The following is a 57,671-nucleotide window of genomic DNA, read 5'->3' on the forward strand; positions in this document are numbered from 1 at the left end:
TGAGCTACCCCCCGAAATTCGGACACTGACGTAAGCTGCGATTTGTAGTCTGCTGATCTTCAACACGAAGGAGATCAGGAATGTCGAAACGGAAGCAACATCATCCAGAATTCAAGGCCAAGGTGGCGTTGGAAGCGCTGAAAGGCGAAGAGACGGTCAGCGAGTTGGCCAGTCGGTTTGGGGTCCACCCGACGATGATCCATCAATGGAAACGTGCTCTGCTTGAAGGCGCGTCAGGCGTATTTGAGCGCGGCGGCCGGAAGGCACCGGAAGTCGATGAAGAGCAGGTCAAAGACCTGCACGCCAAGATTGGGGAGTTGGCCGTCGCCAATGATTTTTTGGCCAGAAAGCTCAAACCCTGGACCGGCAAGTGAGGCGCAAGATGATTGAGCCAAACCTGCCAGGTCTTTCTGTCGGCAAGCAATGTGCATTGCTGTCGATCTCGCGGTCCTCATTTTACTATGAACCGAAGGGCGAGAGTGAGATGAACCTCGACCTGATGCGCGTGATTGATAAGCAGTTCCTTGAGACCCCGTTCTACGGTGTGCGTCAGATGACATGGCATCTGCGCAATGACGGTCACGTGGTCAATGAGAAGCGGATCAGACGCCTGATGCGATTGATGGGCCTGATGCCGATCTATCAGAAGCCCAACACCAGCAAGGCCGCCAAAGGGCACAAGATTTACCCGTATCTGCTACGTGGCCTACGTGTGGATCGGCCCAACCAAGTTTGGTGCGCGGATATCACCTACCTGCCGATGCGGCGTGGGTTCTTATATTTGGTCGCCATCATGGATTGGCACACGCGCAAGGTGCTGGCGTGGCGCATCTCAAACACACTGGAAGCCGAGTTCTGCGTTGATGCTTTGAATGAAGCGATCCACAAATTCGACCCACCTGAGATCATGAATACGGATCAAGGCAGCCAGTTCACGTCATTTGCCTGGACCGACCGCTTGCGTCGGTCAGGCATCCGCATCTCAATGGACGGCAAAGGCCGGTTCCTCGACAATATCTTTGTCGAACGACTGTGGCGGTCGCTGAAATACGAATGCGTCTATCTGCACGCTTGGGAGACTGGATCAGAAGCTAAAGCTGGTGTCAAAAAGTGGATGGACTTCTACAACAACAACCGCCCGCATTCCGCACTTGGCGGCAAACCACCCGCTGTGATCTATTGGCAGCGAATGGCAGAACCCAAACCCGATCAGCAGGTGCAAAGAGTAGCTTAATCTACGCCAGATACTGTCCAACAATTGGGGAGTAGCTCAATGCAAGCTGTGCGCAACGGGATTAGTGTGTCGTACCGTATGGTGTCACGTCTGCTTGAGGAATTTGAGTTGGCTCGAATTGAAGGAACCGCACCTCGTCTTAGGGCAAAATATAGGCGGGCCGACCTGCTCATCCTTGACGATTTCGGCGTCAGTAAATTGAAGGCTGCAGGCAAGCACGACCTTCTGGAGCTATTGGATGATCGAATTGGAGAACGCGCCACAATTGTTTGCGGACAATTGCCCGTCGAAAATTGGCATGCATTCATCGACAATCCAACAATTGCAGATGCTATCCTCGATCGCTTAACGAGTGCAGCCCACCGGATTGAACTTTCAGGCCAATCTTTAAGAAGAAAGGTAGTGTAACTGCTGAGGAAGTCGGTTTGGATGATCGAAACTGTCGGTTTTCATTGATCATTCATGATGGAAACCGGTGCCATCACATGTCGGTTTCCATGATTGCCTGCAGTTGAATGCGACACGCGGAACTGCACCATTTTTGCGAGCGACACCGCTTGGGCCACAATATCTTCCCGTATTAGCCAAAAAGAAGAGGCGTCTTTAAACGATTCGAAAAACAGCCGGGGGTCCTGAAAGGTCTGATTGATCTGAAAACCGGTAGCTTCAAAGCTGAAGACTCCATTCGTCGTCAGCATTCTACGGGAGTTCTCAATGTATTCAGGCAGCGAACGAGCCTGAACGGCTTGGGCGGTTTTAGGTACGAAGCTCGGGTTAAATAGCTCGTTGGCTTTTCCCAGATGTCTCGTGTTCTGTAAAATCTCTGTCACTCGGGTACTGCCAGACCGGGCGGTAAAATGAATGACAACTTCTTTCATTCTGTCCGGCGTCAGGTTTTGGGACAACCAAAGAGGCCTGATCTAAGAGAAATTTTAATTAATCCTACGAGCTTAGTTATGCGGTTTGTTGGCGGTTATGCAAGCGCCGCCCTTTGAGGCCGCCACGGTTTTGCAGAAGCTTTGCTTGGTCGTTTTCGAGCGCCGGTAAGCCGCCTCGATTTTTGCTCAACGCGCGGCCTCAATCGAATAAGGCCCGAAGCGGGGATGTTTCGGGCCTTGGGGTCTATTCGTGCATGATGGCGTGCAAGGGCGCGATTACGCGGTTTGCAACATATCCGTATCCGGGGCCAGGCCGCTGTGGCCCTGTTTTGCCAGTACGCGGTAGGTTGAGCGCAGGGCGCCACGGTCGGTGTAGCAGCCGCGCAGGTGGCGTTTGCCGCTGTCCGCGACATAGCCTTCGCGGCCATGCACAATCCGGTGGTTGTCAAAGATCACGCAATTGCCCGCCTCGGAGCGGAAGCGCAGTAAGAACCGGTCTTCTTGCATCATCTTGAGGAATTTGATGAACGCGGGGTAATAGGTATCGAGCAGATCCTGAGGCAGGTCCATCGTGTCTTGAAGGTGCTGCGAGATGGTCACGCCGGTCACGCGGCCTTCTGGATCGGTTTCGATCACGCGCTGGTGGGCACGGTAATCCCAATTGTCGTGGCGGTAGAAAAACGGGATTTTATTGTCGGCTAGCAGGCGGAAGGCCTCGGGGTCTTCTTTGCGCAGGGCCTCGGCCACGGCGGCCCCGTCCAGAAACAGCGATAGGCCGCCTTCGACCGAGTTCTCGATGCAGTGCAGGAATTGCACGCCGGGGGCTGCTTCTTCGCCGGGCAGGTCGGTGTGCATTTCAAGCGGGCCTGCGGTGAAGGCAAGGTTCGTCGGCGCGATTTCAACGCGCACGTCAAAGAACAGGCCTTCGGCAGAGGGGGTGATCGGACCGATGGCGTTGACCAGTCGGGGCAGGCTGTCATCGTCGCTGGCCATGCCGGTGACAATGGCAATGCCGTCCTCGATCAGCGCACGGGTCAGCTGCGCGCGCGCGTCGGGATCCTCCAGCACGGCCTGCTGGGGCACGCGGGTAAAGCGTGGGCCGTGATCGGAGAACCAAAGATTGCGGGGCAAATCAGCGGGGTCTGCCTCGCGGCCGTTGGTGGCAACGCTTTCCAGCAGGCTCAGGGGGATTTCGCTGATTTGCGTCTCGGACTGCCATTCGATGACCAGTGCTGCGGCTTCAATCCGCGCGGATTTTGCGCGCGGCAGATCAGGCAGCGAAGCAACATCAAAAATGCGCTCGCGGGTTTGGGCATCAATGCAGGACGGGCACGCCTCGCGCAGCCAGCAATAGTTGAAATAGGCAGGGCCCGAGGAAAGAGGGACATGCAGGCCGGTATCTGTCAGGGTGATCTGGGTCATATTATGCTCATTTGGTTTTAATCAGGTGGCGTAATCGGCAGTTTCGTGGTCAAGGATTTCACGGATGGCCAGCAGATGGGCCTCGGCCTGTCCGGGGTAATCTTCCAGTTCGCGGGCGGTCTTTTCCGCGATGTCATGAGGGATCAGCCGCAAGGCCTGTCCGGTTTGTAGGGCGCGGATATAGGTTTCGGCGGCGCGTTCGAAATAATACAGGCGGTTGAACGCGTCTGCGACACTCGCCCCCAATATCAGCACGCCGTGGTTGCCCATGATCATCACCTTCTTGGCCGGATCAGTCAGCATTTGCGCACAGCGCTCGCCTTCTTCTTCGAAGGCAAGGCCGCCGAATTGTTCATCAACCACCACGCGGTTGTAGAATGTCGCGGTGTTCTGGTCGATTGGGGGCAACGTGCTGTCGGCCAGTGAGGCCAGCACGGTAGAAAAGATGGAATGGGCATGCATCACGCAGCGCGCATGTGGGCAGTGGCGGTGCACCGATCCATGCAACCCCCATGCCGTCGGATCAGGCGCATCGGGGCGGTTCAGTGCGTCGGGGTCATTTGCATCCAGCAACAGCAAATCAGAGGCGCGGATACGTGAGAAATGCGCCTGATTGGGGTTGATCAGAAATTCGGTGCCTTCGGGATTGACGGCGAGGCTAAAGTGATTTGCCACAGCTTCATGCATATTCAGGCGAGCGGTCCAGCGGAAGGCAGCCGCCAGATCAGAGCGTTCCTGCCAGTGGCTCATGTTCGGTGCGGTATCGAGGCCCATAGCGTTTACTCCGCGGCCACAGCGCGGTCAGAGCCGGGCGGGAAGACTTCATATCCTTGCTCTTCGGGCTCGTCATCGATCAGTTCGGCGGGAAAGCCCTCAGCGAGGATGGACAGGCCGGTGGCGTCTTCGAGGCGGCGGATGATGTCATCGCTATTGGCGCGTTCGCCATATCGCTTTTGGCCGTCTTTCATAATGTCGATGACCATGGGTGACAGATCAAGCGGGACGTTGTTGCGTTCGGCGATGGTTTGGAACAGGCCCGTGTCCTTGAGGATCAGATCCATGGTAAAATTCACGTCCCGTGATCCGTTCAGGATCAGCTGGCTTTCGGTTTCATGCACAAAGCTGGTGCCCGAAGAGATTTTGATCGCCTCATAGGTGGTGGCCATATCCATGCCTGCGGCCTTCATCGTGGCCAGCGCCTCACAGCAGCTCAGAAGATTGATCGTCGCAAGGTAGTTGGTCATGACCTTGAGTGTCGATGCCGTGCCGACATCGCCGGTGTGCAAAACGCGGCGGCCAAGGCGGGTCAGAAGCGGCAGAACCTTTTCAAACGTCGGGCGGTCACAGCCCGCAAAAATCGAGATGTTGCCCGTATCCGCACGGTGGCAGCCGCCCGAGACAGGGCAATCCACAGCCGTGCCGCCCTTTTGTGTGACCAGATCGGCGAGGCGGCGAATTTCGGCCTCGTCGGTTGTCGACATCTCGAGCCATGTTTTGCCCTGTGTCACCTCCGGCAGCATCTCGTCCATGACGGCGGCAGAGGCCGCAGGGGAGGGCAGGCAGGTGATGACCACCTCGTTCTCGCGCATCAGTTGGGCCGCGTTTTCCGCGCGCCCGGCTCCGCGTGCGGCAAAGCCCGCCATCAGCTCCTGTTTTTGATCCAGAACGGTAAGGTCAATGCCATTCCGCAGAAGGCTCCCCGCCAGTTTTCCGCCCACATTTCCGAGACCAATAAACCCGACCTTCATGTTTTTCTCCAATGCATAGGTGCAATTGAGAAATGCGTAGCAAAATAAATCGGGCCTTAGAAACGATGCGATTATACGCTCAGGGGCAATTCAGATTGAACCGGCGGTTGGACAGATCAGACAACAACCACTTCGGCGCCCAGATTGCTGCAATTGGCGGCCATCTCGTCGGGTAGGCCGCGGTCGGTGAACAGGATGTCCACATCACCGAGCGAGCAAATGGTCAGCGGCGCCTTGCGTTTGAATTTGTTATGATCGGCGACAACCATGACCTTGCGCGAGCGTTTGATCGCGGTGCTGCTGACCATGATTTCCTGACCGTCGAAATCGAGCAGATCACCGTCCGTATCAATGGCGGAACAGCCCAGAACGGAATAGTCGAATTTGAACTGCTTCACCATCTCCATGGTCAACCCGCCGACAATCCCGCCATCAGCCCGCCGCAAGACCCCGCCAGCCAAAATGATTTCGCAGCTGTGATTGGCGGCCAGAATATTGGCGATGTTGAGGTTGTTGGTCATTACCAGCAGGTTTTCGTGGTTCAACAGCTCGTTGGCGACGGCTTCGGTGGTGGTGCCGATGTTCATAAACACCGATGCCCCGTTGGGGATTTCCTGTGCGCATCTGACGGCGATGGCTTTTTTGCCGGCCTCATGAAGCTTGCGGCGTTCTTGGTATTCGATGTTGACGACGCCGGATTGTAGCACCGCGCCACCATGCACACGGTCCAGTCGCCCGCTATTGGCCAGATCGGATAGATCGCGGCGGATTGTCTGCACGGTCACGCCATAGCGTTCGGCAAGCCCGTCAACGGTGACCTTACCTTCCTTGCGCGCCAGTTCGAGTATCTCTTGTTGTCTGAAGTTCGAGACCATCACGTCCTCATGGGCATTGCACAACCGCAGGCCCTACCCGCGAAGTTGCACAGCAATAACCAACAGCGGCGGCCAAAGGTCAAGTATTGGATGGCGCTGTGGTGTTAGCATTTGCGTGATTGAGCCATAATCGAAAGGAAAAAGACATGATTTTCGACCCATTTCCCCAAAACGAAAGAAAGCGAACATTCGTTATTGCAATGAAATTCGTTTCGGTGTTGAGTGACCGGACGCTGTGAGCTGGGAGGCTGCGGCACTAAATCTGCGAGGGAGTCTTCATTGGAACAGCGTGAAACCCATGAAATCGTCGACCTTTTTGTAATTGGCGGCGGCATCAACGGATGCGGTATCGCCCGTGATGCAGTGGGGCGGGGCCTCAGTGTCGAGCTGGCCGAGATGAACGATCTGGCCTCTGCGACGTCTTCGGCGTCGACCAAGCTTTTCCATGGCGGGCTGCGGTATCTCGAGTATTGGGAAGTCCGCCTTGTGCGCGAGGCCCTGATTGAGCGTGAGACATTGTTGCGCGCGATGCCGCATATCTCGTGGCCGATGCGGTTTGTGTTGCCCTATCACCCGGACATGCGGTTTGATGGCGACACGCCAACGGGTAAAGTGTTGAGCATGGTGATGCCGTGGATGAAGGGCCGACGCCCTGCGTGGCTGATCCGGCTTGGGCTGTTCATGTATGACAACCTTGGCGGCCGACAAATTCTCAAAGGGACGACATCGCTTGATCTGGCCGGAACACCCGAGGGTGCGCCGCTTGAGGATCGGTTTGCGAAAGCGTTTGAATATTCCGATTGCTGGATTGAGGACAGCCGTCTGGTCGTCTTGAATGCCCGCGATGCCGAGGCGCGCGGCGCCAGAATTAACGTACGTACCAAGGTCACGTCAGCAGAACAGGTGGATGGCATCTGGAATGTCACGCTCGAGACCCAAAGTGGCGGCGTGCGCATGGTGCAGGCGCGTATGTTGGTCAATGCCGGCGGGCCGTGGGTCGAAGGGATCATTCGAAATACCGTGCGCATCAACTCTACCGAAGGGGTGCGGCTGGTGCGGGGCAGTCACATTGTGACCCGCAAGCTGTATGATCACGACAAATGTTATTTCTTCCAGGGCGAAGACGGGCGCATCATTTTCACCATTCCCTACGAGAATGATTTCACCCTGATCGGCACCACAGATGCCGACCATAAAGACGTGAACGAAAAGCCCGTGTGCACACCGGCCGAACGGGACTATCTGTTAAACTTTGCCTCGAAATACCTGAAAAAAGACATCACCAAAGAGGATGTCGTCTGGACCTATTCCGGTGTGCGGCCGCTGTATAACGACGGGGCCAGCTCGGCCACGGCGGCGACGCGTGATTATGTTCTGACGGTCAATGAATCCGCGGGCGCGCCTATTCTGAATGTGTTTGGTGGCAAGATCACAACCTACCGCAGGCTGGCCGAAAGTGCGTTGGAAAAGATCACGCCGTTTTTTCCAAACGCAGGCAAGCCGTGGACTGCGGGCGTGCCTATGCCGGGTGGTGATTTCCCCGTGGACGGGGTTGAGGCGCTCAAACAACAGCTGGCCACGCGCTATCCGTTTCTGGGCCCTGTCTGGGTCACACGTCTGGTCAAGGCCTACGGCATGGATGCGTTCGAAGTGCTGGGCGATGCTACAGCCGAGGCCGATCTGGGCCAGAACTTTGGTGCGAACCTGACCGAGCGTGAAGTGAGCTGGCTGGTGGAAAAGGAATTCGCACGCTCGGCAGAAGACATCGTGTGGCGGCGCTCGAAGCTGGGGTTGCGCCTGACGCAAGACGAAATTGACGTGCTGGACGCGTGGTTAACAAAGGTGCCTGCATCGGCGTCACAGCATTACGCAGTCTAGGCTGCGAAGAGGGAGAGAGAAATGTCACTTGTTCTAGAGGGTGTGTCAAAGGTCGTGAACGGCCAGACACATATTTACCCCACCGATCTGGCGCTCAAATCGGGCACCATGAACGTGCTGCTGGGGCCTACGTCCTCGGGCAAGACGTCGCTGATGCGCCTGATGGCGGGGCTGGATGTGCCCACGGCGGGCAAGGTCATCTGGAACGGCAAGGACGTCACCGGCATGCGCGTGCAGGATCGCGGTGTGGCCATGGTATATCAACAGTTCATCAATTACCCCTCGATGACGGTTTATGACAACATCGCAAGCCCGATGCGCCTGCTGAAAAAATCCCAAAGCGAGATTGACGCGTCGGTGAAAAAGGCCGCTGACCTGATGAAGCTGACGCCGTTTCTGGACCGCAAGCCACTGGCGCTGTCGGGTGGCCAGCAACAGCGCTGCGCCCTTGCGCGCGCGTTGGTCAAGGATGCGGGCCTTGTTCTGCTGGATGAGCCGTTGGCCAACCTCGACTATAAGCTGCGCGAAGAATTGCGCGCCGAGATTCCCCGCATTTTCGAAGAAGCGGGATCAATCTTTGTATATGCCACGACCGAACCGGAAGAGGCGCTTTTGCTGGGTGGCAATACCGCCACCATCTGGGAAGGGGCCGTGACCCAGTTCGACGTGACGCCGGTTGTTTACCGCAAACCTGTGGATGCGACCACTGCGCGCGTGTTCTCGGATCCTCCGATGAATTTTCTCAAGTTCGAGAAAACCGGCAGCCGGATCCGGTTTGGCGACGGGAAAATCAGCGAAGCATTGGCCGGCGCTTTTGCCACGCTGGGCGATGGCAGCTATGTGGCGGGCTTTCGGCCCAACCACCTGAAACTGGAACGCCCCTCGGAGGATGCGCTGGAATTCACCGGCAATCTGACCGTGACCGAGATCACCGGCTCGGAGACGTTTATTCACCTCAATCATCACGGCGAAAACTGGGTCGGGTTGGTACACGGGGTCAAGGATCTGGAAATCGGTGCCGCGCTCAACGTCTATCTGGATCAGAGCCATGTTTATATCTTTGCGCAAGACGGGTCCTCTGTCGCCCCTGCGTCATATGCAGCTGCGGCTTAGGGAGCGGAACAATGGCTAAAATCACTCTTGAAAATCTGGCACATTCCTATCTGCCCAATCCCAAAAGCACCGATGACTATGCGCTCAAAGAGCTGAACCACGATTGGGTAGACGGCGAAGCCTATGCGCTGCTTGGCTCGTCCGGCTGCGGGAAATCGACGTTGCTCAATATCATTTCCGGTCTGTTGCATCCAAGTCAAGGCCGCATCCTGTTCGACGATAAGGATGTGACCAACGCGCCCACCATGGAGCGCAATATCGCGCAAGTTTTCCAGTTTCCCGTGGTCTATGACACGATGACTGTGCGCGATAACCTTGCGTTTCCGTTGCGCAATCGGGGCGATGATCCCAGCTATATTCAGGGGCGTGTGCAACAGATCGCCGCGATGATCGGCATGGAGGACAGCCTCAATCAAAAGGCCCGTGGCCTGACGGCGGATGCCAAGCAAAAGATTTCGCTGGGGCGGGGTATGGTGCGCGAGGATGTGAACGCGCTGCTGTTTGACGAGCCGCTGACGGTGATTGATCCGCATATGAAATGGGAGCTGCGTACGCAGCTCAAATCCTTGCACCACGAATTCGGGCACACGATGATCTACGTGACCCACGACCAGACCGAGGCCCTGACCTTTGCCGATAAGGTCGTTGTGATGTATGATGGCCGCGTTGTGCAAATGGGCACGCCGCAAGAATTGTTCGAGCGGCCCGAGCATACGTTTGTCGGTTATTTCATCGGCTCTCCGGGGATGAATGTGCTGCCTGCGGATGTGCAGGGCGACAAGGCCGTGGTTGGTGATACGCAGATCGGCTTGGGAAGCGGCTTTGGCTTTCCGACGGGCAAGGTCGAGCTGGGCGTGCGCCCAGAATTCACATCGCTGAGTGCGGGTGATGAAGGTTTGCCGGTGACAATCAAACGCGTCGAAGACGTGGGCCGTCACAAGATCATTCGCACCGATTATCAGGGCACTGAAATCAATGTGCTTGCAGGCGAGGGGGAGAATATCTCGCCGGATATGAACCGCGTTGTTTTCGATACCGCTGGCGTCAACATCTACGCCGATAGCTGGCGCGTCGCGCCTGTGGGGGCGTAGATGGCCATTGTAATTTATACCCTTTCGGGAGGAATGGGCGATGAATAAGACAGTTAATCAAAAGGCATGGTTCCTTATTCTTCCGGTGCTTTTGCTGGTCGCCTTCTCGGCGGTTGTGCCGTTGATGACGGTGGTGAACTATTCCGTGCAAGATACCTTTGGGCAGAACCAGTTCTTCTGGGCCGGCCTTGACTGGTTCAGGGAGATGATGGAATCCGAGCGGATGTGGAATGCGCTTGGCCGTCAGATTGCCTTTTCGGCGATCATTCTGGCGATCGAAATCCCGCTGGGTATTTTTGTAGCGCTCAACATGCCCAAGAAAGGGTTTTGGGCATCTACCTGCCTGATCCTGATGTCGCTGCCCTTGCTGATCCCGTGGAATGTTGTCGGCACGATCTGGCAGATTTTCGGGCGTGTGGATATTGGTCTGCTTGGTTATACGCTGGCCGCGTTGGGGATTGACTACAACTATACCCAAGACTTCTACGCCGCCTGGGCCACCGTGATTGTGATGGATGTCTGGCATTGGACATCGCTTGTTGCGCTGTTGGCCTATGCCGGTTTGCAATCCATTCCCGACGCTTATTACCAAGCTGCCAAAATTGATCAGGCGAGCCGTTGGAAAGTGTTCCGCTTTATCGAACTGCCCAAGATCATGGGCGTGTTGATGATCGCAATCCTGCTGCGGTTTATGGACAGCTTTATGATCTATACCGAGCCGTTTGTGGTCACGGGTGGCGGGCCGGGCAATTCGACGACGTTCTTGTCGATTGACCTGGTGAAGATGGCGCTGGGGCAGTTTGACCTTGGTCCCGCGGCGGCGTTTTCGATCATGTATTACCTCGTGATCCTGCTGATCTCATACGTCTTCTACACTGTGATGACGAACCTTGATAAAAGGGATGGCCACTGATGTCTGTTCTGACCACCAACACCGCAAAGCGTGGCCTGCCAAAAATCAAAGGCAGCACGGTCGTGATGTTCATGTATCTGCTGTTTTTGCTGCTGCCGATCTATTGGCTGCTGAACATGAGCCTCAAGACGAATTCGGAAATCTTGAACAGTTTCACGCTGTGGCCCCGTAATCTGACATTTGACAATTACCGGACCATTCTGACGGATGCGTCATGGTATATGGGTTATCTCAATTCGATGGCCTATGTGGTGATGAATATGGTGCTGTCGCTCGCGGTGGCCTTGCCTGCGGCCTATGCGTTCAGCCGTTATACGTTTCTGGGCGACAAGCACTTGTTCTTTTGGCTGCTCACCAACCGGATGGCGCCGCCAGCGGTTTTTGCGCTGCCGTTTTTCCAGCTCTACAGCTCGGTTGGCCTGTTTGACACACATATCGCGGTGGCCTTGGCCCATGCGCTGTTCAACGTGCCGCTGGCGGTGTGGATCCTCGAAGGCTTCATGCGCGGTGTGCCAAAGGAAATCGACGAGACAGCCTATATCGACGGCTATTCGTTCCCGAAATTCTTTATCCGCATCTTTACGCCACTGGTCGCATCGGGGATCGGGGTGACGGCGTTCTTCTTGTTCATGTTCTCATGGGTCGAGCTGCTGCTGAGCCGGACGCTCACCAGCGTCAACGCCAAACCGATTGCCGCCACCATGACCCGCACTGTCGGTGCGGCGGGCATTGATTGGGGCGTGCTGGCCGCGGCGGGTATCCTCACGATCATCCCTGGCGCATTGGTGATCTATTTTGTCCGCAACTACATCGCCAAGGGCTTTGCCCTGGGGCGTGTGTAACAAAGAAAGGAAAACACAATGGATTGGATGGCATGGACATGGCCGACCGCCGCTTTCTTTGGCGTGATTGCAGCAACCTTGATTGTCTTCACGGTTCTGGCAGTCAAATTCCCCGAGGTGCCGCGCAATGGCGTCCTGGGGATCGAAACAACGCGCGGTGACCGGTTGTTCATCACGCTGCTCGGCTCGGCCTTTATCAATCTGGCCTGGCTTGGAATGCTCAGTGCCCCCCAATGGGGTGCGCTGGTCGTATGTCTCTTTTACGCGATTGCGGTTTTCCGCTGGGTGTAACGGACGGCACTAAGGGCGGCCCCGACGACAAGATCGGGGGCGTCTTGAATGTTCTATTTTAGGGAGGAACTACAATGAACTTGCGACTTAAAGGAACCACTGCGTTAAGCGTTGCTGCTTGCATGCTTGCCGCACCTGCGTTCGCTGACATGGATGCCGCACGGGCATTTCTGGACAGCGAAATCGGAGACCTGTCCGCGCTCAGCCGCGCCGAGCAGGAAGCCGAGCTACAATTTTTTGTAGATGCGGCAGAGCCGTTTAAAGGCATGTCGATCAACGTAGTGTCGGAAACCATCGGGACCCATACTTACGAATCCACCGTTCTGGCACCTGCGTTTGAGGCGATTACGGGCATCAAGGTCACCCATGACCTGATCGGCGAAGGCGATGTTGTTGAAAAACTGCAAACACAGATGCAGTCGGGCGAGAACATCTATGACGCCTATATCAACGACTCCGACCTGATCGGCACGCACTGGCGCTATAAGCAGGCGCGCAACCTGTCGGATTGGATGACAGGCGAAGGTGCAAGCGTTACGAACCCGGGCCTTGATCTGGAAGATTTCATCGGTCTGGATTTCACAACCGGCCCTGATGGCAAAGTCTACCAATTGCCGGACCAACAGTTCGCCAACCTTTATTGGTTCCGTGCCGATTGGTTTGACGACGCGCAAAACAAGGCCGATTTCCAAGAGAAATACGGCTACGAGCTGGGCGTGCCGGTAAACTGGTCCGCCTATGAAGACATCGCAGAGTTCTTCACGGGCCGCGATCTGTCCCGCTTGGGTGTTGAGGGCGAAGTCTTTGGCAACATGGATTACGGCAAGAAAGACCCGTCATTGGGTTGGCGCTATACCGATGCGTGGCTGTCCATGGCTGGTGCGGGCGACAAAGGTGAGCCGAACGGCCTGCCCGTCGACGAATGGGGCATTCGCGTGAACGAAAAGTCCCAGCCGGTCGGCTCTTGTGTTGCGCGTGGTGGGGCCACGAACGGTCCGGCCGCTGTTTACGCGGTTACCAAATCCATCGAGTGGCTTGAGAAATATTCTCCTCCCGCTGCGGCTGGCATGACATTCTCTGAGGCGGGTCCGGTGCCTGCGCAAGGTAATGTTGCGCAACAGATGTTCTGGTACACGGCATTTACCGCTGCTTCGGTTGAGCCTGATCTGCCGGTGATGAACGAGGACGGCACGCCGAAATGGCGCATGGCCCCCTCGCCACACGGTGCATATTGGACCGAAGGCACCAAGATCGGCTATCAGGATGCCGGTGCGTGGACGCTGATGGAATCCACCCCTGTGGATCGCGCCCAAGCGGCGTGGCTTTATGCGCAGTTCGTCACATCCAAAACTGTGGACGTGAAGAAAAGCCATGTTGGCCTGACCTTCATCCGCGAATCCTCGATCCAGCACGAAAGCTTTACCGAGCGTGCGCCTAAATTGGGTGGTCTGGTTGAATTCTACCGCTCACCAGCGCGGGTTCAGTGGTCGCCAACCGGCACCAACGTCCCTGACTATCCAAAGCTGGCACAGCTGTGGTGGCAGAACATCGGCGATGCAATGTCCGGTGCAAAAACGCCTCAGGAGGCGCTGGATGCGCTGTGTGAAGATCAGGAAAAAGTCATGATCCGTCTGGAGCGTGCAGGCGTTCAAGGCGATCTTGGTCCGGTGATGAACGAGGAAAGCGATCCGTCCTACTGGCTCGACCAGCCGGGTTCGCCCAAGGCGAAGCTTGCCGATGAGAATGAAACGCCTGTCACGATCGCATATGACGAGCTGATCAAATCCTGGCAATAAGCCGGACGTCCGGGGCCAGATTGCTGGCCCCGGATTTACAACCGCCCCCATCTACAGAGGCCGAATATGACGTATATCCTCGCAATTGACCAAGGCACGACATCCACCCGTGCAATAGTGTTTGATCGCGCGTTTGCAGTTCTGGCCAGCGAACAGCAAGAATTCACACAACATTTCCCCAACTCGGGCTGGGTCGAACACGACCCCCGCGAGCTGTGGGAGACAACTGTTGCCACCTGCCGCGGCGCATTGGATCACGCGGGCATTACCGCCAGCCAGATCGCTGCCATTGGCATCACCAATCAACGCGAAACCACCGTGGTATGGGACAAAACGACCGGCGAGCCGATCTATAACGCGATCGTCTGGCAGGACAGGCGCACCGCCGAACTGTGCCACAAACTGCGCAATGCCGGCCATGAAGAGATGATCAACCAGCGCACAGGACTGCGGATTGATCCCTATTTCTCCAGCACCAAATTGAACTGGGTTCTGGATCACGTTGACGGCGCGCGTGACCGTGCGGCCAAGGGGGAATTGCTGTTTGGCACGGTCGACAGCTTCCTGATCTGGAAACTGACAGGCGGGGCTGTTCATGCCACGGATGCCACAAACGCCGCGCGCACGATGCTGTATGACATCCGGAAAGGCCGTTGGAGCCAGACCATCTGTGACCTGCTGGATATTCCTATAAAGATGCTTCCCGAGGTCAAAGACTGTGCCGCCGATTTCGGTGAAACACAGGCCGATCTGTTCGGCAGCCCCATCCCGATCCGCGGGGTTGCAGGGGACCAACAGGCCGCCACCGTGGGGCAGGCATGTTTTGAGCCGGGCATGATGAAATCAACCTATGGCACCGGCTGCTTTGCCTTGCTGAACACCGGCGACACGCCCGTTGTGTCGAAAAACCGGTTGCTGACAACCATCGCCTACCAGCTGGACGGCAAGCCGACCTATGCGCTCGAAGGGTCTATCTTTGTTGCGGGGGCGGTTGTGCAATGGCTGCGCGACGGGTTGGGGATCATCGGAGATGCCAGTGAAACACAGGCTTTGGCCGAACAGGCAGACCCAAATCAGAACGTGGTGATTGTGCCTGCCTTTGTCGGCTTGGGCGCGCCCTATTGGGATGCCGAATGTCGCGGGGCCACTTTTGGTCTGACGCGCGGCACCGGCCCTGCGGAAATGGCCAAGGCCGCTTTGGAAAGCGTGGGCTTTCAGACCCGCGATCTGATCGAGGCTATGGCTGCAGATTGGAAAGCCACCGGCGTACAGCCCAACCTGCGCGTTGATGGTGGCATGTCGGCCAGCGATTGGACGATGCAGTTTCTCTCGGACATCATCGGCGCAACTGTGGACCGTCCGGAAATCCACGAAACCACCGCGCTTGGGGTGGCGTGGCTGGCAGGTATGTATGTGGGCGTTTATCCCGATCAGGCGACTTTTGCGGCGCAATGGGCCCGCGAAACCGAATTCCTGCCCGACATGGACGAAAGCACCCGTGAAACCCGATATGCCTCCTGGAAGAAAGCGGTGCAGGCCACGATGAGCGTCTAGGCCGTGTTTTCATTTATCAGCCCTCAAAGCATCCACTTTGGTCGCGGGCAGCACCAGCAGGCCGCGACAATAGCCAAAGGTTTTGGTCACACGGCGCTATTGGTACATGGTGCCAACGCTGCGCGTGCGGATTGGTTGGTGCAGCGGTGCCACGACGCGGGGCTGACGCTTGAAACCATCGCCTGCCGGAGTGAACCGTCCTTGCCTGATATTGAGCAGGCATTGGCGGCGCTTGGGGGCTTTTGCCCTACTGTGGTGATTGCCTTGGGTGGTGGATCGGTGATGGATCTGGCCAAGGCGCTGGCGGCGCTTGTGCCGTGCAGTGGGCTGCCGCGCGACTATCTGGAAGTCGTAGGCAAGGGCCGCCCGCTGGATGCCGCGCCAATTCCCGTGATTGCCCTGCCCACCACCGCAGGCACCGGTGCGGAAGTCACCAAGAATGCGGTGATTTCAGTGCCCGATTGCGGGCTCAAGGTAAGCCTTCGCGACCCGCGAATGATCCCGCAGGTCGCCATCGTTGATGCGCAGCTTATGCAGGGTGCACCGCAACGTGTGACCCTTTCGGCGGGTCTGGATGCGGTGACGCAAGTGATCGAGCCCTATCTGTCGTGCAAATCAAACCCGATGACCGACGCCATCTGCCGTGCCGCCATCCCCGTGGGTATCAGCGTGCTGCGCGATGTGGTCGAGCAGGGCACAGACGCCGCATGGGACGCCATGGCATGGGTGAGCACCTGTGGCGGCTTGGCCTTGGCCAATGCCGGATTGGGCGCAGTCCACGGTTTCGCAGGGGTGATCGGCGGCAAAACCGGCGCGCCCCATGGCGAAATCTGCGGTGCTTTGCTGCCGGAGGTTCTGCAAAGCCACCTGCGCAAATCGCAAAAAGGCACCGACATCCATGAGCGGGTGCATTGGGTGCAGGGGCAGATCGATGCGCATTTTGCCAACGGTGCTATAGGGCAGGGGATCGCCGCACTCAAAGAGTGGTCCGCCGCTCAGGGCTTGCCCAGTCTTGCCGCTTTGGGTGTTTCGGCCGCTGACCATGATGGCATCGCCAGCGCCGCGGCTTCGTCGTCATCGATGAAGGGCAACCCGTTCACGCTCAGCCAGATGGAGCTTGTCGGGATCTTACAAGCGACCGCGAACTGGGGCGAACAGCCTCAGGCATAGGGCGGCGGGTATCGACAAATCCACTTCCTGCCTCGTTGAAATCTGTTTCTGATCCTATTTCGGGTTAATTTATTTGCATTTTACTGCAAAACGAGCCGATTTTATGGGCTAAACGGAATAATGTCCCGTTTTGATCGGCTCAGACTTGCTTCAAAAAAATTAATCTGGAAGCCTTAAGCCTGAGTATATTGGCTAGGGTTCCGGCGCATTTTGCGTGACTGGTCCGAGAGCCAAAGCTGCCGGGGGAGACATCCCCGCCAGAAGCACGGCGGGATAAAAGCCCGGGAGACCTCGCACAGCCAAGGGATTGGCCGCGAAGTCTTGTCGCCGGTCCCTTTTTTGAAAACAGAAAAGGAAGACCGATGAATTTTACACGTAGACTGACTCTGACCTCCCTCATTACTCTTGGCGCGCTTAGCTTTGCCCCGGCCTCATTTGCGCAAGAGCAGACTGACTTCAAAGTTGCGTGGTCAATTTATGTCGGTTGGATGCCTTGGGGCTATGCCGCTGACGCGGGTATCGTTGATAAATGGGCCGATAAATATGGCATTTCCATCGAGGTGACGCAGTTCAACGATTATGTTGAATCGCTCAACCAATATACTGCGGGCGGCTATGATGCGGTCACAGTGACCAATATGGATGCCCTGTCTATTCCTGCCGCCGGTGGTGTGGATACGACGGCAGTGATCGTGGGCGATTTCTCGGATGGGAATGACGCGGTTTTCCTCAAAGGTGAGGCCGAGCTGACCGATATTGAGGGGCGCGATGTGTATCTGGTGGAATATTCTGTTTCGCACTACCTGTTGGCGCGCGCGTTGGACAGCGTCGGCCTGTCCGAGCGTGATGTAAAGGTGATCAACACGGCTGATCCGGATATGGTTGGTGCGTTCCAAACCCCTGATGTTACGGCGATGGTCACATGGAACCCGATGGTTTCCGAAATTGCCGCATTGCCGGATGCGAAGAAGCTCTTTGATAGCTCGCAAATCTCGGGTGAGATCATCGACCTGATGGTGGCCAACACGGATGTGGTTAAGGCCAATCCCGATTTCGGCAAGGCGCTTGCCGGTATCTGGTATGAAACCGCTGCGTTGATGACGTCGGACACGGCCGAGGGTGCTGCTGCACGCGCTGCAATGGGTGCGGCTTCGGGCACTGATCAGGCCGGTTTTGAAGGTCAGATGGCCGCGACCAAGCTGTTTGCGGATCCAAGCGAAGCCGTTGCCTTTACCAGCTCTGATGATCTGGGTGCTACGATGGATCTGGTCCGCTCGTTCCTGTTTGACAAAGGTCTGCTGACCCCTGGTGCGACATCGCCAGACGCCATCGGGATCGAGCTGCCGGATGGTACGGTTTTGGGCGACGCGGCGAACACCAAATTCCGCTTTGACAACACCTATATGCAAATGGCCGCCGACGGCGCGCTGTAAGCAGAAAGCGGTCCCATGCGTCTGATCAACCAACAGCTGTCGCGCCGTACGGCGACTGTTTTGAAGTTCACGCCCTTCGTGCTGCTGATCCTTGCGTATCTGCTGGGGTCGGCGGCGCGGCTGGCCGACAACCCCAGCGATAAGCTTTTGCCGGCGCTTTCCAGCATCGCAGCTGCGGTTGATCTGATGGCATTTACCCCCGACCGGCGCACAGGGGATTACCTGTTGTGGACGGATACTGTGTCCAGCCTCAAACGGCTGGGCGCAGGTTTGGGCATCTCTACCGCGCTTGCGCTGATCATCGGGATCGGCATTGGCATTTTGCCGTTCCTGCGCGCGCTATTGGTGCCCTTTGTCAATTTCATCTCGATGGTGCCGCCATTGGCGCTGTTGCCCATCCTGTTCATTTCGATGGGTTTGGGGGAGACCTCCAAAATCGCGCTGATTGTGATCGGGGTGGCGCCGATTATGATCCGTGATCTTGCGCAAACTGTGCTGGCGCTGCCGCGTGAGCAGATCGTCAAAGCCGAGACCTTATCCGCTTCAAGCTGGCAGATCGCGCTGCGCATTGTGCTGCCCCAAGCCATGCCGCGGCTGTTGACCAGCCTGCGATTGCAACTGGGGCCAGCGTTTTTGTTCCTCATCGCGGCTGAGGCGATTTCGGCCAATAGCGGGCTGGGCTACCGCATCTTTCTGGTGCGCCGTTATCTGTCGATGGATGTTATCTTTCCCTATGTGGCGTGGATTACGTTTCTGGCGGCCAGCGCCGATTTCGCCATCGACCGTTTACGCCGCCGTATGTTCCCGTGGTCGGTTACGGAGGCCGAGGCATGACTGGGCTCAGGATCAAGAACCTGTGGAAAGAATACGGCGATCAGATCGTGCTGGAGAATCTTAGTTTTGAGGTCGCCCCGCGATCCTTCGTGGCGCTGGTTGGCCCGTCGGGCTGCGGCAAGACGACATTGCTGCGCTTGCTGTTGGGGCAGGAAAAGCTCACCCGCGGGTCGATCACTCTTGATGGCGCACCGCTGCCTTCCGAGCCGGGGCCGGACCGTGGTGTGGTCTATCAGCGGTACTCCGTCTTTCCGCATCTGACGGTTCTAGGAAATGTAATGCTGGGCCCCGAGCTGCAATCCTCGCGTGTTTGGGGCCGTCGCTTTGGCACCGAGCGCAAGCAGCTGGCCGAGGCTGCCCGCGAGATGATCCGTGAGGTAGGGCTGGCCGGATCAGAAGATAAATACCCCGCGCAATTGTCCGGCGGTATGCAACAGCGCCTTGCCCTTGCGCAGGCTTTGATGATGAAGCCCCGCGTGCTGTTGCTGGATGAGCCGTTCGGCGCGCTTGATCCAGGTATTCGTTCGGACATTCACCGGCTGATGAAGCGCCTGTGGAACGAGCTGCCGATGACGGTAATCATGGTCACCCATGATCTGCGCGAGGCGTTTACCCTTGGCACCCGTGTTGTCGCCTTGGGCCGCACCCGTGACCGCCCCGAAGAGGCCATGCGCTATGGTGCGTCAATCACCAAAGACATCGACATCTGGCCTCCCCGCAAGGCGGGGGGCGATACGATCTTTCAATCTGAATATGCGCTTGGTTGGGACGACCTGACCCCTCATGGCGAGACTTCGGGACGACCCGACACAAAAACGGAGACCTGATATGCACATTCACCGCACGCCGGAAGAGATTGCCGCCGACAAGCAGCGCTATGAGGAACATCAACGTATCGGGCTGGAGTTTTCGCCGACGACCTTCCCGACGGCCAGCCCGCGACCGGCACCTGCGCCGGCGGCGGATAGTGTCCTTATGACGCGCAGCTTGCCGGGGGGATGGTATACGACATTGCACATCGCCAAGGGTGAAGTCCTGCGCCTTGCACCGCAGGGCGCGGCCTCTGCTGTGGCATTGGCCGTGTGGTCGGCGCAAGACACCGCCGAGCGCATGAACCTGCCGGACACGGTCAAGCTGCAATGGACGACCGAGCTCAAGAAAGGCCGCGTTGTGTTCTCGGACATGGGGCGTGTGATGCTGTCGATTGTCGAGGACAGCTCGGGCGCGCATGATGTGCTGACGGGGGGATCGACCCCGGCCACTATCGCGCAATACGATAACCCGCGCCTGCGCAATACGCGCGAAAACATGGTGCTGGCTGCGGCCAAGCTGGGTCTGGGCAAAAGCGATCTGATGCCGCTGTTCAACCTCTTTGCTCCCGTGCGTGTCGACGCCGAGGGTAAATTCGAATGGCGCGGCGGGATGATCGGTGACGGTGAATGGATTGAGCTACGCGCCGAGATGGATCTGATGATTGCGCTGTCAAATTGCCCACATCCGATGGACCCCAAAGCTGGCGAAGTGCCAGCGCCGGTCGAGCTTACCAAGCTGAAAGCGGCGCCTGTCCTTGCGGATGATCTGTGCCGCACGGCCACCGCCGAGGCCCAGCGTGGTTTCGAGAATAACGCAAAGGCAGAGGGGTAAGATCATGGAAAAGACATTCGAAATCGCAGCTGAAAAACCATGGTCCGGCATCGTCAAAAAGGGTCAAACGATCCGCATTGAGGATACATTCGGCCAGCAGGCCATTGATACGATTTTCTACAGTGCGCAGGATTACTCCGAGCGGTATTCCAATCAGGAAACGCTCCGCACCCAAGGCAGCGCCTATATCACGACGGGCAGCAAAATTATGTCCGGCGAAGGTAACGTGATGCTGACCGTTCTGGCGGATACAGCCGGGCGGCACGATACATCTGCGGGGTGCTGTTCATGCGAAAGCAACACAGTGCGCTTTGGCCATGATACGCTCTACCAACACGCCTGCCGCGAGAATTTTATTCTCGAGCTGAGCCGCCACGGCATGACCAAGCGCGACATTGTTGCCAACATCAATTTCTTCATGAACGTACCAATCAGCGCGAATGGCGCGATGACGGTAGATGACGGGATTTCTTCTCCCGGCGATCATATTGAAATGCGCGCCGAGATGGATGTGCTATGCGTGATCTCCAACTGCCCGCAGATCAATAACCCCTGTAACGGCTTCGATCCGACGCCCATACGTGTTGTGGTTAAAGGGTAAGTTATGTTCACTAAAGTTCTTGTGGCCAACCGCGGCGAAATCGCGGTTCGGGTCGTCAAAACGCTGCGCAAAATGGGCATCGCCTCGGTTGCGGTCTGGTCTGATGCGGATCAATTCTCGCCCGCAGTACAATTGGCAGATGAAAACGTGCGGCTTGGTCCTGCTCCGGCTGCGCAAAGCTATCTGGATGTAGATGCCGTCATTGCCGCCTGCATTGAAACAGGCGCGCAGGCGGTGCATCCGGGGTATGGATTTTTGTCTGAAAACGTGGGCTTTGCCACGCGCCTTGCCGAGGCTGGCATCGTCTTTATCGGGCCCGACCTCGCGCATTTGCGTGATTTCGGCATGAAACACACGGCCCGTGCCTTGGCGATGGAGGCCGGCGTGCCATTGCTACCCGGCTCGGAGTTGTTGGAAGCGATTGACGAGGCCGTGCTTGAGGCCGCGCGCGTAGGCTATCCCGTGATGCTCAAAAGCACAGCAGGCGGCGGCGGCATCGGGATGCAGCTTTGTGCGGATGAAACCGCCTTGCGCGATGCGTTCGAGAGCGTGGGGCGCACGGCGACGGCCAGCTTTGGCGATGCGCGTGTCTTCATCGAGCGTTTCGTGGCCGAGGCGCGCCATGTCGAGGTGCAGGTATTCGGCGACGGGGCAGGGCATGTGCTGGCTTTGGGCGAGCGGGACTGCTCCTTGCAACGGCGCAACCAGAAAGTGGTCGAGGAAACACCGGCGCCGCGATTGCCGGACGCCGTGCGGTCAGCGCTGCATAAGGCCGCGACAGAGCTTTGTGCGTCGGTTTCTTATGCCTCTGCGGGTACAGTTGAATTTATCTATGATCCCCAGCGTGAGGAATTCTACTTCCTCGAGGTCAACACCCGGCTTCAGGTGGAACACCCTGTAACCGAAGCCGTCTTTGATATTGATCTGGTTGAATGGATGGTCCGTCAGGCTGCGGGGGAGCGATTTCTTCCTGATACCGCGCCCACACCCAAGGGCGCCGCGATCGAGGTCCGGCTTTATGCTGAAGTCCCGCACGCGGGCTTTCGCCCCTCCTCGGGGCAGCTCACCCATGTAAGCTTTCCCGATACCGCGCGCATCGACACATGGGTTGAAACAGGCACCGAGGTCAGCCCGTTTTATGACCCCATGCTGGCCAAGATCATCGTCACCGGTGCCGACCGCGATGATGCACTGGCAACCCTGCGCAGCGCCTTGACAGACACAGCCGTCACAGGGATCGAGACCAATCTCGATTATCTACGCGCCATTGCCGCCTCTGATATTCTGGCCTCGGGGTTGGTGACGACGACCGCGCTCAATAGCTTTTCCTATGCGGTCAATAGCATCGAAGTCATAGCACCCGGTGCGCAATCTAGCTTGCAGGAATTGCCGGGCCGTGTGGGGTTGTGGCATGTGGGTGTGCCGCCTTCGGGACCGATGGATGCGGTATCCTTCCGCAACGCGAACCGCTTGCTGGGCAACCACCCTGACACTGCAGCGCTTGAGCTGACAATGATGGGGCCAACGCTGCGTTTCCTGAGTGCTGCGCGCATTGCGGTGACAGGCGCGCAAATGGCGATGCATCTGGACAATGAGCCCGTAGAAGGCCCTGTGATCGACATCCCCGAAGGGGCGACCCTGCGTATCGGTGCGATTAACGGCGCGGGGCAGCGGTGCTATCTGGCCGTTGCTGGCGGTTTTGATGCGGCAGAGGTTCTTGGCTCGCGCGCCTGTTTCGGGCTGGGCCATTTCGGGGGCCACGCCATGGGCACGCTCCAGACGGGGGATGTACTGCACATCGCGGATACGGCGTGTAGCGCGCCCGAACCGTTAGAGCCTGTGACCCTGACCAACGCTTGGGAGGTTTCGGTTCTTTATGGCCCGCATGGAGCACCTGATTTCTTTCTCGACAGCGATATCGAGACATTCTTTGCCACTGATTATGAGGTGCATTTCAACTCTGACCGCACCGGTGTGCGTCTGATCGGGCCTGCGCCTGAATGGGCCCGCAGCGATGGCGGCGAGGCGGGGCTGCACCCCTCTAACCTGCATGACAATGCCTATGCGGTGGGCGCGATTGATTTCACCGGTGATATGCCGATCATTCTGGGGCCGGATGGTCCCAGCCTTGGCGGTTTTGTCAGCCCTGCGGTCATCGCCTCAGAGGACCAATGGAAAATGGGCCAGTTCCGGCCCGGTGATACCATCCGGTTCAAACCGATCGAGCGTGCGGGCGACCCTGTGGCGACACCGGCCATAGCCGGTGCCGGATCGGCGGTATTGGGGCGGCAGGACGATGGCATTGTGCCTGTCGTGTATCGCCGCCAAGGCGACGACAACCTGTTGGTTGAATACGGCGAAATGACGCTGGATATCGAGCTGCGCCTGCGCGTGCATTTGTTAATGCAAGCAGTCCAGGAGGCCAAACTACCGGTGATCGAGCTGACGCCGGGCATCAGATCGTTGCAAATCCATTATGACAGCGCCAAGCTGCCGCGGGCCAAGCTGTTGGAGGTTCTGCAACAGATCGAAGCGACCCTGCCGCCTGCCGAAGAGATCACCGTGCCCTCGCGGATTGTGCATTTGCCGCTCTCATGGGGGGACGATCAGGCAGAGCTGGCGATGCGCAAATATCAAGAGCTGGTGCGCCCTGACGCGCCGTGGTGCCCCTCAAACATCGAGTTCATCCGCCGCATCAACGGGTTAGAGAGCGAGGAAGCGGTCAAGGCGCTTGTCTATGATGCCAGCTATCTGGTGCTGGGTCTGGGCGATGTTTATCTGGGCGCGCCTGTGGCCACGCCGATTGATCCGCGCCACCGCTTGGTGACAACCAAATATAATCCGGCCCGCACCTGGACCCCCGAGAATGCTGTGGGCATCGGCGGGGCCTATATGTGCATCTACGGGATGGAAGGGCCGGGGGGGTATCAGCTGGTTGGGCGCACGATCCAGGTCTGGAACACATGGCGGCGCACGCAGGCCTTTGACAAACAGCCATGGCTGTTGAACTTCTTTGACCAGATCCGCTTTTTCCCTGTTTCGCACGAGGAGCTGACCGAAGCGCGCGAGGCGTTCCCCCATGGTCAATACCCCATCAAAATCGAAGAGACGACCTTTCGCTGGGCGGATCACAAGGCTGCCTTTGCCCGCGAGGCCGAGGATATCACCCGCTTCAAAACAACCCAGCAAAATGCCTTTGAGGCAGAGCGGCAGCGGTGGAAAGACCAAGGGCTTGATAGTTTCAAGCCCGATCACGGCACTGCCGCAATGGGCGAGCAAACAGATATTCCCGAAGGCTGTTGCGCGATCGAAAGCCCTGTGCCCGGCAGCCTGTGGAAGGTCACTGTAGCCGTCGGAGATACTGTGGCCGAGGGTCAGACCATTGCCATTGTGGAATCCATGAAGATGGAAATGGCTGTGCAGGCCCCCGCCGCAGGACAGATCACCGAAATCGTCGCAAGCCCGGGGCAGGCGCTGCATCTGGGGCAACGCGTGGCGTTAATGGAGACAGAGCCGGTTGGGTAATCCCAGCCGCTCCCCCACCAACCTATGCGACCCTAAAACAAAGAAATTCGGAGAATTCCCATGCTTGATACACTCCCCTTTACCCTGACCGCCTTGCGCGAAGCCTATGCTGCGGGCACGCGCCCCGCCGATGTTATCCGGCAGATATTCAAACGCCTTGAAGCGGTGAATGATCCGGGCATCTTCATCCATCTGTGCGACCGCGAGAGCCTGATCGCGCAGGCCGATGCGCTTGGCGAATACAATCCTGATATGCCGCTTTGGGGCATCCCCTTTGCCGCCAAGGATAACATCGACGTGGCCGGTATCGAGACAACCGCCGCCTGTCCTGCCTATGCCTATACGCCGCAAGAGGATGCGTTTGTCATCGCGAACCTGCGCGCTGCGGGCGCGTTGATGATTGGCAAAACCAACCTTGATCAATTCGCCACCGGCCTTGTGGGTGTGCGCACACCTTACGGCGCGCCGCTCAATTCGGTTGATCCCGAAATTGTGCCGGGCGGATCATCGGGCGGCTCAGGTGTGATTGTCGGCCACGGTATCGTGACGTTCTCATTGGGCACAGATACGGCGGGGTCGGGCAGGGTGCCTGCGGCGCTCAACAATATTGTCGGGCTAAAACCCACCTTGGGGGCCTTATCGGCCAGCGGCGTGGTGCCTGCCTGCCGTTCGATTGAAACCGTATCCATCTTTGCGCTGACAGTGGATGACGCCTATGCCGCATTTGCGGTGGCGCGCGGGTTTGATGCGGCGGATGCCTATTCTCGCCCGTTGCCGCATGAATCGCTGGGCACCCCTGCCCAAGGGCTCCGCATTGGGGTGCCCGATGCCGCCACAATCGAGTTCTTCGGTGACACGGTTCAACAGGCGGCCTTCGACCGCGATGTTGTCTTGCTCAAGGCGGCGGGGGCAACGATTGAATATGTCGATTTCGAGCCGCTCTATGCCATTGCGCGTATGTTGTATGAAGGCGCATGGGTGGCCGAGCGCTATACCGTGATCGACGATCTGCTAAAGACCAATCCTGACGCGATCCACCCCGTCACGCGGAAAATTATCACCCACGCCGAAAGCATGTCAGCCGCTGATGCCTTCAGGGGCATGTATCGCCTCGCCGAGCTACGCCGCGCGGCCGAGCCGATGCTAGAGGCGCTTGACCTGCTTTGTGTACCGACGATCCCGACCTTCTATTCCGTGGCCGATCTAGAGGCAGACCCCGTCACGCCGAATTCCAACAACGGCACCTACACCAATTTCGTGAACCTGCTGGACATGTGCGGCATTGCCGTGCCGACGGCGCCACGCAGTGATGGCAGACCGGGCAGCGTGACCCTGCTGGCCGGAAAAGGCCAAGATGCGCTAGCCGCCTCGGTCGCACGCGGATTCGAAGCAGATTGCACACGTATGATGGGTGCCACATCCCATCCGATCCCTGCGCCCGCCCCCTTGGCCGCATCCCGATCCGACCGGATCGAGCTTGCCGTCTGCGGTGCCCATATGTCCGGCCTGCCGCTGAACGCACAGCTGACCGATCTGGGCGCTACCTTTGTGCGCAAGGCAATGACAGCCGCGGAATATAAATTCTACGCATTGGCAGGGGGGCCTCCCGCACGTCCCGGATTGGTCCGCTCTGACGCCCCGGACGCCGGTGCCATTGCTGTTGAAATATGGTCGCTGCCGAAATCGGGCTTTGGCAGCTTCATGGCAGGCATCCCCGCACCTTTGGGCATTGGTACATTGACCCTTTCGGACGGTGCGCAGGTCAAAGGCTTTATCTGCGAAAACAGTGGGACAAAAGGCGCGACGGATATCACCGCCCTCGGCGATTGGCGCAAATATCTGGCCCAATGAGCAAACCCCCTTTGGGGCGTGATCTGTATAAAGAACAGATGATACGGGGCGCCTAATTGGCGCTCCGTTAATCTGGCGAGGGCTGCTGTGCATAGAAAGCAGTGATTCAAACGCTACCGTTTACCACCTGTGCTCATAGGCTCTATGGCTCTTTTCCAGTAACGCTTTATTTCGGTGGTGCGCCTATCCCGCGGTTCGAGGAGAGATGAATGCGGGTTTTAGGCGATATGCACGATAACATTCTTTACGATCGGTGGACCGCAAAAGGCCAAAGCCGGCCAAGATCAAGTCTAAGGGTTTAGGTCGTTTAGTTATTTGGTTATAGGAGGGTTGGAGTGGGCTTTTCGTGCCCTGATTGTGAAAAGGTGCTTTCATGCTGGATGTGACCCAGACCAAATTACCCGGTGTACTCTTGCTGGAGCCGCGCCGTTTTGCCGACAATCGCGGCCATTTTTCTGAGACATGGAACCGCAAGCGGATGGCGGAGCAGGGGCTTGAATATGACTTTGTTCAGGATAACCAGTCGCTGAGCATGACTACAGGGACTGTGCGCGGGTTGCATTTTCAGACCCCACCCCACGCACAAACCAAACTGGTGCGCTGTACGCGCGGGGCGCTTTATGATGTGGCCGTTGATGTCCGTCGCGGCAGCCCGACCTACGGCCAATGGGTCGGTTATGAGTTGAGCGCCGCGAACGGGTTACAGTTGTTGATCCCCGCAGGGTTTCTGCATGGCTTTGCAACCCTCAAGGACGAGACCGAGATTTGCTATAAATGCGATGATTATTACGCCCCCGAATGCGAAGGCAGCATCCGTTTCGATGATCCCGACCTTGCGATTGATTGGGGTTTGGGCACTGTAGATCCTGTTCTGTCTGACAAAGACCTGGATGCGGGATCGCTGAAAAATTTTGACACTCCATTTATCTACGAAGGCTGATTTATGAAAATTCTTGTCACAGGTGGCGCGGGCTTTATCGGCTCGGCAGTTGTTCGGTTGGCGGTTGCGCGGGGTCATGAGATCGTCAATCTGGATGCGCTGACCTATGCGGCCTGTCTGGAGAATGTCGCCGATGCGGCCAAGTCGCCAAATTATACATTTGTAAAGGCCGACATCCGGGACCGTGCCGCGCTGGACGATGCGTTTGCGACCCATAAACCGGATGCGGTGATGCACCTTGCGGCAGAAAGCCATGTCGATCGCTCGATCGACGGACCGGGCGATTTCATCGAAACCAACATCACCGGGACCTACAACATGCTGGAGGCTGCGCGCAGCTATTGGCAGGCCCAAGGGCGCCCCGATACGTTCCGTTTTCACCATATCTCGACCGATGAGGTGTTCGGATCGCTTGGGGCAGAGGGTCAGTTCACGGAGACAACGCCCTATGATCCGCGCAGCCCTTATTCCGCGTCAAAAGCATCCAGCGATCATTTGGTGCGCGCATGGGCCGAGACATACGGCCTACCGGTTGTTCTGACCAACTGCTCGAATAACTATGGTCCCTACCATTTCCCTGAAAAGCTGGTGCCGGTGGTTATCCTGAACGCTTTGGCGGGCAAGCCGCTGCCGATTTATGGCAAAGGAGATAACATCCGCGATTGGCTTTATGTGGAAGACCACGCTGACGCGCTGTTGTTGGTGTTGGATAAAGGGGAGCTGAACCGGAGCTATAATATCGGGGGCGAAAACGAGCGGACCAATCTGGAGCTGGTAAAAACCATCTGCGGCATTCTTGACCGCTTGCGTCCAGCGTCGGCACCTTATGCGGATCAGATCGAATTTGTAACCGATCGCCCGGGCCATGACGCGCGCTATGCCATCGACCCGACCCGCATCAGCCAAGAGCTGGGTTGGCACCCTTCCGTGACCGTGGAAGAGGGTCTGGAAAAAACCGTGCAATGGTATCTGGACAATGAAGACTGGTGGCGTGCCTTGCAAAACCGCGACGGTATCGGCGAACGCTTGGGCACCAAGGCCTAATTGGCTTAAAAGATATTTTATAAAGGATTCAGTTAGTTATGGCTCAGCGTAAAGGTATTATTCTGGCTGGTGGATCAGGCACACGCCTGTATCCCGTCACCATCGGTGTCTCTAAACAGCTGCTACCGATTTATGACAAGCCGATGGTCTATTACCCTATTTCGGTTTTGATGCTGGCCGGAATTCGTGAAATTGCCGTCATCACCACGCCAGAGGATCAGGCCCAATTCCAGCGTACCCTTGGCGACGGCAGCCAGTGGGGCATAAGCCTGACCTATATTGTACAACCAAGCCCCGATGGGCTGGCGCAGGCATATCTGCTTGCTGAAGATTTTCTGGACGGGGCGCCCTCGGCGATGGTGCTGGGAGATAATATTTTCTTTGGTCACGACCTGCCAAAACTGCTGAGCGCGGCGGATCAAAACGAAAAGGGCGGCACCGTATTCGGCTACCGTGTGGCCGATCCCGAGCGCTATGGCGTGGTGGATTTCGATAAGGATGGCAATGTCCGTTCGATCATTGAAAAACCCGAAGTGCCGCCTTCAAACTATGCGGTGACGGGATTGTATTTCCTTGATGGAAGCGCCCCAGAGCGGGCGCGCAGTGTCAAACCGTCTGACCGCGGCGAACTGGAAATCACAAGCTTGCTCGAAAGCTATCTGGAAGATGGTGAATTGAGCGTGCAGCAAATGGGCCGTGGCTTTGCCTGGCTGGACACCGGCACACACGGTAGCTTGCTTGATGCGGGTAACTTTGTGCGCACGCTGGAGCGTCGGCAAGGCATGCAAACAGGCAGCCCCGATGAAATCGCCTTTGCCAGTGGCTGGATCACGGCCGACGCGCTGAAAGAGCGCGCCGAGAAGTTCCGTAAAAACGATTATGGCGATTATTTGCAGGCTCTTCTCAAGGGATAAGGTAGAGCCTACATATAGCCTAATTCCTCGATCTTTCGACCTTCCCGAAACGCCATGCATGTTGCGTGTTTCGGGAAGGGAGCGCACGCATCCTTCACCGGGCTGAAAACAAAGCGGCCATACGTTCTGGCGCAATCACCGTTGCAAAGGAATGCCTTGATGTCTGACCGCTCTCTTCTTTTGGATTTGCCCTATATTCTGCCCTCTCAGGCGCAAAAACATGTGACCCATAATGAAGCCCTGCGCGGGTTGGATGCGTTGGTGCAGCTTAGCGTCGGGACGCGCAGCCTGTCCGCCCCACCCGCAACGCCTGTTCCCGCGGCCCGCTATATTGTTGCGGCTCCGGCCGAGGGGGAATGGTTGGGGCAGGAAGACACGATTGCCTGCTATGAAGAAAGTGGCGGATGGTCGTTTTACACACCGCAAGCAGGTTGGCAGGCCTATGTACTGGACGAAGACATACAGACCGTCTGGGATGGCACACAATGGCGGTTTCCGGGGCAGGCCGATGTAGACGATCTAAACGCCCAGACCCTTGGCCTGAATACCGGTGCGGATGCGGTCAATCGCCTGAGTGTGTCAGCGGATGCCACCCTGCTCACCCATTCGGGAGGCGATCATCGCCTGAAGGTGAACAAAGCAGCAGATACAGGCACGGCCAGTTTGTTGTTTCAATCGGGCTTTACAGGCCATGCGGAAATGGGCCTGACCGGTGGCACCGACTTTGCACTGCGCGTCAGCCCCGATGGCAGCAGTTTCAATGATGCCCTAAGCGTTGATGCCGCGACAGGCACCCTGAGTGCGCCAGCAGGCATCGGGTTCGGCTCTACCTCGCTGAGCCATTACGAAGAAGGCACATGGACCCCGCGCCTAACCTTTGGGGATGACGATACAGGCGTCACATATGATCAGCAGTTGGGCCTGTATACCCGCATCGGCAATCTGGTCATGCTTCAATGCGCCATTGACCTTTCCGATCAAGGCGCAGCAACGGGCATCGCCGAGATTCAGGACCTGCCTTTCGAAGCCAATCCGCTATATTTTCCGGGCGAAGTGTTTTTTGTCGGCGGGGTTTCGGGAATGACCATCCCCAAATGCAGAACCCGTCCGGGGCAGAAAATTCAGCTCTTCAACGGGGGGCCCAATGGTATATCCAGTTTGACCGACGGGAATTTTAGCAACGCCTCTATTCTCCGCGTTACCCTATCGCATACGATCTAGCTTTATAAAAATAGCGCTAGCTCGTCACGATTTGCAGTGTGCGGAATAGATCAGCCGAGATTCTATCCCCTTGCATGGCAGGCTAGCGCTTAAAATATGCGGCACAATCTGTTACGTGCCGACATCTGTCATGCCCCGCCAAGGCGTTTGCAGGGTCTTTGGTATGCAACGCGCAAGCGACAGTTACCACAGCGTGGGTAACCGTGGATTCTCGAGCGGCAAGTGGTAATTTTAATCCTCGTCGAACTGATGCATCGCCACTTGAAAGGTCTCGTTATAAGTCTCTACGAGAGCATTTATATCGTATTTTAACGCTTGCTGTGTTGCACGGGCAGAGAACCTAGCTCGTGTCTCCGGATCGAGCATCTTGATCATTGCAGCAGTCAGATCGTTCGTAAACGTCCGCGTATTGCGGTGGTTTTCAAGCAAAATACCGGCAGGTTTTTTATTTTCACCTGTCATCATCGACCGTACCTCGCCAATGTCTGTGGCGATGGCTGGGATGTGTTCTTGAAGGGCTTGAATCATGCACAACGGATAGCTTTCACCCTCGAACCGCGAGGGAAGAATCAGGCAGTCGGATAGGCGCAAAATCCCGTTTATTGTCGATTGGTAACCTAGAAAATGTATCCCTGACAGCCCTTTAGCCGAGGCCTCGGCATTGTCCGCCTCTTTACCGCTACCGACCATCAATAGGTGAACATCGGTGAATCCATGCTCTTCTCGCAGAGCCCGAAACGCCTCCACGGCAGCACGCCAGCCTTTGCGTTTGATGCCTCGTGCAATCAACGTAAAAACAGTATCGGTTGGGGCAATGCCAAGGTCTTCGCGGGTGAAGGAGGGAGGGCGATTGTCGCGTGGCATCGCATTGTGTAGCTTGATGAAGCGATCACGATCTACATCTTTGTTCTCAAAAAATTCAAGATTGCGATCGGCGGTATAGATCCAGCGATTGACGTTTTTGAGGATCCAGTCGGTGACCGATTTCGGAGCATCTTCGAGCCCTACATAGGAGCCATGCAAGGTCACGACATAGGGACGTTCAATTGGTTGGTCTCCGAGTGAGTATAAAAATGCATCCGCCCCGGCGACGTGTGTGTTCAAAACGGTAACACCTGTGGCATCAAGGAACTGCGCGCGGCCCCGCGCGGTCATGTTGCTGGCATGATAAACCGCTACTCGTTGGCTAAGGCGCGCGCGCATGTCAGCGTTGATGGATCGCATGTCGATCGACATCATCGACACGGTATGGCCAGCATCCACAAAGGCATTGGCTAGATTGATCGGAAACAGTTCTCCACCCCCTGGATGGAACCCTAAAAATCCGAATTGGATGTGCTGTTTTTCCTGCGAGAGCGTTAGGAGCTCCGACACGTTAAAAAGCTCGTCGAAGTCGCCCAGCGTTTCGCTGAGGTTGAAATGATTGTACTGAGCGCGGACTTTTTCAAGAAATTTCAGGCGGGTTTGCTCTGCTATCCCCCAATGCTCGCAGAGCAGGCGTAAGATCCGTATATTTTCTTCATAGTAATAGAGGTTGTGAAAGTTCTGGCCTGACGTGTTTGAATCGTGCTGGCGGAAATAGGCCACTGCCTCGGGCTCAAATGTGGCTTGTCCAGCCCCCAGAATGTGTAAGTATAAAAACCAGTCACCACAAATTTTGAAACTGCGCGCTTCGGTCCATATTTCTTCGGGCAGATCAATGTTGCGAAATAGGCCGCCGCCCACATTGGCGTAGACGTTATTGACGCCCCAAGCACCATTGAACCATTCGGCCGCCGGACGAGTTAACGTGTCGGCCCAAATGCCGGGCTCGGCTCCTTCGCGGTACCCGTCCAGACCGAGCATGAAATTACCGTCAACATCCGAGAATTGAATACGTGAAAATGCGATATTAACAGATTCGTCCATGAATGATGGTACAAGTTTTTCCAGAAAATCCGGTTCGCAGAAGTCATCGGATTCGCAAATCCAAATCAAACTGCCTGTAGCCAGCGACAAGCCTTTGCGCCATTGCGCAAAGACGTTGCCCGAATTGACCTCGTTGAACGCTAATTGCGCCTCGATCCCCAAATCCGCGAGGGTTTTGCGGATAACTTTTTGGCTGTCGTCGGAAGATTTGTCGTCAAGGATGATTAGTTCGACATTGTCATAGGTCTGGTCCGCGATCGACTTGATCCGTTGGGGGAGGTATTTGGCATGATTGTAATTCGGTAATATGATCGAGACCTTCGGCCGAAAGTCCTTGCTGCGTAAGTCGACGTAGGATTGGGTTTCGCGCTGCTCTTTGAAACCGTTTCGGCAGTAATGCAAAAACGGGATCGCCTGAGAGGTCTGAATATCGATGTATCGATCACGGTAATATCGTGTCGAGAAGTCCGGCCGTGGATCGTAGTTCTTTTTCCAACCCAGCATTAAGTAATGCGCTCGTGGGTCGATCCCTTGCTCGGCAACTTCCGTGTAGGTTTTTAGGTAGAAATCTTCGTCAAACCGCTCTGATATGTCTTTGATATCTTCTGGTGGGCAGCTATCCCAATCAATGTCCGAAAGCTCTGGCAACGCTTCAGGATCGGATAACACAGGGCAGCCGGCACGCCCCTCAGCGCGGCCGTGCAGAACCCAATGGATAAAGGGGTTCGATGCCGAACTAGCGATATCCTCATTTTTGGAAAGATAAAAGTTAGTCTGAAAATTCGCGCTAGGGTTGCGCCCCTCGCGCCAGCCGTCGATCAGGAAGTGGAGGAATGGGTCGACATCGGCATCCCTCACATCATCGTAGGTTTCCAGGTAATAGGCTTTGTCAAAGAACGCCCTGAGCTTGAGGTAGGTTGCCTCCTGAGTGCCGAGGGTTTTTGCCAGAAAATCGCGGGCTGAAGCGTAGCGGTCTGTTGGCAGGCCGCTACGCTTCTCAACGTTCCCGTGAAGAGTAAAATGAACAAAGGGGTTTGCGCCCGAAGATGCAATATCGGGGTATTCACTTAGGTAGTGCGCTGTGCTGAAGTCCGGACTCGGGTCACGCCCTTCGCGCCAACCTTGTTCCATATAATGTTCAAACGGGTCGACAGCGGCAGCGGCGACATCGGGGTTTGTCTCAAGATAGAACTCTTCGGAAAATGCAGAGCGTAGTTGCTTGAGGTCGCCAGCACTGAGCCCGTCAGTGGAGGAGGATGGACGGATTTGCTGGCCTTCGTGACGACCAAATTGAAGCCAGTGAACCAAAGGGTTCGTTTGTTCTGTGACCAATTCAGGATTGTGGGTGAGGTAGTACGCGACATCGAAGTCGGCGCTTGGATTGCGCCCTTCGCGCCAACCTACAGTCAGAAAATGGTTCAAAGGCTCACCCCCTGAGGCGGCGACATCTTCATTCTGGGCCAGGTAGTAATCAGCACTGAAATGAGCATTGAGTTCAGCAAGGCTGGCCGCGTCGAGATTTAACTCTTTGGTAGCGTAGTCTTCGCCTGTGACGTGGCTGGGACCAGACGGATGGCAGCGCCGGCCTTCGCCGCGGCCATGTAAGATGAAGTGGGTGAACGGATTGATCTTCGCGGCCGCGATATCTTCGTTGGCCACGAGGTAATATCGTGTCGAAAACTCTGGACTAGGATCGCGGTTCTCCTGCCAGCCATACATCATAAAATGAGTGAATGGATCCAGGCCCGCCTCGGCAACATCAGGATTGGCGGCGAGGTAGAAATCAGCATCAAAGGCTGCACGGATCGGTGCCATTTCAGGCAGCGTCAAATCCATTCCTTCATCGGGTGAGTGGGGGGCATTTGCGCGACCGGACAGCCCTGTAGCCCGGCCTTCCTCAATCCAGTGGACGAAAGGATTTGTACCTTCTAGATCATGAGACTGCGCGTAATCCGTGGTCGAAAAATCGGCATTGGGGTCGCGACCCTCTTTCCAGCCCTGAAACATATAGTGTTGGAACGGGTCAACACCCGCCTCGGCGACATCCGGGTTGGCATCTAGATAAAACGGTTTATCGAAAGCGGCCTCCAAATCCTCGGTCAGTGAGGAGGGCCAATACGGCGTCAAAGACCGTTTGCTTGTCGGAGAGCTACTCATACTTCTAATCCCGTTTAAATTTCACCAGAATCGTCGAAAGAGATCAAAAATGGTGGAAGCGGTCGCAGGGGAGCGATTCGTTTGATATCTCTTACAATCTGCGGAAGATTGTCTTCATCTCCAGCATTGAGCTGCTGGCGGGCGCGTCTGGTCAGGAAGTTGATATGACGTTCGTTAATCATGTCTGACAGGATCAGTGCCATACTGTCGATCGTCTCTGGTGACAGGGTAGGGGCGGGCTCAGAGGCTGAATCCTCGATCTCTCTTCGGTACTGGTCAATGCCGAAATTTTCTTCGAGCCATGCAATATCCGCCATGCTCAGATCGACGACGTTCTTGCGCACATCGTCCGGCAGGTAGAATTTACGCCCTTTAATATTCTGAATTAATCCAAGTTCGCTCAATGTGCGGCGCTCGCCGCGTTGGCCATTTACAAAGGCAGGGCGTTGACGATTGAGGCTCGATAGAATGAGCGCTGCTTCATGGCTTAGGGATTCATTCTCAAAGGTTTGGGCCTTGAGGATAGCTTCGTTCGCTTTACTTTTTGGTGCGCCGATTTTGTCAAGGAAGAAACCGGTCACCCCGTCAGGGCATTTAACCATATCCTCAAAGGTGTGTACCGACACAGCTTCCCGACCAAAAGCTGCGATCGCATTATTAATCCTGCCTTTGCAGTTGGGCATTGGCGGATTTTGGTACATGTCTTCCAGTACCTCGCCGCCTTTAAGGTGCTGCTGGACCACGCTGGTCACATAACGCAGTGGATTTCTCACGATATAAATGACGGAAATTTCATCGGCCAAATTCAGCGCCCAATCCCGGAATTTTCCAAGTTCGGAATGAGAGAGGTTCGAAAATCCTTCGGCTGAGAACAAAATGGTTTCGGGCGCTGATTTTGCTATTTCGGCTTCGAGGGAGCTACGTATGTTGGCCGCGATGGATTTCAGTTGGTCGAGGTCGGTAAGGCCTGCCATCTTGTTGGAAATATGCGAACGTGGATCGTCGAGGAAGGCCGTACACAGATCATTGGTGTGGTTGGGAGCTGTGCCCGGATAGTAAATACCCGTTTCAGCGAATAGGATTTCGCGGCAGCGAAAAATTGCGTTCTGGATCGATGTCGTGGCCGTCTTAGGCAGCCCGGCATGCAAGATAAGCCGCTTTGCCTTTTTGGGTGTGTCGGGTACGTTGGGCATATTAAATCCTCATCAAGCACGCAGGAATATGCTGTGATTTAGGCACAGGTTACAAGGCGAAACTGCCAATGCAGCAACAAGTTAACTTGGGAAGATAGCCGATCTCTCTAGGTCAGAGATTTCCCACGGCGGGCCATGCGATATATTTAACCTTGTGCCGAAAATCCAACGCATCTATTGCTCAGGTGGTGTGGAAAAGGTCAGCGTACGCTCGATGCGTCTTTGTCGGACGCCACCTGATAGCAAGAGGAACACCTGATGAACTTCAAGGAATTAACATTGAAGATCGCCCTGCGCAGTAAGGTAGATAGTCAGGTCGTTCGCCGGATCATAAAAGATCTTTTTGAGTATGTGAACGAGAAGATGGCCGAAGGTGTAGATGTCCTTCTGCCACGTCGTGCTTCTTAAAGAATAAACCGCAACACTTGGACGTTGGACCGCAGTTTGTGGGTTCTATCCAACGTAGAGAAAAGCTGGGACTACCTAAATGAGTGAAATTTTTCTTCACGTTGGTTATGGAAAGACCGGAACAACCGCTGTTCAGGGCTGGCTCCTACGCAATCGAGATGCTCTGGCGGATCGCGGCATTCTCGATTGTGGAACCGCGATGCACAATCCGGTATTTAAGCCTTCTGTAGCCCAATCAGTCCCGGCGCTGGTACAATGCATCGGCGCGGACCGATCTGGAACTGCCGCGCAGCTAGCAGCACAGGTAAATGACGCAGCAGAGGACTACCAGACTATCGTTTGGTCATCAGAGTTTATGCTGGCGCGGATGGAATTTGTATCCGAATTCGTGCAAGGCATTGATGACAAACACGATGTCAAAATCGTTATTTATTTACGAAACCACATAGATTGGCTTTTATCTGCTTACGCCCAATGGGCTATAAAACACCCCATCACGATGGAGGGTCCTGGAGTTGCCAGCTTCGATAACTTCGTGGCGCAGCGCATCAATGACCTCGACTATGTGTCCAAGCTTTCCGCTTGGTCCAGTATCGAAGGAGCGGAGCTGCTACCGCGATCCTATGATGCTCAGTCGAATATCGTTGCTGATTTTGTCGAATTGTTAGGGCTAGATATCGCCGACTTCCCCGTCGCTCGAGGGAAGACCAACGAAAATCTAGGACGGGCACAATTATCGCTGTTAAAGATTATTCAAGAGAACACTGAAAACAAAATCGATTATAGACGTTTTACGAAAATGTTAGCAGATGCCGGTGCCGCGGCTAGCAATGTGCATCCAGTCGATCCAACGGCTATTTCCGTCGATGCGCAACGGCTGGCTGAGCTGCACGATGGCTTTGCGAGGCAGCGTCGTAAATTGAATACTGATTTCGGCGTTAAGCTGAGCGACACATTCAAGGCCAATCGAAACGGTTCGGTAGAGGGGTCGAACGATACCAATACGGATCTGATCTCCATGCTGGGAATGGTATGTTACACGTTGGCTCAGCGAACGGCAGCACTTGAACGCAAAATCAAAGATATTTCTGCGCGCCAGCAGCCATAACGGTAATTAACAGTTGATGGGGTCAGCGTGCTCGCTCCTGAGCACATTTAGCCTTGAGCGTTCCACCAATCAGCGGTGCGCTGCATTCCCTCTGCGAGCGATATCTGCGGTGACCATCCTAATTGGTCGCGCGCGCGAGAGATGTCGAGCACGTTACGGGTTACATCCACAGTCCGGCCTGGCTCAAATTCGACCTCCAGCCTGCGGCCCAGAAGCGGTTCGATCTGATCAAGGATTTCCAACAGGGATACCGCTTCACCTGAGCCAATGTTGCAAATTTCGGGGACGTTCTTAACGCAACACGCAGCGACAAAAGCCTGCGCGACATCAGAGGCGTGCACAAAATCGCGCTCTACATGGCCATCTCCCCAAATCGGAAGCACTTTGCCGTTAACCGCGTGCTGCATGGCGGCGGCAATAAATCCTTGATTACGAAGCGCTCGTTGTCCTTCGCCGTAAGGGTTTGACACGCGCAGCGAGACAGTCTCGAGATCCCTCTGCATTCCGATGATCCGCAGATAGTGCTCAATGGCAAGTTTGGAGACACCGTAGGCGTTGCGGGGCCGGGTCACCATGTCCTCGTGCAAAGGCAAATCCGAGGAATAGCCGTACACCGTGCCGCCGGATGAGGCAAAGACGAACCGCTTCACGCCTTGGGCGTTGCAGATTTCGGCGCATTGAACGCTTGTTTTAACGTGCGATTCCACCTCTGAGGTCAAGTTTGTGTTGGCAGATCCAGGCAAGGAGCTATTGGCCAAAAACACGACTGCATCACAGCCTGAAACGGCTGAGGCGAATAAGGTTGTATCAACAATCGATCCTACAATACGGTCTAGCTTGTCGAACTCGGGCGGTGGCGGTGCCATATCCAAAATGGTCACTTCTGCTCCGTCGGCGCAAAGCGCACGGACAATGTGACGGCCAATAAATCCTGCCCCACCGACGACAAGAATGCGGCTATCTTGCAAACGAGGTGCTTGTATTCTAACCACGACTTGTCACTCTCTATCTATCTTCGAAACACACGGCCAGACGGGGTGGCCGCGAATTATTTTACCCACAGTCGTCAAATAATTACTATCTAGTATGATGAAAGAAATTTACGTGACGGTGTTCGAAGCCTCCGCGCGGGGCCATTTCATTCGGCCTTGCCGTAAACTTCTAGCATGTACTTAGTGACCCGCGCTACGATCTCGGGTTTCACGTGGACATTATCTTCAATGAATGGATTGCCTGCGAACAGAGTCACCATTTCGTAGCTGGGGAAATAATCGATCGTTTCAAAAGATTTTGCTAGAGACGTTGCCACGCTACGCAATGTGGCTTTCGAGTAAGAGTTGGCGATCACGGCGTCATCAGCCCCGAACGTCCGTTGCAACGGCACCGGTGAAACCGTCAACATGATCCGCTTCAGGCCCGCAGCAAATGCTTTTTCGAACGCGGGTGTGAGCAGCTCGAGACATTCATCATGATTCAGAATGCGTAATTCGAACCGCGCTCCCTTATTTTCGGGGTCTCGAAAACACTCAGGGCCCGGGGCGCGGTTAAGGTAGGTCTGTGTTTCTAGATCAAACCATGCTTCGACCATGCCCAAAGTCACAATCAAAAGGTCAGAGCTGGGCAAATGTGCATAGATGTCGCGCATCAGTGCCCGGCGCTTGCGTACGATTTCGATCTCAGTGGGGACGGAGCCGGTGATGTAGAAGTCCGAAACCCCGGTACCTTCGGCGATGATCCCGGTGTCGTCTTGCACGCCGCCCGCTGTCGCGGCCGTGATACGTTGGGCAATTGTCCCAGCGTTGTATTCATTGAATACGGTGTTGCCACGCCCCTTCAGTGGGTCATTTTCCTCGGGAACATAGTTCGTCGTCGGAACATCGTAACCGCCCAGTTGTCGTTCGATATTGCGGGCAAAGCAGGATCCCAAAGTGAATACCTTGTCGCTTTTGCTGATCGAAAAACCCGGCTTTAGTCCGGGAAATATCATTCCGTCATGAAATCTCGCATCTTGCACATCGGGATATTTGACGCTTCCCTTGTTTGCCTTGCGGTTTTGGTTTGTTTCAGCCGTTGAAATGCGTATCATTTTGCGAAATAAACTTCCCGTGGGTTTGCTGCTAAATTAGCTACAGTTTGATCAAGAGCAGCGCAAGCAGTACTTAACTCAAGTTAACAGGTCATTAACACACGAAGAAATGTCTCTTGAAGCTTGTGGTGCTGGATTAATCGATGAGTGTATGACCGTACATGATAGATCAAAGTGGCAGGCGAAGGCCGGATGCAATCAGAGGTCACAGGTCAAAGCCGAGAAAGACATTTAGCACCAAGCTGTTCGCGACTGCCTGTAAGTGCGAGATTTCGGCTAACAAACCCTTGCAACGCACATCCTCACATAGCCTCAACCGCATGACTGCTCTTGGACGTGGGCGTGTGAATTTGTGTTGTGCGGCAAGCCGCTACGGAGAGGGTCCCTTTCAAACTTGGCGCCTGCAACACGATCATAGGGACATTGGGGATTTGGAAAGTCGAGGCTGCTAAAGTAATTGGACCCTATCTATGATAATAAATTCAACATAATGATTATTATGTATTAATAATCTCAACCACAAAATTTCTCAGTGAAACGCCCGCCTACATATAACTTTTGGGTGTTTCGAGACTTCGTTGGCTCTCGGCTGCGGCAGGGCTGCATTGAATTCAAGACCTTAAACCATTTGGGGCTGAATGGAGCGGGGTAACGCCTGTGCCGACTCGTAATCGCGACATTGACCAATTGCCCTGACCCAAACGCGCCCTCTTCACAGGTATTTGGTGGGGATGGCTGTTGTGAACTTTAGCTCTTCCATCGAGATCATCGAGTTTACCTGACTGAAATCCAGCCTTTCGATCATTTGTTTATAGACCAGATCATAGGCTTCCATGTCTGGTACAACCACTTTGAGGATGTAATCCACCGTGCCGGTCAGCCGATATGCTTCGACGACTTCCGGGATTTCATCAATCAGCGCGCAGAATTTTTCGAGCCACCCCATCTCGTGACGGGAGGCTGTGACGCCGACGAAAACCGTCATTGATACATTTGCGCGGGCTTGATCCACCAGCGCAACACGCCGCATGATTAAGCCTGCTTCTTCCATCCGCTTGATCCGGCGCCAACAGGGCGTGACAGACAGGCCCACGGCCTCGGAGATGGTGTTCACGATTGTATCTGAATCTTTCTGCAAGATATCGAGTATCTTTTGGTCGATTTCGTCAAAGGTAATCTTGTCGGCCGGCTTGCTGCCTGTTTTGCGAATTTTTTCGGTCATGTGGATGCGGGCTCCAGAATAATGGCAGAGGTATATTGTGGAGCGACAGCGAAACCGCGCCCGGTTTTGATTGCAGGTATGTCTTTGGGCAGAATAACCCGCTGCGCCAATGCGGCGTCAATCCCCCAGCCTAGTTTGGTCGATTGAGCGGTGGATGTCATGGGAAATCCAATTCTGCTATATATGGTGAAAAATTAAACCAACAAAGAGGAGTTTAGTGGTTTTGATTGCTTATTTCTACTATTTTGTTGGAAATTTCTTGACGGAAATTTTTATCCTGTGCAGGCTTCCCGTAGGACAGGGAAGCTGTGTTCCAAGAACAGGCTTAAGCGATAGGGATGTAAGTTATGAGACAAAAGTTGGTGAACGCAGGCTTTGCCTTGCTGGCCGCAACGACGGCGCTTGTGCCGGTGGCGGCTTCTGCACAAGAGGTGAAAACAGGCGGTACCGCCGTTTTCCATATGATTTCCGAGCAGCGCACGTTGAACCCTGCCCTGCGCGCCTCGACAGGGGTTTATAACATTAGCGGAAAGATCGTAGAGCCGCTGATCGACAAAAGCTATGACGGGTATGAGCCGGTTCTTGCGACTGAATGGTCAGGGTCCGATGACGGGCTGACCATCACGGTGAAGCTGCGTGAAAACGTAAAATGGCATGATGGTGAAGCGTTTCAATGTGATGATGTCGCCTTTACGGCCATGGAAATGTGGAAAAAGCTGCTGAACTATTCGTCCTCGCTTCAGGCGAATCTGGAGTCTGTTGATTGCGCTGATCCGCATACAGCCGTCTTCAACTATTCCAAGCCGATGCCACTGGATTTGTTTGTATCTGCGATGCCGGATCTGGGCCACCCGATGCCCAAGCACCTGTATGAAGGCACCGATATCCTGACCAATAAATACAACACGGCGCCTGTGGGCACTGGTCCGTTTAAATTTGTTGAATACGAGCGCGGCCAATATGTTCTGGCCGAGAAAAACGAAGACTACTGGCGCGAGGGGTTTCCGTACCTCGACCGGATTGTGTGGCGTTTTATCAAGGACAAATCGGCCGCTGCTGCGGCTTTGGAGGCGGGCGAAGTTCACGAATCCGGCTTTAACGGCGTGTCGATGGCCGATGTTGTGCGTCTGGCGGAAGACGACCGTTTTGACGTTGGCACGCAGGGCTATGAAAACAACGTTGCGCACTCCACGGTCGAGTTCAATCACCGCAACCCCATCCTTGCTGATCTGAAGGTGCGTCAGGCGATGTATCACGGGCTTGATATCGACTATGCGATTGATACGGTCATGCGGGGCTTTGCAGCTCCGGGTCGCGGCCCGATCCCGAAGGCGGGTGCTGCAAATTACACCGATGATGTCACCACATATGCCTATGATGTCGAGCTGGCGAAAAAGATGCTGGATGAAGCAGGGTATCCGGTCAAAGATGACGGCTTCCGCTTCAAACTGCGTCACCGTCCGGCCCCTTGGGGTGAATACACGCAGCTTTGGGGGGAGTATTACGCCCAAGCGATGCGCGAGATCGGCATCGACGTTGAGGTTCTGGCCAATGATGCGCCGGGCTTTTTGAACGGTGTGTATCGTGATTACGATTTTGATACGGCAAACGGCTGGCACCAGTTCCGGTCGGATCCCGCGGTTTCAACCACCGTCTGGCTGCGTTCAGGGCAAGCGCCGGGTACGCCTTGGACAAACCAGTTTGGTTGGAAAAGCGACGAGATGGACATGATGATCGACGATGCGGCGTCCGAGCTTGATTCCGCAAAGCGCGCCGAGATGTACCATGCGATCCAGCGCAAGGAGATGGACGAATTGCCCGTTATCTTTGCCATCGAACATCCTTTCATCTCGGTCACGTCCAAGAAGTTGATGAACCATCACAACACGCCGCGCTGGAACTCTTCGAGCTGGTATGACCTGTGGCTTGACGACTGAGCTTAGGCAACGGGAGGGCCGGCGGCGGCCCTCCCGACTTTTCCTTCTGTAAGATTTTATGTTCCCCGAGAGTAACCCAGATGAATTTTAACCTTCCACCGATCGCGGTCTATGCGCTGAGACGCCTCTTTCAGGCGATCCCGGTGGTCATATTGATTATGATCGGCACCTTCCTTTTGTTGAAATTGGCACCGGGGGACACTGTTGATGCGCTTGTCGGGGATATGGGCGGGGCGGATGCGGCTTTTATCGCGCGATTGCGGGCAGAATACGGGTTGGATCAGCCGGTATGGGTCCAGCTTTGGCGGTATATGGCAAAACTGGCGACTTTCGATCTGGGGCAGTCATTTGTTTATGAACAGCCCGTAACGACCGTATTGCTTGACCGTTTGGGTACGACCCTGCTGCTGATGGCGACCTCGCTTAGCCTTGCATTCTCGATTGGTATTACGCTTGGCGCATTTGCGGCAAGGCGCGCCTATTCGCTGACCGATAACCTGATTTCGACTCTTGGTTTGATTTTCTATGCGACCCCCAGTTTTTTCCTGTCGTTGATGATGATGTTGTTGTTTTCCGTAAAGCTGGGTTGGCTCCCCGTTGGGGGGATCAAGACAATCGCGGGGTTCTATACAGGTTGGGACCATGTGGTTGATGTTGCGCGCCATCTGGTTATGCCCACGACCGCGCTTTCGCTGATTTACCTTTCTTTCTATCTGCGCCTGATGCGATCCTCGGTCATTCAGGTTGCGGATCAGGATTTCGTGCGTACGGCCCGCGCCAAAGGGGCGGGCGAGACGCGGCTGATGGTGCATCACATCATGCGCAATGCCTTGCTGCCTGCTGTGACCTTGTTCGGGCTGCAATTCTCTGCGTTGCTGGGCGGTTCGGTCGTGGTCGAGACCATCTTTACGTTGCCGGGTCTGGGGCAGCTTGCCTATCAGTCGGTTATCCAGCGCGACATGAACACGCTTATGGGCATCATCTTCCTTTGCTCCATCATCGTTATTCTCGTTAATTTTCTCACAGACCTGCTTTATGCACGTCTCGACAGCCGGATCGAACTCGCATGACCGTCCTCGACACAGACCTGCGCCCCGCAGAACCGCCGCGCTATGTAACGTTCTGGCGTCGCTACCGTCGCAACCGCGCGGCCATTCTGGGGCTTATCCTTTTTGCGTTGGTGCTTTTGATGGCCGCAGTCGCGGGGATCATTGATCCCGGTGATCCGCTGCGCCGTGCAGCTGCGCCGCTGACCGCGCCTTTTGTGGATGCTTCGGTCCCGTTGGGTACGGATCAACTGGGCCGGAATATCTTGTCCCAACTGTTTTATGGTGCGCGGATTTCACTGTTGGTCGGCGTGGCTGCGACGTTGATATCCATTCTGATCGGCATCGTGATCGGAGCGATTGCCGGCTATTTCGGTGGCTGGATTGATGATCTGTTGATGCGCATCACCGAAGCGTTCCAGACGATACCCAACTTTGTGCTGTTGCTAACACTGGTGGCGATTTTAGGGTCCAAGATCGAATGGATTACCTTTGCAATCGGCATTGTCAGCTGGACCGCCCCTGCCCGCATGGTCCGGGCCGAGTTCATGTCCCTGCGCAACCGCGAATTTGTGGATGCGGCGCGGAATTTGGGCGTGTCCAACGGTGCCTTGATTTTCAAAGAGATCCTGCCAAACGCCCTGCCCCCGATCATTGTCTATGCCTCTGTCATTATGGCGATGGCGATCCTGCTGGAAAGTGCGCTGGCGTTTCTGGGGCTTGGTGATCCCAACTATGCAAGCTGGGGCAACATGATCGGTCAGGGTCGCTCGGTGCTTCGCACGGCTTGGTATTGCTCGGCTATTCCGGGCATCGCGATTGTCCTGACTGTGCTGTCTTTTTCCCTTTTGGGTGAAGGGTTGAACGACGCAATGAACCCGAGGCAAAAGCAATGAGCACTCAAGACACCCCTATTCTCGAGATAAAAGACCTCAAGATTTCATTGCCCAAAGGCGGCGATCGGCCATTCGCGCTACAGGGGTTAAACCTGACCGTTCGACCAGGCGAGATTGTCTGCATGGTTGGTGAGTCCGGTTCGGGCAAATCCCTATCGGCGGGCGCGGTGATGCGCCTGTTGCCAGAGCCCCATGTGAGTGTTGCCGAGGGGACCATCACATTTGAAGGCGAGGATATTCTCTCTAAATCCGAGAATGAAATGCGCAAGCTGCGTGGCAACCGGATTTCCATGATCTTTCAAGAACCCATGACTGCGCTGAACCCGCAAAAGACAGTGGGCTGGCAATTGGACGAGGTGCTAAAGCTTCACCTCAAGACATCCCGCAAAGAACGTTATCAGCGCGCGATCGAGATGCTTGAGCAGGTTCAGATCCCCGAACCTGAATCGGCCTATAACGCCTACCCGCACCAGATTTCTGGTGGCCAGCGGCAGCGGGTGATGATTGCGATGGCGCTGTCGCTTTCACCCAAGCTGGTCATCGCGGATGAACCGACAACGGCGCTGGATGTCACGACGCAATTGCAGATTCTCAAACTCATTCGCGAGCTACAGCAAAAGGATGGTGCCGGCGTTTTGTTCATCACCCATGACTTTGGGGTAGTCGCGGAGATTGCAGATCATGTCATCGTTCTGCGCAAAGGCGAAGTTGTTGAGCAAGGGTCAGCGGATCAGGTGCTTAACAATCCGCATCATCCTTATACACAGGCCCTGATTGCATCGGTCCCCGATTTGCGCCCCCCCGCACCAAAGCCGGTCACAACCCTGCCTGTTGTTCTCAAGGGCACAGGTTTGCACAAGACATTTAACGCCCGTGGCGGGTTGTTGAGCGGTAAACGCAAGGCTGTTGTGGCAGTGAAAGACCTCAGCTTCACCCTCCACCAAGGCGAGACTTTGGGCGTGGTCGGTGAATCCGGTTCGGGTAAAACGACCGTTTCCCGATTGGTCACGCGCTTGTTGGATGCGGATTCAGGTGCAGTAGAAGTCGACGGAACCGATTTGTTGGCCTGTACCCCATCCGAAATGCGCGCCATGCGCAAAGATATCCAGATGGTGTTCCAGGATCCGATGGCTTCGCTCAACCCACGTAAACGCGTGGTGGATATCATTGCCCAAGGACCGATTGTACACGGGGAGGACCCCGAAAAAGCCCGCGCCCGTGCCCGCGATCTGTTGGAACTGGTTGAGCTATCACCCGCCGCTGCGAACCGTTTCCCGCATGAATTCTCGGGCGGGCAACGCCAGCGGATCGGGATAGCCCGCGCTCTGGCGATGGAGCCAAAGGTGATTGTCGCCGATGAGCCGGTTTCGGCACTTGATGTCAGCGTACAGGCGCAGGTGCTCAAGCTGTTGGCCGATCTGCGCGACCGGATGAACCTGTCGTTGCTGTTTGTCACGCATGATTTGCGCGTCGCCGCGCAGTTATGTGATCGCATTATCGTCATGCAAAGAGGCGACATCGTAGAAAGCGGTTTTACCGCCGATGTCTTCGCCGCCCCGCAACACCCCTACACGCAAAACTTGCTGTCCTCGATTCCCGGGCGGTCATGGACTCCGCCTGTTCGAAATATTGATGCGGCTTAAGGAAATCAGATGTCTATAAACTTCGATACGATCCGCGGCGCAATCATCGGTGAAGGCTCTACCGTACCGGGCCCGTTCGGGCCGCGCGCCATTCTTTATGCAGATTATGTCGCATCGGGCAGATCCCTGCAGTTCATCGAGGATGCGATCCGCGCACATGTGCTGCCCTATTACGGGAACACACATACAGAAACCTCGTTCACGGGGCGCCGTTCGACACAGTTGCGCGAACTTGCGCGCGAAACCGTGCGCAAGGCATTGCACGCGGACGAAAACCACGCGGTTATTTTTGCAGGCTCCGGTGCAACAGGCGCTGCAGATAAGCTGGTTCGTGCTTTGTCGTTGCAATCTCTCAACAACGAAGCGGTGGTTTTTGTGGGCCCCTATGAGCACCATTCAAACGATCTGGTTTGGCGCGAAAGCGCGGCAAGGGTTGTCCGTATCCCCCTGACGGAGGCTGGTAATATCTGTCTGGAAACGCTGGAGGACGAGCTGTCTAATAATGCTGATGCCCCGCTAAAGATCGGGGCATTTTCGGCAGCGTCGAATGTGACCGGCGTGCGTACAGACCTGCGCGCCATTGCAAGGCTGATGCATGCCTATGGCGGGTGGTGTGTTGCGGATTTTGCAGCTGCTGCGCCCTATATTCCGGTACGGCTCGCGGCGAGCGCTGCCGGAGCGAATGACCGGATAGATGCGGCGTTCTTGTCCCCGCATAAATACGCAGGGGGGCCGGGGGCATCGGGTGTTCTGGTGGCGGACCGCTGGATGCTTGATACATCGCGCCCGACAATCACCGGGGGCGGCACGGTGTCCTATGTAACGGCGACGGGGCACAATTATGTCAGCAACCCCGAGCGCCGCGAGGAAGCAGGCACCCCGTCTATCGTCGAAAACATCCGCGCCGGTATGGTGCTACAGCTCAAGGCGGACATGGACGAGGCCGAGGTCGAGCGCCGCGAAGAGCAAATGACTCAAAGGATGCACGCGGCCCTGCGCGCTATTCCGCAGGTCGAGTTGTTGGGGCCTGACATCTCGGGGCGGCTTGGTGTGTTTTCGTTCAATATTCGTATCAGAGGTAAATTGCTTCACCACAACTTTGTTGTGGCTGTCCTGAATGATCTCTTCGGCATTCAGGCACGCGGTGGATGTTCTTGTGCGGGGCCATACGGGCACGCCTTGCTCCACATAGATGACGCGACAACGTTGCGACATGAGCGTGCTGTTGATCTGGGCCATTCGACGTTCCGGCCCGGTTGGGCCCGGCTGGGCGTGAATTGGTTTTTCAGTGAATCGGATGTCGATAATATCGCCGCTGCCATTGCCTTTATTGCCAGTCGGGGCCTCGATCTGCTGAGTTACTACCGCCTCGATATTGATGGCGGCGTATGGCGCGCCAACCGTGAGATTGACGATAGCGGCCCGCTGTCGTTGAGCGAGCTTTGGGCAACAGATGAAAAGGAGGCCATGACCGCGCCGTCCTTTGATGCATGTCTGTCCGAAGCGCATGCACTGGCCGATGCTGCTGATGCTTTGCCCTGCCCTGATAGTATTGCGATGGATCCCGAAGAAGAAGACTTGCGCTGGTTCTGGCTGCCGCAAGAAGCCATTCGCGCGGCTCCGGTTGAAATGGAGCAATCTGCATGAGCCAGATCGCCTTTCCGGCATCTCTTTGGGCAGAGGCTACGCCGCCGCGCGCTCAGGCCCCTCACCTGACGGGAGGGGAAGAGACGGATCTGGTGATCATCGGCGCGGGTTTCACGGGGCTTTCCGCCGCGATTGAAGCCGCACGCGGCGGCGGGTCGGTTACAGTGCTGGAAGGCAAAGCGGTCGGTTGGGGTGCCTCGGGCCGCAACAACGGTCAGGTCATTCCGATCCTCACAGCGGCGGAGCCTGACGTTTGGGTCAAACGGTTTGGTCCCGCAGGGGAGCGGATGGTGCAGTTGATCGGCAACTCTGCCAACATCCTCTTTGACCTCGTGCGGGAATTCAACATTGAAGCCGAGGCAGAGCAATCGGGCTGGTTCCAACCGGCTCACAGCCCGGGCCGGATTGCGGTGTCGCAAAAGCGGGTCGAGGCGTGGCAGCGTTATGGTTTTCCAGCCGAGCTGAAAACTGGGGCGGAATGTCGTGATATACTGGGCAGTGATTTCTGGTTTGGCGGGATGTATAATCCGACGGGTGGGCATGTGAACCCGTTGGCGCTTGTCCGTGGGATGGCGAAGGCGGCCGAAGATCTAGGCGCGAAAATCTATGAAGACTCCCCCGTAACCAGCTATGCCCGTGAGGGTGCGCATTGGATTGTCAAAACCGGCGCTGGCACGGTGAAAGCACGCGCGCTGATACTTGCAACAAATGCCTATACAGGTGAGTTGAACGCAGCCCTTGCGCCGAGGTTGGCCAAATCCATTGTGCCGGTGTTGAGTTGGCAAATGGCAACGCAGCCCTTGGCGGAAAATCTGCGCCGTAAAATTCTGCCAAACCGCCAAGCCGTATCTGACACGCGCGGTGATCTGCGATTTTTCCGCTATGATGCGCGTAACCGTCTGATTACTGGTGGCGCGGTCATGGGCAGTTTCAACGCTGCGCAACGCGTGCGTGACAAGGCCGCGCGCAATCTGGCCGAAGCCTATCCCGATCTTGGCGTCCCTGAGATGACCCATGTCTGGTCAGGGTACATCGGGATGAATCAGGACAGGTTCCCCCGCGTGCACAGCCTTGGTGAAAACGGTTGGGCGTGGATTGGCTGTAACGGACGCGGCGTGGCGTTGGGGACCGCTTTGGGCCGTGAATTGGCCCGTGCGGCAACCGGCACCAAACCCGAAGAACTTGCTCTTCCATTGAGCGATCCACAGCCCTTTATGCTGCACCCTATCGTGCGCCGTGTCGCACCGACCTATCTGGCGTGGCTGAAGCGCCAGGATTTGCGTGAACCGAAAATATAAGGATGACATCCCATGACGACTGACACCAGCAATACCGATGGCATGGAAATCAACGATGTTCCGATCCTGATCCGCCGTAAAATCGAGGCGATGATCCTCAAACATGTGCTTGAGGTGATCACCGACCGCCATGACCGCACCGAGGCCGAGACCGTGATCGGCGAGACCTGTTCGAGGTCTGCAATTGAGCAGGGCCAGCAATTGGCCGAGGCTTTGGGGCGGACGCCGGACCTGACAGATTTTGCAGCCATTCAACCCAATTGGACCCGCGAAGACGCTTTGCAAATCGAGACACTCGAAGCGACGGCGGAAAAGCTGGATTTCAATGTGACCCGCTGCCGGTACTCCGAAGCCTATAAGGAAATGGGCCTAGGCGATATCGGGCATCTTTTGTCCTGCAACCGCGATGGGGATTTTTGCATCGGGTATAACCCCGACATGGAGCTGACGCGGACCCAGACCTTGATGAAAGGCGCCACGCATTGTGACTTTCGCTATCGCATGAAAAGCAAGGAAGCCTAGCAGATGGCCATTGAGAACTGGGTTGCCCGGCACGTTGAATCGCTCACGGCCTTTCGGCGTGATCTTCATCAAAACCCCGAGCTGCTGTATGATCTGCCGCGGACCGCGGCGACCGTTGCGGATGCGTTGCGCGCTGCGGGTGTTGACGAGGTGATTGAAGGCATCGGGCGCACCGGTGTTGTGGGCGTCATCAAAGGACAAAGCAACACATCGGGTCGCATGATCGGCCTACGTGCGGACATGGATGCGTTGCCTATTGTCGAAGCGACAGGCAAAGACTGGGCCTCGAAGGTCGAAGGTAAAATGCATGCTTGCGGGCATGACGGCCATACAACCATGCTTTTGGGAGCGGCCCGGCATCTGGTGGAAAGCCGCGCGTTTGACGGGACTGTTATTGTGATTTTCCAACCCGCAGAGGAAGGCGGCGCAGGTGCAAAAGCAATGATCGACGACGGGCTGTTTAGCCGTTGGCCCTGCGATGAAGTCTATGGCATGCATAATCGGCCCAACCTGCCTGTCGGTGAATTCACCATCGCCCCCGGCCCGATCATGGGCTCTGTGGATGAGGTGCGCATTACCATCGAGGGGCGCGGCGGCCATGCTGCACGCCCCAACGAGACAATCGACACATTCCCGATCGCGGCAGCGGTAATTCAGGCAATTCAGGGTATTACGTCGCGCACGGTCGATCCGATGGATAATGCGGTTGTGTCGTTGTGTACGATCCATGCAGGCGATGCTTTTAACGTGATCCCGCAGGCCATCGAGATCACCGGCACTGTGCGCACCCTGCGCGAGGAAGTCCGTCTGCATGTGGAAAACCAATTGACCGCCCTTGTACCGAATATCGCGGCAGGTTTCGGCGCGGTGGGCGCGGTTGAATATATTCGCATGTACCCCGTCACGGTGAACCACGACCATGAGACAACGCTTGCTGCTGCCGCCGCAATCGAGGTGGCAGGTGCGGCGCATGTTTCACTTGATATGCCAGCGGTTTTGGGCGGCGAGGATTTCTCGTTCATGTTGAACGAAGTGCCCGGCGCGATGATCAATATTGGCAATGGCCCTTCCGCCGGATTGCATCATCCTGAATATGATTTCAATGATGACGTCATCGCATGGGGGTGTTCATATTGGACGACCTTGGTACGTCAGCGCCTTCCGGTGAATTAAAAACCTGCGGGGCGGCAATGAAATGATATCCCTTTTGCCCTTTTTGAAGGCACGAGGCCCAATGGCACCGAATTGGGTCTTGGTAAATTAACACGGTAAAGCTTTGCGGTACGATTATATCATTTGAGAGTTGACCGCCGTGCCTTGCTGCCCGACGTTGTAATTGCTGTCCAATTAAGGGACAGCGTTAGAACGGCAGGTATTTTTAATGACGCATTCAGAGCGACCCATTGTGGTCCGTAATTTCAATGTGAAATACAGCCCCAATTTGGGAGATGGCCTATTGGCCGAATGTCTTGAATACGGGATTGTTTCTTTGGGTGCATCTGCGCACTCAAGCTCAATTGATTTAGCCGCCCGCAATAAATACGGGGATGCGATGGCGGGGCGCGGTACTATTATGGCGGTGCTTGATGCGCTGCCAAAACGCTTGCGCAATCTGGTTGTGCGCCTGCCTCTGACCATTCAATCCGCGCGCAAATGGGGCCCTGCCTACCGTGAAGGGCTGAAAGGTGCTGATGCTGTTGCCATTGGCGGGGGCAATTTGATTACGGATATTGATCTAAATTTTTCCACAAAACTGTCGCTTGCGATGGCCGAAACTGCGCGTGCCGATTTGCCTGCGGCGATTTATGCCTGTGGAATGGGAGGCGATTGGACCGCAACGGGTCTGCGCCAATGCCGCAAGGCGTTTTCGAGCCCGAACCTTAGGGCGGTTTTTCTGCGTGATGTTGAATCTATCGCGCTATGGGATGAGCTGATGGCGCCTCACACGGGGAAAAAGGCGCAGCTGGCACGTGATCCGGGGCTGATCGCGAGCGATCTATATCCGGCCAAGCCGCGCATTGAAGGCGGGCGACCTATCGCCGGTCTGGGCATTATGAGCCCGATTGCCATCCGCTACCACTCGGATCAGGCAATGCAGGATGATGCATTGGCGCAGTGGTATATTGAACTGGCCCGTGCGCTTATTTCGGACGGGTTTCAGGTGCATGTGTTCACCAATGGCAGCCCTGAGGATGTGATTTACTGTGCAAAGCTACATGACGCGTTACGTAGTATTGGCGCAGAGGAAGACATAAGGTTTCTCACGCAAACCAGCCCTGAAGGGTTATGTGCCAATATCGCCGCCTTCGACGTTGTAATTGCCTACCGTATGCATGCGATTATTGCGGCGTATTCATACGGCATCCCTGCAATTGCTTTGGCATGGGACCGTAAGCTGCTGTCTTTTATGACCTCGGTCGAGCGACAGGAGTGGATGGTTGATCCTGATGTGACGGACCCGCAGACCTGTGCCCAACATGTGCGCGAGGCGGTGCGCGAAGGCTTGCCGCGCGACACCCATGCGCGTGTTTTGTCAGAGGCGCGGGCGGATATCGGAAAACTGTGGAGCGTCCTGAGCGGTGCAGCCAGCGAGGTTTCATCATGACCGCCAAGGCACAGGATACCGGTCTGCCTCTTGATTTTGCGACACGCACATCGGGTTTGAAAGTAGCGATTGTTCACTATTGGCTGATCAATATGCGCGGCGGTGAAAAGGTCGTCGAATCCCTGCTGGATTTATTTCCGCAAGCGGTGATCATCACCCATGTCTATGATCCCGATAAGGTGAGTGAGCGCATTCGCAAACAAGAGGTGCGCGAGACATTCATCAGCCGTCTGCCCGGTGCGCGGAAGCATTACCAGAAATACCTGCCCTTTATGCCCTATGCGTTGGAGCAGATGGATATGCAGGAATTCGATCTGGTGATTTCTTCGGAAAGCGGTCCGGCAAAAGGGATCGTGCAGCGACCGGATGCGGTGCATCTGTGTTATTGCCACTCGCCCATGCGCTATATCTGGGATCACTATCATATTTACCGTGCCTCTGCGGGCAGGCTTGCGCGGTTTGCCATGCCGATGATCGCGCATAAACTAAGAATATGGGATGTCGCAACAGCGGCGCGGGTTGACGGGTTTGCCGCGAACTCGGCCTTTGTGGCCCAACGCATCAGGGCGTTCTACCGGCGCGATGCAGATGTGATTTATCCGCCTGTTTCAGTGTCGGAGTTCTCCGCCGTGCCAAAGGAGGACGTGGGAGAGCATTATCTGATGGCCGGTGAGTTGGTATCATACAAGCGGCCCGATCTGGCCATTGATGCTTTCACCACCAGCGGCCGGAAATTGGTTGTGGTCGGGGATGGTGAAGTCCGAGCGCAGCTCGAGGAACGTGCAGGCGACAACATCACCTTTCTTGGCCGGGTGCCTTTTGAACAGCTCAAGCACCAGTTCGCGACCTGCCGCGCGCTGGTTTTTCCGGGAGAAGAGGATTTTGGCATCGTCCCCGTCGAGGTGATGGCATCAGGCCGACCTGTTGTGGCTTATGGTCGTGGCGGCGCCCTTGATACCGTGCATGAAGGGATCAGCGGTGTGTGTTTCGAGGCGCAAACGATAGAAAGCCTCAATGCGGCAATCGAGCGGTTGGAGAGCGACACAGATCTGCTGGACGCTGCGGACCGCATACAGGCCCACGCGGCCCGTTTTGACGAGGCCTTGTTCAAAGAGCGTTTTGCACGCTTTACCCTTCGGTCATTTGAGGCCCAAAGTGCCGCGCGTGACAAGGCTCATGCGGCGCTGGATGATAGTTAGGCTGACCTCGTCACTCAGGCGGCGCTGATTGCCCTGTTGTAGTGGCTGATTTGTGCGTCGATCCAGTCTTGCGGCGCGCTGCACAGGTTGGCGGTGCCCGATGCGGCCAGCAGGCTCATCGCTTTGACCTGATCGGCGGGCATGTCGGCCATCTTGCGCAGCACGGTAGCAAAGCCGTTAATCTCGCCCGGGTCGCATGTGAAACCCACGCCTTTCTCGGCCATCTCGGGTCCTAGTAGGGCGCTTTGCGATAAGATGACCGGTAAGCCCGACAAAGAGGCCTCTGCCGCAACCAGCCCGAAAGGTTCGGGATAGCGGGAGGGCATGACAAGGGCGCGGGCCGATGCGATTGCTGCGCCGATCGCGTTGCGGTCAAGCCAGCCGTGAAAGGTCACATCGGGGTTTTGCGACCGCAGCGTATCCAGCAACGGACCGGTTCCAATCACGCTGAGTGGCACCTGCGCACGTTTGGCCGCTGTGATCAGGTCTTCGATCCCCTTTTCGGCCTCGACCCGACCGATAAAGAAAAAGCGGCTGTTCTCCTCTGCAGGAATACGCGTGGCACTTAGGGATTCAGCGGGATTGCGAACTGTGTGCAACATCTGAGAAGGGTAGCCCGATTTTTCGTAAAAGGCGCGCATTGCGGGGTGTATCATCAATATGCCGCCCCAAGGGCGGTCACGGGGCATGGTGTGATGCAATGTCATCTGCCTACCGACGCGCCAAAGCTTTTGCGCATAGTTGCGTTTGTCGCAATGGGTTGTCAGGCAAGGCGCCGAAAGCGGGGTGCGTTGGCAAGGTGAACCGCGCTGGTAATCCATAAAGCCCCCATTCGGGCACGCCAGAAAGAAATCATGCCCATGGACAAAGGTGCGCTGCGCGACGGGCTGTAGGGCGGCATAGATCGACGGGGTGAGGGATTTGGTGAAGCTGTGAATATGATAAACGGTTTCTGGTGTGTCTTCGTTTGCTATCATCTCACGCAGCATTACATGGGAGGCTTTGCTATAGAACCCGCGCGTCGCGGCCACGAGCGGGTTGCTTTTCATCAAGGCGGTGCCGCCTGCATGGCGTTTATCTATGTCATGGTCGGGGAACAGGTCATCCGAGCCGGAATCACCCGTGGCAAAAACCACCTCTATTCCCCGCTCATGCAGCATCTTTGCCTGTAACATAGCAAGCCCTGTTGCGCCGCCGCGCGCAATGCTGGCATCGTTTATTATTACAACCCGGAGCAAAATCAATTCTCCATCAAATAAAAGAAGATAAATATAACTTTCGAAAAATTCAGATATTTTTGCACTAAGAGCAAGCTCAAAGAAAAAGAATAAGGGTGATAGAGGTAATGAATATGTAAACTGCTGTCACAAGGGCGTGTCGGTCGCTCTTTTCCCCTCCGCGGGGCGAAATAGTTGGTTTATGGTTCTTTAACGCTGATGCGGCGGGACATATATATAGTCTAGCCGGTTATATTTTGAGTGAGTGAGGTTGATAATGCAGATTGATAGTGTGAGCCCACACGCACCCCTGAATGATGATCCTGATGCAGTTGAGGTAAAGCAAGTGTCTAATGGTCTCGGCGCATGGGTGATTGCGATACCGCTGGCGTTGATCTTTACTGTTGGGATTATTGTTGGCTTTGACCTTAATCTGCTGTGGTCGATTCCTGTCTATATCCTCAGCGGCAGCTCCTTTGGTGTCATCTTTACCCTGCTGGCGATGTTTCGACGGTAAAACCGATGCGTAGTTTGGCGCCAGTGTATTGATGGGCGTCGAACCTTATTCTTCGGGCGTCTTACGCTGCTTGTCTTGTTTCATTTGAATGCTGCATTGCAATAAAATGGGACCTCGGGCCTGAGGTGCAGCGTTTGTGCATTATGCGTTTTGTTTGTCTTTAACCTGCCGGCTGTGCCTTTGTTATTTGCTGCTCAATGCTTCAGCACAGTGATTCTGTTTTGATTCCTTTTATCTTCAGTAACTAGTTAGGATTAGTTAGCGATTACGTTTCTTTTTCATAAATTTGGGATAAGTTGTTTATTTTGAGTGACTTATCTAATTTTAATGAGATATTAATGATTGTTAATGGAATATGAATTTTTTACGATGTCATATTGTTTGCGTTGACGGAAACTGTGCAATTGAATATAGATTGCCTAAGTTTTGCACAATTTAACCGTAATTAAAAAATATCGCACCCGGAACTTCAATTTTAGCTGTGCAGACGCAGCATTTCATTATTTGACTACTTTTAAGACATAATAATCAAAAAAAACGAGCAGATAGATTTGAGCCGTGAAGAGAGCATTTTTGCCGGGCTTGGATTGAATCTTGAGGCGATGACTAACCACAGGCATAGGCCACGTCGTTGAGTGGATTTATTTTGCGCCTCCAGGCGCGACCAAGATTTAGGTGACCCATATGAAGCATTCACTCAAAACCCATTTTGAAAATGACAGCCAGTTTGTGCTGCCGAACTTTGATCAGGTTGCTCCCGTTTCTCGGGCATTCACCTACGGGAAAATTGGCAAACGCCTGACAGATCTTATTCTATGTGCCTTCGCAATTCCGCTGATCTTGCCGGTCGTTATGATCCTTGCATTTCTGGCGCGGCGCGACGGGGGACCTGCATTTTTTGGCCACACCCGGATCGGGCAGAATGGCAAACCGTTCAAATGCTGGAAAATCCGCAGCATGGTACCAGACGCCAAGCAACGGTTGGAAACGCTGCTGGCCGAGGATCCTGCCGCACGGGAACAATGGGCGCGCGAACGCAAGCTTGATAGTGATCCGCGCATTACCGGATTTGGCGATTTCCTGCGTAAATCCTCACTTGATGAGCTGCCGCAGCTCTGGAATGTTTTCCGGGGCGAGATGAGCCTTGTTGGCCCCCGCCCCGTTCCGAGTGACGAGCTTGACCAGAATTACGGCCAATACCGCCGCGTATACCTGAGAATGCGCCCGGGTGTGACGGGCTTGTGGCAGGTTTCTGGCCGCAACGATGTGTCTTATTCAGAGCGGGTGCAGATGGATGCGACTTATTTCAAGTCGATATCGCTGAAACAGGATTTGAACATCATCATGCGTACGGCTTCTGCGGTGCTAAACAGAACCGGTAAGTAAGGGCACTGCTCTTTCTTTAATTACATTACAACGAAATGCCCGACTGATTCTTGGTTTGCCGGGCATTTTATTTTGGCGGCCTTTATTTCAATACTATTCAAGAAGGCTTCAATTTACCCCAGTGTTTTATTTGCCACATTTATGGCAATAATATAACATGGATTTATCATTAATTACTTAACCAAGTCAGAGTTTGGTAATAAAGATTAATATATATAAAAATAATACAAAAATAAAATTCGGGCAGCTGACAGGTAACCCAATATGAAAATGACTAGATTGGCATCTTTGGGTGCCCTGTGTCTTGTGGCGTCTTGCGGCGTTGTAGGTCCTGATTTTGAACGGCCGGGCTTTGCTACAACGCAAGCATTTGCCTTTACTCCCAGACTTGCGCTCAAACAGGCTGCAGAAGACGATTGGTGGAAGGCGTATAAAGAACCTTTGCTGGATAAACTGGTAGAGGAAGCAATGACCCAAAACCTTGATCTGGAGCGTGCGCGCTCACGGATCGAGGCAGCCCGGGCGTTGCAGGGTACAGTGGGGCGCAATGCACAGCTTAGCGGTGCGGTGACGGGACAGGTCACCGTTGGTGATACAGGTTCTTCCTCGACGCGGGTGCGGGCGCAGGGCGGTTTTCAACCGGCGTTCATTATCGACCTGTTCGGAGAACACCGCCGTGGGAGCGAAGGGGCCCAAGCGCAGGTGGATGCCGAGGAGTTTGACCGTGCAGCCATCCGTTTGGCGGTTCAGCTGGAGCTGGTGGAATCCTACCTGAATTTACGCGCCCAAGAGGCGCTGCTGGTCGAGCAGAACCGCTCGGTTCGTAATCGCAGGCGTATTGTCGACGTATTGCAGCAACGATAT

At 55.6% G+C, this 57,671-nt stretch carries 49 protein-coding genes and 1 riboswitch (1 of these 50 running past the window's edge); of the genes, 37 read left to right on the top strand and 12 right to left on the bottom strand.

Features of this window, described 5'->3' with window-relative positions; genetic code table 11:
* The first annotated feature begins 80 nt into the window (after positions 1-80).
* Positions 81-1,234 (top strand): IS3 family transposase gene (locus tag ABJM03_RS02635; protein WP_348209322.1). Its coding sequence is split into 2 segments (ribosomal slippage): positions 81-348 and positions 348-1,234, totalling 1,155 coding nucleotides; the frame shifts between segments, so codons are not numbered across the junction.
* A 39-nt stretch (positions 1,235-1,273) separates the two neighbouring features.
* The gene (locus tag ABJM03_RS02640; RefSeq protein WP_348415335.1) at positions 1,274-1,642 is read left to right on the top strand and encodes an ATP-binding protein; all 369 of its coding nucleotides are present in this window, start codon (positions 1,274-1,276) and stop codon (positions 1,640-1,642) included.
* A gap of 41 nt (positions 1,643-1,683) precedes the next feature.
* Here ABJM03_RS02640 and ABJM03_RS02645 read toward each other — a convergent pair whose 3' ends face one another.
* The 5 genes from ABJM03_RS02645 to ABJM03_RS02665 all read right to left on the bottom strand — a co-directional run bounded on the left by ABJM03_RS02645 (position 1,684) and on the right by ABJM03_RS02665 (position 6,157).
* Entirely contained in the window at positions 1,684-2,112 is a 429-nt protein-coding gene (locus ABJM03_RS02645) for a hypothetical protein (RefSeq protein ID WP_348415336.1), read from the bottom strand.
* A 276-nt stretch (positions 2,113-2,388) separates the two neighbouring features.
* Entirely contained in the window at positions 2,389-3,534 is a 1,146-nt protein-coding gene (locus tag ABJM03_RS02650) for a TauD/TfdA family dioxygenase (protein ID WP_348415337.1), read from the bottom strand.
* A gap of 21 nt (positions 3,535-3,555) precedes the next feature.
* Positions 3,556-4,308: a class II aldolase and adducin N-terminal domain-containing protein gene (locus ABJM03_RS02655; protein WP_348415338.1), complete on the bottom strand. Its 753-nt coding sequence runs from the start codon at positions 4,306-4,308 to the stop codon at positions 3,556-3,558.
* Between the two features lie 5 nt (positions 4,309-4,313).
* Positions 4,314-5,282: an NAD(P)-dependent oxidoreductase gene (locus ABJM03_RS02660; protein ID WP_348415339.1), complete on the bottom strand. Its 969-nt coding sequence runs from the start codon at positions 5,280-5,282 to the stop codon at positions 4,314-4,316.
* Between the two features lie 116 nt (positions 5,283-5,398).
* Entirely contained in the window at positions 5,399-6,157 is a 759-nt protein-coding gene (locus ABJM03_RS02665) for a DeoR/GlpR family DNA-binding transcription regulator (protein ID WP_348415340.1), read from the bottom strand.
* A 279-nt stretch (positions 6,158-6,436) separates the two neighbouring features.
* On the opposite strand from ABJM03_RS02665, the gene glpD reads away from it, so the two are divergent.
* From glpD to ABJM03_RS02765, 20 genes are all read left to right on the top strand, one after another.
* Complete coding sequence (gene glpD / locus ABJM03_RS02670) at positions 6,437-8,035, top strand: glycerol-3-phosphate dehydrogenase (RefSeq protein ID WP_348415341.1); 1,599 nt, start codon at positions 6,437-6,439, stop codon at positions 8,033-8,035.
* Positions 8,036-8,056: 21 nt separating this feature from the next.
* Positions 8,057-9,148 carry an ABC transporter ATP-binding protein gene (locus ABJM03_RS02675; protein WP_348415342.1) on the top strand — a complete coding sequence of 364 codons (1,092 nt, stop codon included), beginning with the start codon at positions 8,057-8,059 and terminating at the stop codon, positions 9,146-9,148.
* A gap of 11 nt (positions 9,149-9,159) precedes the next feature.
* The gene (locus ABJM03_RS02680) at positions 9,160-10,239 is read left to right on the top strand and encodes an ABC transporter ATP-binding protein (protein ID WP_348415343.1); all 1,080 of its coding nucleotides are present in this window, start codon (positions 9,160-9,162) and stop codon (positions 10,237-10,239) included.
* 40 nt (positions 10,240-10,279) lie between these two features.
* Positions 10,280-11,152 carry a sugar ABC transporter permease gene (locus tag ABJM03_RS02685; RefSeq protein ID WP_348415344.1) on the top strand — a complete coding sequence of 291 codons (873 nt, stop codon included), beginning with the start codon at positions 10,280-10,282 and terminating at the stop codon, positions 11,150-11,152.
* Positions 11,152-11,994 carry a carbohydrate ABC transporter permease gene (locus ABJM03_RS02690; RefSeq protein ID WP_348415345.1) on the top strand — a complete coding sequence of 281 codons (843 nt, stop codon included), beginning with the start codon at positions 11,152-11,154 and terminating at the stop codon, positions 11,992-11,994. The genes ABJM03_RS02685 and ABJM03_RS02690 overlap by 1 nt, the downstream gene beginning before the upstream one ends.
* A gap of 18 nt (positions 11,995-12,012) precedes the next feature.
* Positions 12,013-12,285: a DUF2160 domain-containing protein gene (locus ABJM03_RS02695; RefSeq protein WP_348415346.1), complete on the top strand. Its 273-nt coding sequence runs from the start codon at positions 12,013-12,015 to the stop codon at positions 12,283-12,285.
* A 74-nt stretch (positions 12,286-12,359) separates the two neighbouring features.
* The gene (locus tag ABJM03_RS02700) at positions 12,360-14,081 is read left to right on the top strand and encodes an ABC transporter substrate-binding protein (RefSeq protein WP_348415347.1); all 1,722 of its coding nucleotides are present in this window, start codon (positions 12,360-12,362) and stop codon (positions 14,079-14,081) included.
* Positions 14,082-14,147: 66 nt separating this feature from the next.
* Complete coding sequence (glpK, locus tag ABJM03_RS02705) at positions 14,148-15,635, top strand: glycerol kinase GlpK (RefSeq protein ID WP_348415348.1); 1,488 nt, start codon at positions 14,148-14,150, stop codon at positions 15,633-15,635.
* A gap of 3 nt (positions 15,636-15,638) precedes the next feature.
* On the top strand, positions 15,639-16,805 hold the full coding sequence (locus tag ABJM03_RS02710; protein ID WP_348415349.1) for an iron-containing alcohol dehydrogenase: 1,167 nt from the start codon (positions 15,639-15,641) through the stop codon (positions 16,803-16,805).
* 181 nt (positions 16,806-16,986) lie between these two features.
* Positions 16,987-17,095, top strand: a riboswitch (guanidine-I (ykkC/yxkD leader).
* 72 nt (positions 17,096-17,167) lie between these two features.
* Complete coding sequence (locus ABJM03_RS02715; protein WP_348415350.1) at positions 17,168-18,238, top strand: putative urea ABC transporter substrate-binding protein; 1,071 nt, start codon at positions 17,168-17,170, stop codon at positions 18,236-18,238.
* A gap of 15 nt (positions 18,239-18,253) precedes the next feature.
* Positions 18,254-19,072, top strand: a complete 819-nt coding sequence (locus tag ABJM03_RS02720) for an ABC transporter permease subunit (protein ID WP_348415351.1) — start codon at positions 18,254-18,256, stop codon at positions 19,070-19,072.
* A complete protein-coding gene (locus tag ABJM03_RS02725; RefSeq protein WP_348415352.1) occupies positions 19,069-19,899 on the top strand; it encodes an ABC transporter ATP-binding protein in 831 nt (276 codons plus the stop codon). The genes ABJM03_RS02720 and ABJM03_RS02725 overlap by 4 nt, the downstream gene beginning before the upstream one ends.
* 1 nt (position 19,900) lies before the next feature.
* Complete coding sequence (locus ABJM03_RS02730; protein WP_348415353.1) at positions 19,901-20,716, top strand: urea amidolyase associated protein UAAP1; 816 nt, start codon at positions 19,901-19,903, stop codon at positions 20,714-20,716.
* Between the two features lie 4 nt (positions 20,717-20,720).
* Entirely contained in the window at positions 20,721-21,317 is a 597-nt protein-coding gene (locus tag ABJM03_RS02735) for an urea amidolyase associated protein UAAP2 (RefSeq protein WP_348415354.1), read from the top strand.
* Between the two features lie 3 nt (positions 21,318-21,320).
* Positions 21,321-24,842 (top strand): urea carboxylase, encoded by a 3,522-nt coding sequence (gene uca, locus ABJM03_RS02740; protein ID WP_348415355.1) that lies wholly within the window; start codon positions 21,321-21,323, stop codon positions 24,840-24,842.
* Between the two features lie 60 nt (positions 24,843-24,902).
* On the top strand, positions 24,903-26,693 hold the full coding sequence (gene atzF, locus ABJM03_RS02745) for an allophanate hydrolase (protein ID WP_348415356.1): 1,791 nt from the start codon (positions 24,903-24,905) through the stop codon (positions 26,691-26,693).
* Positions 26,694-27,069: 376 nt separating this feature from the next.
* Positions 27,070-27,633: a dTDP-4-dehydrorhamnose 3,5-epimerase gene (gene rfbC, locus ABJM03_RS02750; protein WP_348415532.1), complete on the top strand. Its 564-nt coding sequence runs from the start codon at positions 27,070-27,072 to the stop codon at positions 27,631-27,633.
* A gap of 3 nt (positions 27,634-27,636) precedes the next feature.
* Entirely contained in the window at positions 27,637-28,677 is a 1,041-nt protein-coding gene (gene rfbB / locus ABJM03_RS02755) for a dTDP-glucose 4,6-dehydratase (protein ID WP_348415357.1), read from the top strand.
* A 38-nt stretch (positions 28,678-28,715) separates the two neighbouring features.
* Positions 28,716-29,591, top strand: coding sequence for a glucose-1-phosphate thymidylyltransferase RfbA (gene rfbA, locus ABJM03_RS02760; RefSeq protein WP_348415358.1), 876 nt, complete (start codon positions 28,716-28,718; stop codon positions 29,589-29,591).
* 159 nt (positions 29,592-29,750) lie between these two features.
* A complete protein-coding gene (locus ABJM03_RS02765) occupies positions 29,751-30,812 on the top strand; it encodes a DUF2793 domain-containing protein (RefSeq protein WP_348415359.1) in 1,062 nt (353 codons plus the stop codon).
* A gap of 231 nt (positions 30,813-31,043) precedes the next feature.
* Here the strand turns inward: ABJM03_RS02765 and ABJM03_RS02770 are convergent, their stop codons facing one another.
* The gene (locus ABJM03_RS02770) at positions 31,044-34,847 is read right to left on the bottom strand and encodes a glycosyltransferase (protein WP_348415360.1); all 3,804 of its coding nucleotides are present in this window, start codon (positions 34,845-34,847) and stop codon (positions 31,044-31,046) included.
* Positions 34,848-34,891: 44 nt separating this feature from the next.
* Entirely contained in the window at positions 34,892-36,070 is a 1,179-nt protein-coding gene (locus tag ABJM03_RS02775; protein WP_348415361.1) for a hypothetical protein, read from the bottom strand.
* Positions 36,071-36,328: 258 nt separating this feature from the next.
* Here ABJM03_RS02775 and ABJM03_RS02780 point away from each other — a divergent pair, with 258 nt between their 5' ends.
* Both ABJM03_RS02780 and ABJM03_RS02785 read left to right on the top strand, forming a co-directional pair.
* Positions 36,329-36,478 carry a hypothetical protein gene (locus ABJM03_RS02780; RefSeq protein WP_348415362.1) on the top strand — a complete coding sequence of 50 codons (150 nt, stop codon included), beginning with the start codon at positions 36,329-36,331 and terminating at the stop codon, positions 36,476-36,478.
* Positions 36,479-36,557: 79 nt separating this feature from the next.
* Positions 36,558-37,586 carry a hypothetical protein gene (locus tag ABJM03_RS02785; RefSeq protein WP_348415363.1) on the top strand — a complete coding sequence of 343 codons (1,029 nt, stop codon included), beginning with the start codon at positions 36,558-36,560 and terminating at the stop codon, positions 37,584-37,586.
* 47 nt (positions 37,587-37,633) lie between these two features.
* Here the strand turns inward: ABJM03_RS02785 and ABJM03_RS02790 are convergent, their stop codons facing one another.
* The 4 genes from ABJM03_RS02790 to ABJM03_RS02805 form a co-directional block, all read right to left on the bottom strand.
* Complete coding sequence (locus ABJM03_RS02790) at positions 37,634-38,578, bottom strand: NAD-dependent epimerase/dehydratase family protein (protein WP_348415364.1); 945 nt, start codon at positions 38,576-38,578, stop codon at positions 37,634-37,636.
* Between the two features lie 146 nt (positions 38,579-38,724).
* Entirely contained in the window at positions 38,725-39,672 is a 948-nt protein-coding gene (locus tag ABJM03_RS02795; protein ID WP_348415365.1) for a GSCFA domain-containing protein, read from the bottom strand.
* 712 nt (positions 39,673-40,384) lie between these two features.
* Positions 40,385-40,894 carry an Lrp/AsnC family transcriptional regulator gene (locus tag ABJM03_RS02800; RefSeq protein WP_348415366.1) on the bottom strand — a complete coding sequence of 170 codons (510 nt, stop codon included), beginning with the start codon at positions 40,892-40,894 and terminating at the stop codon, positions 40,385-40,387.
* The gene (locus tag ABJM03_RS02805) at positions 40,891-41,055 is read right to left on the bottom strand and encodes a hypothetical protein (protein WP_348415367.1); all 165 of its coding nucleotides are present in this window, start codon (positions 41,053-41,055) and stop codon (positions 40,891-40,893) included. The genes ABJM03_RS02800 and ABJM03_RS02805 overlap by 4 nt, the downstream gene beginning before the upstream one ends.
* Before the next feature lie 186 nt (positions 41,056-41,241).
* Here ABJM03_RS02805 and ABJM03_RS02810 point away from each other — a divergent pair, with 186 nt between their 5' ends.
* The 10 genes from ABJM03_RS02810 to ABJM03_RS02855 all read left to right on the top strand — a co-directional run bounded on the left by ABJM03_RS02810 (position 41,242) and on the right by ABJM03_RS02855 (position 53,687).
* The gene (locus tag ABJM03_RS02810) at positions 41,242-42,831 is read left to right on the top strand and encodes an ABC transporter substrate-binding protein (RefSeq protein WP_348415368.1); all 1,590 of its coding nucleotides are present in this window, start codon (positions 41,242-41,244) and stop codon (positions 42,829-42,831) included.
* Positions 42,832-42,911: 80 nt separating this feature from the next.
* The gene (locus tag ABJM03_RS02815; RefSeq protein WP_348415369.1) at positions 42,912-43,901 is read left to right on the top strand and encodes an ABC transporter permease; all 990 of its coding nucleotides are present in this window, start codon (positions 42,912-42,914) and stop codon (positions 43,899-43,901) included.
* On the top strand, positions 43,898-44,773 hold the full coding sequence (locus ABJM03_RS02820; protein ID WP_348415370.1) for an ABC transporter permease: 876 nt from the start codon (positions 43,898-43,900) through the stop codon (positions 44,771-44,773). The genes ABJM03_RS02815 and ABJM03_RS02820 overlap by 4 nt, the downstream gene beginning before the upstream one ends.
* On the top strand, positions 44,770-46,416 hold the full coding sequence (locus ABJM03_RS02825) for an ABC transporter ATP-binding protein (RefSeq protein ID WP_348415371.1): 1,647 nt from the start codon (positions 44,770-44,772) through the stop codon (positions 46,414-46,416). The genes ABJM03_RS02820 and ABJM03_RS02825 overlap by 4 nt, the downstream gene beginning before the upstream one ends.
* Before the next feature lie 9 nt (positions 46,417-46,425).
* Complete coding sequence (locus ABJM03_RS02830) at positions 46,426-48,063, top strand: aminotransferase class V-fold PLP-dependent enzyme (protein WP_348415372.1); 1,638 nt, start codon at positions 46,426-46,428, stop codon at positions 48,061-48,063.
* Entirely contained in the window at positions 48,060-49,361 is a 1,302-nt protein-coding gene (locus tag ABJM03_RS02835; RefSeq protein ID WP_348415373.1) for an FAD-dependent oxidoreductase, read from the top strand. The genes ABJM03_RS02830 and ABJM03_RS02835 overlap by 4 nt, the downstream gene beginning before the upstream one ends.
* A gap of 12 nt (positions 49,362-49,373) precedes the next feature.
* Positions 49,374-49,883 carry an L-2-amino-thiazoline-4-carboxylic acid hydrolase gene (locus tag ABJM03_RS02840; RefSeq protein ID WP_348415374.1) on the top strand — a complete coding sequence of 170 codons (510 nt, stop codon included), beginning with the start codon at positions 49,374-49,376 and terminating at the stop codon, positions 49,881-49,883.
* Positions 49,884-49,886: 3 nt separating this feature from the next.
* A complete protein-coding gene (locus ABJM03_RS02845; protein ID WP_348415375.1) occupies positions 49,887-51,056 on the top strand; it encodes a M20 aminoacylase family protein in 1,170 nt (389 codons plus the stop codon).
* 208 nt (positions 51,057-51,264) lie between these two features.
* Positions 51,265-52,488, top strand: coding sequence for a polysaccharide pyruvyl transferase family protein (locus ABJM03_RS02850; RefSeq protein ID WP_348415376.1), 1,224 nt, complete (start codon positions 51,265-51,267; stop codon positions 52,486-52,488).
* Entirely contained in the window at positions 52,485-53,687 is a 1,203-nt protein-coding gene (locus ABJM03_RS02855; RefSeq protein WP_348415377.1) for a glycosyltransferase, read from the top strand. The genes ABJM03_RS02850 and ABJM03_RS02855 overlap by 4 nt, the downstream gene beginning before the upstream one ends.
* 14 nt (positions 53,688-53,701) lie before the next feature.
* Here ABJM03_RS02855 and ABJM03_RS02860 read toward each other — a convergent pair whose 3' ends face one another.
* Complete coding sequence (locus tag ABJM03_RS02860; RefSeq protein ID WP_348415378.1) at positions 53,702-54,862, bottom strand: glycosyltransferase; 1,161 nt, start codon at positions 54,860-54,862, stop codon at positions 53,702-53,704.
* Between the two features lie 319 nt (positions 54,863-55,181).
* On the opposite strand from ABJM03_RS02860, the gene ABJM03_RS02865 reads away from it, so the two are divergent.
* The 3 genes from ABJM03_RS02865 to ABJM03_RS02875 all read left to right on the top strand — a co-directional run.
* Positions 55,182-55,421, top strand: a complete 240-nt coding sequence (locus ABJM03_RS02865) for a hypothetical protein (RefSeq protein WP_348415379.1) — start codon at positions 55,182-55,184, stop codon at positions 55,419-55,421.
* Positions 55,422-56,105: 684 nt separating this feature from the next.
* Positions 56,106-56,807 carry a sugar transferase gene (locus tag ABJM03_RS02870; protein WP_348415380.1) on the top strand — a complete coding sequence of 234 codons (702 nt, stop codon included), beginning with the start codon at positions 56,106-56,108 and terminating at the stop codon, positions 56,805-56,807.
* Between the two features lie 264 nt (positions 56,808-57,071).
* Positions 57,072-57,671: the start of an efflux transporter outer membrane subunit gene (locus ABJM03_RS02875; RefSeq protein ID WP_348415381.1), read on the top strand. It continues 762 nt past the right edge of the window; 600 of the gene's 1,362 nt are visible here — the first part of the coding sequence; the start codon lies at positions 57,072-57,074; the stop codon falls past the right edge of the window.

This window comes from Sulfitobacter sp., from assembly GCF_039977885.1.
GTDB lineage: Bacteria > Pseudomonadota > Alphaproteobacteria > Rhodobacterales > Rhodobacteraceae > Sulfitobacter.

Excerpts from the sequence above, each read along its gene's own strand:
- ABJM03_RS02655 (WP_348415338.1), bottom strand. The coding sequence starts at position 4,308 with ATGGGCCTCGATACCGCACCGAACATGAGCCACTGGCAGGAACGCTCT.
- ABJM03_RS02780 (WP_348415362.1), top strand. The coding sequence starts at position 36,329 with ATGAACTTCAAGGAATTAACATTGAAGATCGCCCTGCGCAGTAAGGTA.
- ABJM03_RS02660 (WP_348415339.1), bottom strand. The coding sequence starts at position 5,282 with ATGAAGGTCGGGTTTATTGGTCTCGGAAATGTGGGCGGAAAACTGGCG.
- ABJM03_RS02685 (WP_348415344.1), top strand. The coding sequence starts at position 10,280 with ATGAATAAGACAGTTAATCAAAAGGCATGGTTCCTTATTCTTCCGGTG.
- ABJM03_RS02860 (WP_348415378.1), bottom strand. The coding sequence starts at position 54,862 with ATGTTACAGGCAAAGATGCTGCATGAGCGGGGAATAGAGGTGGTTTTT.
- ABJM03_RS02865 (WP_348415379.1), top strand. The coding sequence starts at position 55,182 with ATGCAGATTGATAGTGTGAGCCCACACGCACCCCTGAATGATGATCCT.
- ABJM03_RS02725 (WP_348415352.1), top strand. The coding sequence starts at position 19,069 with ATGACTGGGCTCAGGATCAAGAACCTGTGGAAAGAATACGGCGATCAG.
- ABJM03_RS02665 (WP_348415340.1), bottom strand. The coding sequence starts at position 6,157 with ATGGTCTCGAACTTCAGACAACAAGAGATACTCGAACTGGCGCGCAAG.
- ABJM03_RS02820 (WP_348415370.1), top strand. The coding sequence starts at position 43,898 with ATGACCGTCCTCGACACAGACCTGCGCCCCGCAGAACCGCCGCGCTAT.
- ABJM03_RS02830 (WP_348415372.1), top strand. The coding sequence starts at position 46,426 with ATGTCTATAAACTTCGATACGATCCGCGGCGCAATCATCGGTGAAGGC.
- ABJM03_RS02815 (WP_348415369.1), top strand. The coding sequence starts at position 42,912 with ATGAATTTTAACCTTCCACCGATCGCGGTCTATGCGCTGAGACGCCTC.
- ABJM03_RS02785 (WP_348415363.1), top strand. The coding sequence starts at position 36,558 with ATGAGTGAAATTTTTCTTCACGTTGGTTATGGAAAGACCGGAACAACC.
- ABJM03_RS02730 (WP_348415353.1), top strand. The coding sequence starts at position 19,901 with ATGCACATTCACCGCACGCCGGAAGAGATTGCCGCCGACAAGCAGCGC.
- ABJM03_RS02870 (WP_348415380.1), top strand. The coding sequence starts at position 56,106 with ATGAAGCATTCACTCAAAACCCATTTTGAAAATGACAGCCAGTTTGTG.
- atzF (WP_348415356.1), top strand. The coding sequence starts at position 24,903 with ATGCTTGATACACTCCCCTTTACCCTGACCGCCTTGCGCGAAGCCTAT.
- ABJM03_RS02825 (WP_348415371.1), top strand. The coding sequence starts at position 44,770 with ATGAGCACTCAAGACACCCCTATTCTCGAGATAAAAGACCTCAAGATT.
- ABJM03_RS02835 (WP_348415373.1), top strand. The coding sequence starts at position 48,060 with ATGAGCCAGATCGCCTTTCCGGCATCTCTTTGGGCAGAGGCTACGCCG.
- ABJM03_RS02845 (WP_348415375.1), top strand. The coding sequence starts at position 49,887 with ATGGCCATTGAGAACTGGGTTGCCCGGCACGTTGAATCGCTCACGGCC.
- ABJM03_RS02695 (WP_348415346.1), top strand. The coding sequence starts at position 12,013 with ATGGATTGGATGGCATGGACATGGCCGACCGCCGCTTTCTTTGGCGTG.
- ABJM03_RS02800 (WP_348415366.1), bottom strand. The coding sequence starts at position 40,894 with ATGACCGAAAAAATTCGCAAAACAGGCAGCAAGCCGGCCGACAAGATT.
- uca (WP_348415355.1), top strand. The coding sequence starts at position 21,321 with ATGTTCACTAAAGTTCTTGTGGCCAACCGCGGCGAAATCGCGGTTCGG.
- rfbA (WP_348415358.1), top strand. The coding sequence starts at position 28,716 with ATGGCTCAGCGTAAAGGTATTATTCTGGCTGGTGGATCAGGCACACGC.
- ABJM03_RS02735 (WP_348415354.1), top strand. The coding sequence starts at position 20,721 with ATGGAAAAGACATTCGAAATCGCAGCTGAAAAACCATGGTCCGGCATC.
- ABJM03_RS02805 (WP_348415367.1), bottom strand. The coding sequence starts at position 41,055 with ATGACATCCACCGCTCAATCGACCAAACTAGGCTGGGGGATTGACGCC.
- ABJM03_RS02680 (WP_348415343.1), top strand. The coding sequence starts at position 9,160 with ATGGCTAAAATCACTCTTGAAAATCTGGCACATTCCTATCTGCCCAAT.
- ABJM03_RS02720 (WP_348415351.1), top strand. The coding sequence starts at position 18,254 with ATGCGTCTGATCAACCAACAGCTGTCGCGCCGTACGGCGACTGTTTTG.
- rfbB (WP_348415357.1), top strand. The coding sequence starts at position 27,637 with ATGAAAATTCTTGTCACAGGTGGCGCGGGCTTTATCGGCTCGGCAGTT.
- ABJM03_RS02775 (WP_348415361.1), bottom strand. The coding sequence starts at position 36,070 with ATGCCCAACGTACCCGACACACCCAAAAAGGCAAAGCGGCTTATCTTG.
- ABJM03_RS02795 (WP_348415365.1), bottom strand. The coding sequence starts at position 39,672 with ATGATACGCATTTCAACGGCTGAAACAAACCAAAACCGCAAGGCAAAC.
- ABJM03_RS02840 (WP_348415374.1), top strand. The coding sequence starts at position 49,374 with ATGACGACTGACACCAGCAATACCGATGGCATGGAAATCAACGATGTT.
- ABJM03_RS02650 (WP_348415337.1), bottom strand. The coding sequence starts at position 3,534 with ATGACCCAGATCACCCTGACAGATACCGGCCTGCATGTCCCTCTTTCC.
- ABJM03_RS02640 (WP_348415335.1), top strand. The coding sequence starts at position 1,274 with ATGCAAGCTGTGCGCAACGGGATTAGTGTGTCGTACCGTATGGTGTCA.
- glpK (WP_348415348.1), top strand. The coding sequence starts at position 14,148 with ATGACGTATATCCTCGCAATTGACCAAGGCACGACATCCACCCGTGCA.
- ABJM03_RS02675 (WP_348415342.1), top strand. The coding sequence starts at position 8,057 with ATGTCACTTGTTCTAGAGGGTGTGTCAAAGGTCGTGAACGGCCAGACA.
- ABJM03_RS02765 (WP_348415359.1), top strand. The coding sequence starts at position 29,751 with ATGTCTGACCGCTCTCTTCTTTTGGATTTGCCCTATATTCTGCCCTCT.
- ABJM03_RS02700 (WP_348415347.1), top strand. The coding sequence starts at position 12,360 with ATGAACTTGCGACTTAAAGGAACCACTGCGTTAAGCGTTGCTGCTTGC.
- ABJM03_RS02850 (WP_348415376.1), top strand. The coding sequence starts at position 51,265 with ATGACGCATTCAGAGCGACCCATTGTGGTCCGTAATTTCAATGTGAAA.
- ABJM03_RS02690 (WP_348415345.1), top strand. The coding sequence starts at position 11,152 with ATGTCTGTTCTGACCACCAACACCGCAAAGCGTGGCCTGCCAAAAATC.
- ABJM03_RS02715 (WP_348415350.1), top strand. The coding sequence starts at position 17,168 with ATGAATTTTACACGTAGACTGACTCTGACCTCCCTCATTACTCTTGGC.
- ABJM03_RS02645 (WP_348415336.1), bottom strand. The coding sequence starts at position 2,112 with ATGAAAGAAGTTGTCATTCATTTTACCGCCCGGTCTGGCAGTACCCGA.
- ABJM03_RS02810 (WP_348415368.1), top strand. The coding sequence starts at position 41,242 with ATGAGACAAAAGTTGGTGAACGCAGGCTTTGCCTTGCTGGCCGCAACG.
- ABJM03_RS02855 (WP_348415377.1), top strand. The coding sequence starts at position 52,485 with ATGACCGCCAAGGCACAGGATACCGGTCTGCCTCTTGATTTTGCGACA.